At 62.0% G+C, this 57210-nt stretch carries 49 protein-coding genes and 1 pseudogene (2 of these 50 cut by a window edge); 14 read left to right on the forward strand and 36 right to left on the reverse strand.

Annotated elements, in window-relative coordinates; genetic code table 11:
• The 4 genes from lon to AC58X1_RS19770 all read right to left on the reverse strand — a co-directional run.
• Window positions 1-440, reverse strand: the 5' portion of a protein-coding gene (lon, locus tag AC58X1_RS19755; RefSeq protein WP_101321872.1) for an endopeptidase La. The gene continues 1981 nt to the left of window position 1, outside the view; the window shows 440 of its 2421 coding nt (coding positions 1-440); it begins with the start codon at window positions 438-440; its stop codon lies beyond the left edge, outside the window.
• A 163-nt stretch (window positions 441-603) separates the two neighbouring features.
• The gene (locus AC58X1_RS19760; RefSeq protein ID WP_497429345.1) at window positions 604-3015 is read right to left on the reverse strand and encodes a glucose/quinate/shikimate family membrane-bound PQQ-dependent dehydrogenase; all 2412 of its coding nucleotides are present in this window, start codon (window positions 3013-3015) and stop codon (window positions 604-606) included.
• A gap of 25 nt (window positions 3016-3040) precedes the next feature.
• Window positions 3041-4387: a carbohydrate porin gene (locus AC58X1_RS19765; protein WP_188036574.1), complete on the reverse strand. Its 1347-nt coding sequence runs from the start codon at window positions 4385-4387 to the stop codon at window positions 3041-3043.
• 254 nt (window positions 4388-4641) lie between these two features.
• Window positions 4642-6684, reverse strand: coding sequence for a TonB-dependent receptor (locus AC58X1_RS19770; RefSeq protein ID WP_497429346.1), 2043 nt, complete (start codon window positions 6682-6684; stop codon window positions 4642-4644).
• Window positions 6685-6812: 128 nt separating this feature from the next.
• Between AC58X1_RS19770 and AC58X1_RS19775 the strand changes: the two genes are divergently transcribed.
• Both AC58X1_RS19775 and AC58X1_RS19780 read left to right on the forward strand, forming a co-directional pair.
• Complete coding sequence (locus AC58X1_RS19775) at window positions 6813-7034, forward strand: VF530 family protein (RefSeq protein WP_101321868.1); 222 nt, start codon at window positions 6813-6815, stop codon at window positions 7032-7034.
• Window positions 7035-7679 (forward strand): Pr6Pr family membrane protein, encoded by a 645-nt coding sequence (locus tag AC58X1_RS19780; RefSeq protein ID WP_101321867.1) that lies wholly within the window; start codon window positions 7035-7037, stop codon window positions 7677-7679. It begins immediately after the preceding gene.
• A 175-nt stretch (window positions 7680-7854) separates the two neighbouring features.
• On the opposite strand, the gene AC58X1_RS19785 is transcribed toward AC58X1_RS19780, so the two are convergent.
• The 5 genes from AC58X1_RS19785 to AC58X1_RS19805 all read right to left on the reverse strand — a co-directional run bounded on the left by AC58X1_RS19785 (window position 7855) and on the right by AC58X1_RS19805 (window position 18520).
• On the reverse strand, window positions 7855-8616 hold the full coding sequence (locus tag AC58X1_RS19785) for a siderophore-interacting protein (protein WP_497429347.1): 762 nt from the start codon (window positions 8614-8616) through the stop codon (window positions 7855-7857).
• Window positions 8616-9146 (reverse strand): PadR family transcriptional regulator, encoded by a 531-nt coding sequence (locus tag AC58X1_RS19790; RefSeq protein ID WP_150570572.1) that lies wholly within the window; start codon window positions 9144-9146, stop codon window positions 8616-8618. Before AC58X1_RS19790 ends, AC58X1_RS19785 begins: the two co-directional genes overlap by 1 nt.
• A 136-nt stretch (window positions 9147-9282) precedes the next feature.
• Complete coding sequence (locus AC58X1_RS19795) at window positions 9283-12402, reverse strand: transglycosylase domain-containing protein (protein WP_497429348.1); 3120 nt, start codon at window positions 12400-12402, stop codon at window positions 9283-9285.
• A 130-nt stretch (window positions 12403-12532) separates the two neighbouring features.
• A complete protein-coding gene (locus AC58X1_RS19800) occupies window positions 12533-14152 on the reverse strand; it encodes an FMN-binding glutamate synthase family protein (RefSeq protein WP_497429349.1) in 1620 nt (539 codons plus the stop codon).
• Between the two features lie 87 nt (window positions 14153-14239).
• Window positions 14240-18520 (reverse strand): DEAD/DEAH box helicase, encoded by a 4281-nt coding sequence (locus AC58X1_RS19805; RefSeq protein ID WP_497429350.1) that lies wholly within the window; start codon window positions 18518-18520, stop codon window positions 14240-14242.
• A gap of 122 nt (window positions 18521-18642) precedes the next feature.
• Here AC58X1_RS19805 and AC58X1_RS19810 point away from each other — a divergent pair, with 122 nt between their 5' ends.
• Window positions 18643-19056 (forward strand): NUDIX hydrolase, encoded by a 414-nt coding sequence (locus tag AC58X1_RS19810; RefSeq protein ID WP_101321861.1) that lies wholly within the window; start codon window positions 18643-18645, stop codon window positions 19054-19056.
• Here the strand turns inward: AC58X1_RS19810 and metR are convergent.
• A complete protein-coding gene (gene metR, locus AC58X1_RS19815) occupies window positions 19040-19957 on the reverse strand; it encodes a transcriptional regulator MetR (RefSeq protein ID WP_101321860.1) in 918 nt (305 codons plus the stop codon). The two genes, AC58X1_RS19810 and metR, sit on opposite strands and share 17 nt — an antisense overlap.
• Before the next feature lie 207 nt (window positions 19958-20164).
• Between metR and AC58X1_RS19820 the strand changes: the two genes are divergently transcribed.
• The gene (locus AC58X1_RS19820) at window positions 20165-21163 is read left to right on the forward strand and encodes an alpha/beta fold hydrolase (RefSeq protein WP_497429351.1); all 999 of its coding nucleotides are present in this window, start codon (window positions 20165-20167) and stop codon (window positions 21161-21163) included.
• Window positions 21164-21176: 13 nt separating this feature from the next.
• Here the strand turns inward: AC58X1_RS19820 and AC58X1_RS19825 are convergent, their stop codons facing one another.
• From AC58X1_RS19825 to AC58X1_RS19875, 11 genes and pseudogenes are all read right to left on the reverse strand, one after another.
• The gene (locus AC58X1_RS19825) at window positions 21177-21503 is read right to left on the reverse strand and encodes a GlpM family protein (protein ID WP_178080841.1); all 327 of its coding nucleotides are present in this window, start codon (window positions 21501-21503) and stop codon (window positions 21177-21179) included.
• A gap of 33 nt (window positions 21504-21536) precedes the next feature.
• A complete protein-coding gene (gene aauR, locus AC58X1_RS19830; protein WP_101321857.1) occupies window positions 21537-22865 on the reverse strand; it encodes a two-component response regulator AauR in 1329 nt (442 codons plus the stop codon).
• Window positions 22866-22878: 13 nt separating this feature from the next.
• The gene (aauS, locus tag AC58X1_RS19835) at window positions 22879-24783 is read right to left on the reverse strand and encodes a two-component sensor histidine kinase AauS (protein ID WP_101321856.1); all 1905 of its coding nucleotides are present in this window, start codon (window positions 24781-24783) and stop codon (window positions 22879-22881) included.
• A gap of 68 nt (window positions 24784-24851) precedes the next feature.
• Window positions 24852-25586 (reverse strand): amino acid ABC transporter ATP-binding protein, encoded by a 735-nt coding sequence (locus tag AC58X1_RS19840; RefSeq protein WP_101321855.1) that lies wholly within the window; start codon window positions 25584-25586, stop codon window positions 24852-24854.
• Entirely contained in the window at window positions 25583-26254 is a 672-nt protein-coding gene (locus AC58X1_RS19845) for an amino acid ABC transporter permease (protein WP_101321854.1), read from the reverse strand. Before AC58X1_RS19845 ends, AC58X1_RS19840 begins: the two co-directional genes overlap by 4 nt.
• Window positions 26254-27000: an amino acid ABC transporter permease gene (locus AC58X1_RS19850; RefSeq protein WP_101321853.1), complete on the reverse strand. Its 747-nt coding sequence runs from the start codon at window positions 26998-27000 to the stop codon at window positions 26254-26256. Before AC58X1_RS19850 ends, AC58X1_RS19845 begins: the two co-directional genes overlap by 1 nt.
• A gap of 97 nt (window positions 27001-27097) precedes the next feature.
• On the reverse strand, window positions 27098-28012 hold the full coding sequence (locus AC58X1_RS19855) for a glutamate/aspartate ABC transporter substrate-binding protein (protein ID WP_101321852.1): 915 nt from the start codon (window positions 28010-28012) through the stop codon (window positions 27098-27100).
• Window positions 28013-28402: 390 nt separating this feature from the next.
• Window positions 28403-29941, reverse strand: a complete 1539-nt coding sequence (gene glpD / locus AC58X1_RS19860; protein WP_150570568.1) for a glycerol-3-phosphate dehydrogenase — start codon at window positions 29939-29941, stop codon at window positions 28403-28405.
• Window positions 29942-30116: 175 nt separating this feature from the next.
• Entirely contained in the window at window positions 30117-30872 is a 756-nt protein-coding gene (gene glpR / locus AC58X1_RS19865; protein WP_101321849.1) for a DNA-binding transcriptional repressor GlpR, read from the reverse strand.
• 147 nt (window positions 30873-31019) lie between these two features.
• A complete protein-coding gene (gene glpK / locus AC58X1_RS19870; protein WP_150572229.1) occupies window positions 31020-32519 on the reverse strand; it encodes a glycerol kinase GlpK in 1500 nt (499 codons plus the stop codon).
• A gap of 69 nt (window positions 32520-32588) precedes the next feature.
• Window positions 32589-33439, reverse strand: a pseudogene (locus tag AC58X1_RS19875) (MIP/aquaporin family protein).
• A 304-nt stretch (window positions 33440-33743) separates the two neighbouring features.
• On the opposite strand from AC58X1_RS19875, the gene ybaK reads away from it, so the two are divergent.
• On the forward strand, window positions 33744-34214 hold the full coding sequence (gene ybaK / locus AC58X1_RS19880; RefSeq protein ID WP_101321846.1) for a Cys-tRNA(Pro) deacylase: 471 nt from the start codon (window positions 33744-33746) through the stop codon (window positions 34212-34214).
• Between the two features lie 49 nt (window positions 34215-34263).
• Here the strand turns inward: ybaK and AC58X1_RS19885 are convergent, their stop codons facing one another.
• Complete coding sequence (locus AC58X1_RS19885) at window positions 34264-35373, reverse strand: ABC transporter ATP-binding protein (RefSeq protein ID WP_150570567.1); 1110 nt, start codon at window positions 35371-35373, stop codon at window positions 34264-34266.
• On the reverse strand, window positions 35370-36290 hold the full coding sequence (gene argF, locus AC58X1_RS19890) for an ornithine carbamoyltransferase (RefSeq protein WP_497429352.1): 921 nt from the start codon (window positions 36288-36290) through the stop codon (window positions 35370-35372). Before argF ends, AC58X1_RS19885 begins: the two co-directional genes overlap by 4 nt.
• Window positions 36291-36651: 361 nt before the next feature.
• On the opposite strand from argF, the gene AC58X1_RS19895 reads away from it, so the two are divergent.
• Together AC58X1_RS19895 and grxD are read left to right on the forward strand one after the other, a co-directional pair.
• Complete coding sequence (locus AC58X1_RS19895) at window positions 36652-38760, forward strand: molybdopterin oxidoreductase family protein (protein WP_497429353.1); 2109 nt, start codon at window positions 36652-36654, stop codon at window positions 38758-38760.
• A 108-nt stretch (window positions 38761-38868) separates the two neighbouring features.
• Window positions 38869-39207: a Grx4 family monothiol glutaredoxin gene (gene grxD, locus AC58X1_RS19900; RefSeq protein ID WP_101321842.1), complete on the forward strand. Its 339-nt coding sequence runs from the start codon at window positions 38869-38871 to the stop codon at window positions 39205-39207.
• Between the two features lie 89 nt (window positions 39208-39296).
• Here grxD and bfr read toward each other — a convergent pair whose 3' ends face one another.
• Both bfr and AC58X1_RS19910 read right to left on the reverse strand, forming a co-directional pair.
• On the reverse strand, window positions 39297-39770 hold the full coding sequence (gene bfr, locus AC58X1_RS19905; protein WP_103438360.1) for a bacterioferritin: 474 nt from the start codon (window positions 39768-39770) through the stop codon (window positions 39297-39299).
• Window positions 39771-39972: 202 nt separating this feature from the next.
• Window positions 39973-40194: a bacterioferritin-associated ferredoxin gene (locus AC58X1_RS19910; protein ID WP_101321840.1), complete on the reverse strand. Its 222-nt coding sequence runs from the start codon at window positions 40192-40194 to the stop codon at window positions 39973-39975.
• A gap of 210 nt (window positions 40195-40404) precedes the next feature.
• Between AC58X1_RS19910 and AC58X1_RS19915 the strand changes: the two genes are divergently transcribed.
• The gene (locus AC58X1_RS19915) at window positions 40405-41007 is read left to right on the forward strand and encodes a peroxiredoxin (protein WP_101321839.1); all 603 of its coding nucleotides are present in this window, start codon (window positions 40405-40407) and stop codon (window positions 41005-41007) included.
• Between the two features lie 86 nt (window positions 41008-41093).
• Here the strand turns inward: AC58X1_RS19915 and rnt are convergent, their stop codons facing one another.
• Both rnt and pyrC read right to left on the reverse strand, forming a co-directional pair.
• Complete coding sequence (gene rnt, locus AC58X1_RS19920) at window positions 41094-41696, reverse strand: ribonuclease T (protein WP_189691781.1); 603 nt, start codon at window positions 41694-41696, stop codon at window positions 41094-41096.
• Window positions 41697-41752: 56 nt separating this feature from the next.
• Entirely contained in the window at window positions 41753-42799 is a 1047-nt protein-coding gene (gene pyrC, locus AC58X1_RS19925) for a dihydroorotase (protein WP_101321837.1), read from the reverse strand.
• A gap of 130 nt (window positions 42800-42929) precedes the next feature.
• Between pyrC and AC58X1_RS19930 the strand changes: the two genes are divergently transcribed.
• Both AC58X1_RS19930 and AC58X1_RS19935 read left to right on the forward strand, forming a co-directional pair.
• Window positions 42930-43865, forward strand: a complete 936-nt coding sequence (locus tag AC58X1_RS19930; protein WP_497429354.1) for a flagellar protein MotY — start codon at window positions 42930-42932, stop codon at window positions 43863-43865.
• A gap of 137 nt (window positions 43866-44002) precedes the next feature.
• Window positions 44003-45220, forward strand: coding sequence for an argininosuccinate synthase (locus AC58X1_RS19935; protein ID WP_101321835.1), 1218 nt, complete (start codon window positions 44003-44005; stop codon window positions 45218-45220).
• Between the two features lie 31 nt (window positions 45221-45251).
• On the opposite strand, the gene AC58X1_RS19940 is transcribed toward AC58X1_RS19935, so the two are convergent.
• Window positions 45252-45734: a hypothetical protein gene (locus tag AC58X1_RS19940; RefSeq protein WP_150572233.1), complete on the reverse strand. Its 483-nt coding sequence runs from the start codon at window positions 45732-45734 to the stop codon at window positions 45252-45254.
• A gap of 369 nt (window positions 45735-46103) precedes the next feature.
• Between AC58X1_RS19940 and AC58X1_RS19945 the strand changes: the two genes are divergently transcribed.
• Window positions 46104-46730 carry a response regulator transcription factor gene (locus AC58X1_RS19945; protein WP_101321833.1) on the forward strand — a complete coding sequence of 209 codons (627 nt, stop codon included), beginning with the start codon at window positions 46104-46106 and terminating at the stop codon, window positions 46728-46730.
• Between the two features lie 36 nt (window positions 46731-46766).
• Here AC58X1_RS19945 and AC58X1_RS19950 read toward each other — a convergent pair whose 3' ends face one another.
• The 3 genes from AC58X1_RS19950 to metG all read right to left on the reverse strand — a co-directional run bounded on the left by AC58X1_RS19950 (window position 46767) and on the right by metG (window position 49829).
• Window positions 46767-46946, reverse strand: a complete 180-nt coding sequence (locus AC58X1_RS19950) for a PA3496 family putative envelope integrity protein (protein WP_101321832.1) — start codon at window positions 46944-46946, stop codon at window positions 46767-46769.
• Between the two features lie 104 nt (window positions 46947-47050).
• Window positions 47051-47689: an endonuclease III gene (nth, locus tag AC58X1_RS19955; protein WP_103438356.1), complete on the reverse strand. Its 639-nt coding sequence runs from the start codon at window positions 47687-47689 to the stop codon at window positions 47051-47053.
• Window positions 47690-47786: 97 nt separating this feature from the next.
• Window positions 47787-49829 carry a methionine--tRNA ligase gene (metG, locus tag AC58X1_RS19960; protein WP_497429355.1) on the reverse strand — a complete coding sequence of 681 codons (2043 nt, stop codon included), beginning with the start codon at window positions 49827-49829 and terminating at the stop codon, window positions 47787-47789.
• 158 nt (window positions 49830-49987) lie between these two features.
• On the opposite strand from metG, the gene apbC reads away from it, so the two are divergent.
• Window positions 49988-51082, forward strand: coding sequence for an iron-sulfur cluster carrier protein ApbC (gene apbC, locus AC58X1_RS19965; RefSeq protein WP_101321829.1), 1095 nt, complete (start codon window positions 49988-49990; stop codon window positions 51080-51082).
• A 108-nt stretch (window positions 51083-51190) separates the two neighbouring features.
• Here apbC and AC58X1_RS19970 read toward each other — a convergent pair whose 3' ends face one another.
• Entirely contained in the window at window positions 51191-51400 is a 210-nt protein-coding gene (locus AC58X1_RS19970; RefSeq protein WP_101321828.1) for a cold-shock protein, read from the reverse strand.
• A 325-nt stretch (window positions 51401-51725) separates the two neighbouring features.
• Here AC58X1_RS19970 and dcd point away from each other — a divergent pair, with 325 nt between their 5' ends.
• Together dcd and AC58X1_RS19980 are read left to right on the forward strand one after the other, a co-directional pair.
• Window positions 51726-52292: a dCTP deaminase gene (gene dcd, locus AC58X1_RS19975; RefSeq protein ID WP_101321827.1), complete on the forward strand. Its 567-nt coding sequence runs from the start codon at window positions 51726-51728 to the stop codon at window positions 52290-52292.
• 97 nt (window positions 52293-52389) lie between these two features.
• The gene (locus AC58X1_RS19980) at window positions 52390-52620 is read left to right on the forward strand and encodes a hypothetical protein (protein WP_101321826.1); all 231 of its coding nucleotides are present in this window, start codon (window positions 52390-52392) and stop codon (window positions 52618-52620) included.
• Here AC58X1_RS19980 and pdeM read toward each other — a convergent pair whose 3' ends face one another.
• The 4 genes from pdeM to AC58X1_RS20000 all read right to left on the reverse strand — a co-directional run.
• Window positions 52621-53277 (reverse strand): ligase-associated DNA damage response endonuclease PdeM, encoded by a 657-nt coding sequence (gene pdeM / locus AC58X1_RS19985; RefSeq protein WP_150572235.1) that lies wholly within the window; start codon window positions 53275-53277, stop codon window positions 52621-52623.
• A gap of 26 nt (window positions 53278-53303) precedes the next feature.
• Window positions 53304-55781, reverse strand: a complete 2478-nt coding sequence (locus AC58X1_RS19990; protein WP_497429356.1) for a ligase-associated DNA damage response DEXH box helicase — start codon at window positions 55779-55781, stop codon at window positions 53304-53306.
• Window positions 55782-55842: 61 nt separating this feature from the next.
• Window positions 55843-56958, reverse strand: a complete 1116-nt coding sequence (locus AC58X1_RS19995) for a succinylglutamate desuccinylase/aspartoacylase family protein (protein WP_188036558.1) — start codon at window positions 56956-56958, stop codon at window positions 55843-55845.
• A 99-nt stretch (window positions 56959-57057) separates the two neighbouring features.
• On the reverse strand, window positions 57058-57210 hold the final stretch of the coding sequence (locus tag AC58X1_RS20000; protein WP_150570559.1) for an ATP-dependent DNA ligase. Its footprint extends 1506 nt past the window's final position; 153 of the gene's 1659 nt are visible here — the last part of the coding sequence; the start codon falls outside the window, past its right edge — the gene reads right to left on this strand; it ends in the stop codon at window positions 57058-57060.

The raw sequence follows: 57210 nt of genomic DNA on the forward strand, positions 1-57210 counted from the left end.
ACTTCGACCAGATAAGGCGGGCGATGGTGTTTGAGCCAGGTACGGATGCGCACCCGGGTCAGGCCCTGGGCAACGAACTGCAGCTTGCCGTTCTCGCGGCTGGCGTGGTGGACCTTGACCAGGGTGCCGTATTCGGGCAATGCCGAAGTGTCGAAGTGACGGTGATCTTCGGGGGGCGTATCCATGAAGAACAGCGCCAGCGAGTGGTGATCGGTCTTGGCCACCAGGTCGAGGGTTTCTGCCCATGGCTCTTCGTTGACGATCACCGGCAGCACCTGGGCCGGGAAGAATGGGCGGTTGTGAATCGGGATGACGTAGACCTTGTCTGGCAGCTGTTGGCCGGGCAGGGCCAGGGCATGGCCAGGGATTGCGGCGCCTTCGAGGTGTTCGATTTCGCTATGTTCGTCGGGCTGTTCCGAATGATCCTGCTGGTCGCTCATGAGGCACCTGAGTTAATGACTATGGTGCTTAGATGGGGTAAAGGCCAATGGGTTTCAAGCCAGCGTAGATGAAGAGGTTAGCGCGCTATTTATAAGGGACCAAAAAAAAGCGGAACCGTACAGGTTCCGCTTCTTTTATGCAGGTGATGCACTGGCGCGAGGATTAGTCGGCCAGTTTGTAAGCGATGATGTAATCACCCATCTTGGTGCCCAGCGAGCCGTGGCCGCCGGCGGTGACCAGCACATACTGCTTGCCGTCCTTGCCGGTGTAGGTCATCGGCGTGGCCTGGCCACCTGCTGGCAGGCGCGCCTTCCACAGTTCGGCGCCGTTGTGCACGTCATAGGCACGCAGGTACTGGTCGAGGGTGCCGCTGAGGAAGCCGACACCGCCCGCAGTGACCATCGAGCCGCCCATGCTCGGCACACCGACCGGCATACCGATCGGGATCGGCGTGCTGTCACGGGTGGTGCCGTTCTTGTGCTTCCACACCACCTTGTTGGTGAACAGGTCGATGGCGGCTACATAACCCCAGGCCGGTGCCTGGCATGGCACGCCCAGTGGCGACATGAAGGGGTGCATGATTACGGCGTACGGAGCACCGCTGTTGGGCTGCACGCCGCTGGTTTCACTTTCGCGCTTGCTGTCGGCAGCGACTTGCTCGCGCGGCACCATCTTCGACACGAAGGCCATGTAGTTGGGCGAGGTGAACATCAATTGGCGCACCGGGTCGATCGACACGCTGCCCCAGTTGAACACACCGACGTTGCCGGGGTAGATCAGGCTGCCCTGTTCCGACGGCGGGGTGTATTGGCCTTCGTAGCGTAGTTCACGGAACTGGATGCGGCAGAGCATCTGGTCAAACGGGGTGGCGCCCCACATGGCCTGTTCGGTCAGGTCCGGGCCCAGCAGGTTGAGGTCGGAGCGGGCCTGGGTCGGGGCGGTGTGGTCACCCTTGACCGCGCCCTGCGGCACCGGGATCTCGCGGATCGGCACAATCGGCGTGCCGTCGCGACGGTCAAGTACATACAGGCTGCCCTGCTTGGTTGGCACGATCACCGCTGGCTTGACGCCGTCATCGGTCTTCAGGTGCATCAGGGTCGGCTGGCTGCCGACGTCCATGTCCCACAGGTCGTGGTGAGTGAACTGGTAGTTCCAGCGGGCCTTACCGGTGGCCAGGTCCAGGGCAACGATACCGGCGCTGTACTTCTCGGCGCCCGGGGTGCGATCTGCGCCCCACTGGTCAGGGGTCTGGTTGCCCAGTGGCAGGTAGATCATACCCAGGTCTTCATCGACGCTGGCGATCGACCACATGTTGGCCGAGTTGCGGCTGTAGGTCTTGCCAGGTGCCAGTGGCTTGGTGTCATCCGGGTTGTTGCTGTCCCAGTTCCATACCAGATGACCATCGTGCACGTCATAGGCGCGGATCACCCCGGACGGTTCGTTGGTCGACTCGTTATCGGTGACATGGCCGCCGATGATCACCAGATCGCGGGTAATCGCTGCAGGCGACGTCGAGTAGTAACCACCTGCGGTGAACGGGCCAATGCCGGTAGTCAGATCGATGACGCCCTGGTTGGCGAAGCCTTCGCAGACCTTGCCGGTGTCGGCGTTGATGGCGATCAGGCGCGCATCGGCGGTCGGCAGGTACAGGCGGCGCGGGCATGCCTGGGCAACGACCTGGCCAGCATCGGAAATTTTCGGCGCCGGGCTGCCGTCACGGCTGACGTAGCGGTTCTCGTCATAATAGGACGCACCCCGGCAGGTCATATGGGCGAAGCCCTTGAAGGTACCCACCGGGCTCTTTACTTGCGGGTCGAAGCGCCAGATTTCGGCACCGGTGTCCGGGTCCAGCGCCAGCAGCTTGCTGTGCGCAGTACAGGCGTAGAGCATGCCGTTGACTTTCAGCGGCGTGTTCTGGTTGGTCAGTTCGACCGGGTCGTTTTCAGTGGGCAGGTCGCCGGTGCGGATGCGCCAGGCTTCTTCCAGGCGGTAGGCATTCTGCGCGGTGATCTGGCGCAGCGGCGAGTAGCGGTCGCCGTGCTCGGTACGGCCATACGCCTGCCAGTCGCCGTCAGGCATGGCCGGGGCGGTGCTGGCCATTTCGCTGCTGTCGCGGTTGAACTCGCCGCGGATCTCGCCCGGGTGAGTGAACTGGCTGGCCAGTGCGGTGGCGCCGGCGGCAACTACTGCAACGCTGAGCAGCGCGGTGTTGGCTCGGGAGGCCGGGCCAAGCAGCGGGCGGCGTGCCCACGGCAGCAGCAGGACTACGCCAAGGGCGAACCAGATCGCCAGGCGCGGCACCAGTTGCCACCAGTCCAGGCCAACTTCCCACAGCGCCCAGGCGGTGCTGGCCAGCAGCACCACGCCGTAGACACCAAGGGCGATCTGCCGTTTGGCCAACAGCAGGATGCCGCTGACGGCAAAGCCGATGCCGGCCAGCAGGTAGTAAAGCGATCCGCCCAGCTGGCTGAGCTTGATACCGCCGGCCAGCAGGGCCAGGCCCATCAGCAACAGCAGCACGCCTAGCAGGCGCGGTAGCCAGCGGGTTCCGGTTTTGGCACCGTCAGTGCTCATCAAAGGTACTCCGTGAAAGTTGAGGTCAGAAACTGCTTTGAATCTTCAGGCCGGCGATCAGTGCGTCGTCGACTGCCGATACCCCGCCTGGATGGCGGATGTACTGCAGGTTGGGACGCACGGTGAGCCAGTCGGCCAGGTGCACGCCGTAGTAGAGCTCGGCGCTGTATTCGGTGTCTTGCACAGGCAGGTAGCCTGGGTTGTCGTAATCACTGATGCCGGCCGCCTGATTGGCCAGGCGGGCGTTCTTGCGGTAGCCGGGGTTGACGTGCACGCGGGCGAGGGCGAAACCGATGTCGTCCTTGGCCCGGGCATCGAATGGCCCCTTGTACAGCACACCTGCCTGAACGTAGTTGTCGATGGCATTAGTCTTCTTGTCGTGCAATGTGGCATTGGCAAACAAGCTCAGGCCGCGTGACTGGTCGGACGCCTGCGAGGTCACCTGCTGCTGCGCGCCGAGCCAGAAACCGTGTTTGCTCGAGCGGCTGCGGTAGGCAGCGCCGCTGATGGCGGCGGGTTGGCCACTGCTGTCGCGCAGTACGTCCTGAGCCTTGGCATTACTGTAGTAGTAGCCGGCGCGATATTCCCCTGCAAGTCCATTGACCTGTGGGCTCCAGACCAGTTCGATCGGCATCACCGCGCCCTGGGTACCGCTGCCGCTGAGCTTGAAGCCATTGCCCGACTCGAGGTTGGAAGGGTTCTGCTCGAACACGCCGACCTGGGCGTACAGCGTATCGCTCAGGTTGTAACGCACGCGCAGGGCCCATTGGCTGACCGGCCAGTTGTACCAGATGCCGCCAACCCAGTTGCCGACCTGCGAGCCGCAGAACGCCAGGTTCTGGAAGTCGCAGGGGAAGCTGTTGAAGTCTTCGCCTTCGCCGAAGCGGCCGAATTTCACGTCGAGGACGCCATCGAAGTACTTTTGCTTGACCCACAGCTGAGTCAGGCGCCAGGTCTGGCCGCGACCCCAGACTTCCTGGGCGGAGGTAAAACCCCCTACGCGCGGGTCGTTGATGCGGTCATTGCTGATGTTCTGGCCGTGGCGCTCGGTCACGGTCAACTGCACCTCGGTGGCGTTCCAGCCGAGGATCTTCTGCAGATCAAGGTGGCTGCCAAAGGTGAACTGGTCGCTGTAGCGCGCGCTGCGGTCATGGTCGTAGCCGCCATGCAGGTTGCTGCCCATTTCACCCGTGTAGCCGAGGGTGAAGTCGTAGCCGCGCTCGCGCAGGTCACTGCGGCTGCCGTTCCAGTCGCCAAGCATCCACGGCGAGTCACTGGCGAACATTTCACCGGCAAGCGTGGCGGGCGTAACGCCACAGAGGAGTGTGGACAGGCCTAAGGCGGCATAACGACTACGGGGTAGCTGGAACATGAGATAGCGCTATCTTTGGATTGACGAAAAATACCCAAGCGCATCGAAAAGCACGCTCTTCGATGGCGTATGGCTGTGGGAATATGGGCTGAAGCGATTCAGTGCGGCGGCAGGATATAGCGGAAGGGGTAATAAAAAAAGACAAAATGTCGCACTTGATTGTTACTGCTGCAGCAACAATGGGCCTAGCGCTATGGCTGTGGTCACCATGGCCAGCTCAATCGAGCCAGCCATAATGGCCTCAGTGCAGTTCCTCAGAAGCTTGTACGCAGGCCAACCTCGACACTACGCCCAGGCGCTGGGGCAATGTCGCGCAAGATCGAACTGGCGTAGCGCACCGTCTGATTGGTCAGGTTCTCGCCGCGGACAAACGCCAGCCATTGGCTCTGGCCGACATCGAAGCGGTAGCCGACGCTTGCGCCCAAGGTGGTGTAGCCGTCAGTGCTGGTTTCGTTGGACGGCTTGCGTTGCTGCGAGGCTGCATGTTGTACATCGACGCGCGCCTGCCAGCGCTCCAGCGACCAGAGCAGGCCGCTGTTGAGGCGTAGCGGCGCAATCCGTGGCAGCGGCTCACCCGTGTCGAGGTTATTGGCGCGGGTGTAGTCGCCTGACAGTTCCAGGGCAAAGCTGCCGTAGCGGTTTTCCAGCAACTGCCAGCGATCCTGCGCCTCGATGCCATAGAAGCGCGCACGCACGCCTTGGTACAGGTATTCGGGAATATCACCGTGGTCATGGTCATGGTCGTGATCATCATCGCCATCATGATGATGCCCTTCACGCAGATTGCCGCTGCTGATCAGGCCAATGTAATTGCGAAAGTGGCTATAGAACACGCCGACACTGCCCTTGTGCGTGCCATTGTGAAACCGCAGGGCCAGGTCGGCGGCGATCGCTTTTTCCTTGTTCAGGCTGGCATCACCCACTTCATAGGCGCCGGTCGCCACGTGCGCACCATTGGCATACAGCTCATAGAAGGTCGGCGCGCGCTCGGTGTAGCCGAGGTTGGCGGCCAGCGACCAGATCGGGTCAAGCTGATACACCGCGCCTGAAGACAGGCTCACGGCATTGAAGGTACTGGTGCTGTCAGCGGCGGCGAAGTCCTCGTTGCCCTTGGCATCCGGGTCGACCCGGGTGTGTTCCAGACGTGCACCGAAGCTCAGGTTCAGGCGCTCGCTGGCCTGCCACTGCTCTAACAGAAACAGCGCCAGGCTGTCGGTGTCGGTGTAGGGCACGAAGGCTTCTTCACCCAACGCGGAGAACTGATTGCGGCTGACCTGCGCGCCGATCACCCCTTCCACTGGCCCCAGCGGTTGATGCCTGGCCTCGATGCGCGCCTCGTAGCCTTTGTTCTTGAAGGTGGTGTGCACTTCGCCGCTTTCGATCTCGCGGTGCTGGTAATCGGTGTAGCCAGCGTCGACCTTGACCGAGCTGAACGGGCCGTCCAGATCGCGCAGTTCAGAGGCGAAACCGTAGTGGTCCTGCTGCATGTCCAGGCGCACGCCGGGCTCGGCAACCGAGCCGTAGTTGCTGTCGTAACGGCTGTAGGATAACCCGCTGTAACCGTGCTCCCAGTGATAGGCGCCGCCAATAGCGCCGCCGTCCTGGCGACCGTCGCTGTTCTCCAGGCGGTGTTTGCTGCCCGGCTCGGCACTGTCGCGGACCTTGCCGCTGCGCGCATAGCCAGGAATGCGCAGGTCATTGAACTGGCGGCTGTTGGCATCCAGGTGCAAGGCGAAGTTGCCGTCACCGGCTTCGAGCTTGCCGGCGCTGCTGCGGGTGGTGTCGGCGCCGCCGTAGCGCAGCTCACCCGCACCGTGAATGCCGTCGATAGGGGCATCGGGGATGCGGTTGTCGAAGGTGTTGACCACGCCGCCGATGGCATTGCCGCCATACAGCAGCGCCGCTGGGCCGCGGACGATTTCAATCCGCTCGACGGTGACCGGGTCCAGTGGCACCGCATGGTCATACGACAGCGACGAAGCATCCAGCGCGCCGACGCCATTGCGCAGGATACGAATGCGATCACCGTCCAGGCCGCGGATCACCGGGCGGCTGGCGCCCGGGCCAAACCAGGTTGAGGCGACCCCGGGCTGCTTGTTGAGGGTTTCACCGAGGCTGGCGTGCTGCTGGTGCAGCAACGCGTCGCCTTCGAGCACTGTACTTGGCGCGGCAAGTTGAGCGTTGCCCAGCGGATTGGCAGTAATAACCTGTGGCTGCAGTTCAACGGCGTGGCTGGCGGGGGAGGCCAGCCAAAGGGCAGCGGCAAGCGGGGAAAGGCGCAGCGGTAGCGGCAACATGAGATCAAGCGTTCCTTGGCAAGGTATTAGTATTGTTACACTATAACATTGCCTGGCTGAGTGCTGGCCAGAGGTTTTTGCTTCTACACTCGTGTAATCTGCGCCTCTTTTCACCGCAGGAGCCCCGCATGAGCACGGCCAACCACAACGCATTGCACGGCAAGACGCTCGAGCAGATCCTCACCGAGCTGGTCGCTCACTACCAGTGGCAAGGCTTGGCCGAACGCATCGACGTGCGCTGCTTCAAGAGCGACCCGTCGATCAAGTCGAGCCTGGCCTTTTTGCGCAAGACGCCGTGGGCACGAGAGAAGGTCGAGTACCTGTACATCAAGCTGCAGCGCAAAGGCTGAATGGCTCGTCATCCATGGCTGAGCCTGGCTGCGCTGCTGGGCTGGTTCGGCTTGAGTGTGCAGCTGTACCTGGTGTTGCTGGCGCGCTGGCAGGAGCAGGCCAGCCTGATTGGCGGGCTGATCAATCTGTTCGGCTTTTTCACCGTCTTGAGCAATACGCTGGTGGCGACCGTGCTGAGCTACGCGGCGTTTGGCCACGCCGCGGCGGCACGGCGTTGGTTCTTGTCTGCGCGGGTCAGCTCAGGCATTGCTGCCAGCATTGTGCTGGTGTCGATTGCCTACAGCTTGCTGCTGCGCCACTTGTGGCATCCCCAGGGCTGGCAATGGCTTGCGGACGAGTTGCTGCACGATGTGATGCCGCTGCTGTTTGTAGTGTATTGGTGGCGAGTGGTGCCCAAGGGGCAGCTGCGCCTGTCTGACCTGGGCTGGTGGAGCCTGTATCCGGCGGTGTATTTCGCCTATACGTTGTGGCGTGGGCAGCAGATCGGGGTTTATCCCTATCCGTTCATTGATGTCGCCAGCCTTGGTTATGGGCAGGTGATGATCAATGCGCTGGTGGTGTTGGTCGCGTTCTGGGCGATCGGGCTGGTATTGCTGGCGCTGGATCGCTGGCAGGGGCGGCGAAGGACGCAGCCGCTACCCTGACCACGTCATTCCTGGGTCATGCGCGGTTCCTGTAGGAGCCGCCTTGTGTCGCGAAAGGGCTGCGAAGCGGCCCCACATTTTCAGCTTCGCCGCTGATATCGCCGGGCCAGCTTCGCTGGCCTATCGCGACACAAGGCCGCTCCTACAGGGCCGCAGCCCCGTATCTCGACTGAGACTACTCGTCGTCAGTACTCCCATCGGCGCGCCAGTAGGCGGCGGCTTTCAAGGCATCCTCATGAACGCCTTTTTCCAGCAGCAAGGTCTTAGCCTGTCGAGTCAAAGACTTCTCCAGCGCGACCCAGCTGTACAGCTCGCCCTCCGGCAAAGGCAACTCGCTGATCACTGCCAGCAGGTCCTGCTTGTCACGTTGCACCCAGATCACCTCGACCTCAGCCAGGCTCGGCAACGGCTGGCGTTCCTGGTCGTCGGCAATCTGAATCAGCGCGAGCACCCGGCGACCTGCCGGCAACTCGTGCAAGCGCCGGGCGATGGCTGGGATCGCCGTCTCGTCGCCAATCAGCAGGTAGCTGTCAAAAATGTCCGGCACCACCAGCGAAGCCCTTGGCCCGGCGATGTTCAACACCTGGCCCGGTTCAGCCTGAGCAGCCCAGGTCGAAGCAGGGCCGTCGCCATGCAGGACGAAGTCGATATCCAGCTCGCCGCTGGCCTGGTCATAGCGGCGCGGGGTGTACTCGCGCATGGTCGGCCGAGCGCCACCGTCGCGGCCCGACTGGCGCGCATCGATGGCCGCCTGTTCGGCAGCAGTCACGCCGAACAACAGCTTGATATGGTCGTCGCTGCCGAGGCTGACAAAGCCTGCCAGCTCCGGCCCGCCAAGAGTGATGCGGCGCATGCGCGGAGTCAGATCGGTCACCCGCAGTACCTGCAGCCGACGCTGTTTGATTTCGTGATTGACGCGGTGAATGCTGTTGTTCATCAAGTGTTCTCCGTGACGGAATCGGCCGGGCCGGCGGCAATGGCCTTGGCGGTGTCGTTGAGCAGATTGCTGACCCGCTCGATCTCGGCGCTGTTCCAGCGGCCGCTGTGCATATGCAGGGCATGGCGCAGGTTGCCCACGGCCTCATGAATTTCCGGTGGGCGATCATGGCCACGCAGTGCCCGCTTGCTGACTTCGATGCGCATGCGCACACCATCGACGGCGACGGCTTGCTCGGTCAGGGCAGTGCGCCCGGCATCGGTAATGGCGTAAAGGCGTTTGCTGCCCTGGACCTGGCCGCTGATCAGTTCGGCTTCTTCAAGGAAATTCAGGGTTGGATAGATCACGCCGGGGCTCGGGCTGTAGCTGCCATCGAACAACGTCTCGATCTGGCGAATCAGGTCGTAGCCATGGCCGGCCTGTTCGGCAAGCATGGCCAGCAGCAGCAATTTCAGGTCGCCGGGGGCAAATACCCGCGGGCCGCGTTCGCCGCGGGCGGGGCGGCGGTCGAAGGGATCGTGATCACGCATGGTCTAAAGGCTCTGTCTGCGATATATCGTTAGATACTACTCAAGATATATCTTAAGACAAGCCAAAGATAGTGATGATTCTCATTTGGTTATTCGATCAGTCACCACCCGGGCTGTCCGGGCGGTGACTGTGCTGTCAGTGATTGGCCGCTAACTGAGGTGGTTTGCACTCGGTGCTACTGCCTGGTTCGAGATACGGCATCAGGATCGGTGCCATGCCTTTAAGCGCCTGCACTGGCAATGCCGAAGTGAAGGTGAAGGCCTCTGCCGTGCGCCCCGGCACAAAGGCGGTGAGAGTGCCGAAGTGGTTGTCGCCCAGGAAGAACACGAAGGTTGCGGTGCGGTTCAGCGAGCGCGAACCGATCAGCCGACCGCCAGCGCCAAAGCTCTCGATGCGGTTGTCGCCGGTACCGGTCTTGCCGCCCATCACCAGTGGCGTGCCATCGTGCAGCTTGAAGCTGCCGGAGATACGCCTTGCCGTACCGGCGTCTACCACTTGCGACATGGCGCCTTTAAGCGCGCGTGCGACTTCAACCGGCAGAATCCGCTTGCCGCGGTCCGGATCGCTGATCAGCTTGGTCTCATACGGCGTATTGGCGGCAAAGTGCAGGGTGTCGAGGCGCAGTGTCGGCAAGCGCACACCGTCGTTCTGGATGATCCCGACCAGCTCGGACAGCGCTGCCGGACGATCGCCCGAGCTGCCGATGGCGGTGGCCAGGGATGGCACAAGATGATCGAACGGGTAGCCGACCTGCTTCCAGCGTTGATGTATATCGAGAAACGCCTCGATCTCGACCATGGTCCGGATACGACTGTCACGGGCACCCTGGTGGCGGCTCTTGAACAACCAGCCATAGACTTCCTGGCGCTCGAACCGACCGGCATTGAGCATCTCGCTCAGGCTCGCGCCGGGGTTTTTCAGCAGGTAACCGAGCAGCCACAGGTCAAGCGGGTGCACCTTGGCGATAAAGCCCTGGTCGGGCAGGTCGTATTTGCCGGGGCCGTAACTGTCGTACATCTGCGAAAGGCGACCATCGTCGAGCTTGGCCAAGGCCTTTTTGTCGCCCTTGCTGTGCGCGCGGACGAAGGCGTTGAAAGTTTCCTGGGAGGCTTCCGGGAACAGATAGCGGTGCACCGCTGCCAGCCGCTGCGGGGTGACCCGCATGCTGTCGAGGAAGGTATCCAGGCGCTGTTGCGAGGTCTTGCGCTGGTACTTTTTCCAGAAGCGCATGAGGTAGTTGCTGCCTTCGCGATCAGCAAAGCGTGCCAGGTATTCCTGCCGACGCGGGTCGCCATCGTCTTTGAGCAGCATCGCCCGGTTGAACGGTTGCTGGTAGGTGACATAGCGGACGATGTCGCGCATCAGGCGAATGAACGGCAGGTTGATCGACTCGCGCAGTGCGTCCTTGAGGGTCGGGTTACGACCGTTGTCTTCCTTGCGGAAGTTGTTGAACACATGCATGCCACCGCCGGTAAAGAATGCCTCACCGGTATTGGCCGAGTATTTGCGCTCAAGCGCTGCGTCGAGCATCGCATCGAGGTTTTGATTCTTGCTGTTGAGGGTCAGCCATTCCAGCGACCATTGGGTCAACCGGTCAAGCTCGGCGACATCCACCTTCTTCAGCTCGCTGACTGGCTTGCCGGCATACTTGTCGTGCAGCTCGGCGATGATCTGCAGGTAGGTGGTGAGCACCCGCAGCTTGGCGGTGGAGCCCAGCTCGAGCTTGCTGCCCTCGTTGATATCGAAGGCCTGGTCGGTGCTGTCGGTTTGCACACGAACCCGCGAGCCATCGGCGGTACGTTCGAACAGAGTGAAGCTGTAGCGCACCTGATCGGTAGTCTTGCTGGTCAGCAGGCGCTCGCCGATCAGGCCCATCTCCCCGGCAAAAGCTGGGTCGGAGAGTTTTTTCAGATAGTCGCTGACCTGGTTCTGCAGATCACCCTGCAGGGTGCTGGTGGCCGACAGGTCGAGGCGGTCGAGGTCATACAGAGGCCGGTTGAGCATCCCGGCCAGGCGGTTACGGGCCAGGCTGATGCCCTTGTTGGTGATGATCGGGACGATGGTCGGCTGCGCTACCCAATCGCGATAGCGCGCTTTGCTGGCCAACGCGGCATCCGCCAGTGGCCGCTCGATGATATTCGCCGCAGCCAGCACGCGAATATGCGAGTCGGTCAGTTCGGCCAGCTCGATGCGGCCTTTGGACAGGTAATGCGAAGGGCGGCGCTGGGCGATCATCAACGACAGCACCTGGCGCAAGGCCAAGCCCCGCTCGGCAAGGCTGTCGGCATCGGTGGCAGTCGAGGCGAGGGCGCGGTTGACCTGATCGAAGTCCGCGCCATACCAGACGCGCAAACCTTCGGCCATGCCGTGCACTTCGCCGTGTCCAGGTACTGCCGACAGCGGCACGCTGTTGAGGTAATCACGCACGATGCGCTGGCGCGACTCGGTGGTATCAGGGCCGCCCTTGTACGCGCGCACGCTGGCCGAGAGCATCTGGCGCAGTTTTTCGCTCCCCGAAACGGTCAGGCCGTCCGGTGAGTGGCGGTATTTCTCCAGCTGGGTGGCCAGCGTGCTGCCGCCGGCCGACTGGCCGGGCAGGGCGAAGTACTTGGCAATCTGGCTGTAGGCGGCCTTGGCGAAGCGTGGCCAGTCCACTGCCGGGTTGTTGCGCGGGTCGGCCGGGTCGAGCAGGTCGCGGTTCTCGATAAACAGCAGGCTCTTGACCATCACCGGTGGTATCGCGGCAAAGTCCGGGTACAGGTGCTGCGGGTAGTTGTACTGGTAGAGCATGTCGCCGCGACAATCGGTGATGGTCAAACCCGCCTGGATTTTCTCGACAAAAGGCACGAACAGGCCGTGGTCGACATAGTCCATCAATGCCGGAGAAAACCGGACCTGCTCGCTGATCAGGTAATCGCGCTTGAGCAGACGCGGCAGAAACTCACCCAGCGCGCTGTAGCCCAGGCGCTTGTCGAAAGGCCCTTCACCGGGGTAGACGATGGCATCGCTGGGGCCTGGCTCCAAGCTGTAGGTCAAGGTCGCGGCCAGGCGGCTGAACTCGCGCGATTGCAGGTTCGAGGTCTGCATTTCGTCATAGGCCGCAAAGCCGATGGCAATCATCGCCAGCAGCACGACGAGAATGATCAACCGCCACCACAACCTGCGCTGACGAGGTGGTTTTGGCTGCGGAGCATTATCCAGACCTGCTTCAGGTGCTTGGGTGCTGGAGGGTTCCGATTGCCACTGTGCGCCCATAGTCATCTATCCGGCCAAGTAATTTCGTCTTGCGTGTCTGAAGCTTAGACGCTGACCGCAGCAGGTGAAAATTTTGTGAGCGGCATCGGCGGCATGCCGCGCTGACACTGCCGACACCTGCTGCAAACGCTTAGGCGGCCTGCTCGCTGTGGGGCTCGAAGCTGTCGGCCCGAGCCAGTTGCCACATCCGCGAATAGAACTGCCCATCGACCTCGCCGGTGAGCAGCTCGCCCGGTTTGAGAAACACGTGCATCTGCGAGAACAGCTTGATTTCGGTTGCCGAAATCCGCCGTACCAAGTGCTTGGCCTCCAACTGCGCCGGGTGCTCCAGGCCAGCCGCCGCGAGCATTTCGGCCAGCGCGCGCAGGGTATTGTGGTGGAAGTTGAGGACGCGGTTGGCTTTGTCCGGCACCACCAGCGCCCGCTGGCGCAGTGGGTCCTGGGTGGCGACCCCGGTCGGGCACTTGTTGGTGTGGCAGCTTTGCGACTGAATGCAGCCGATGGCAAACATGAAGCCACGCGCCGAGTTGGCCCAGTCGGCACCGATGGCCAGCACGCTGGCGATGTCGAAGGCGCTGACGATCTTGCCGCTGGCGCCGAGCTTGATCTTGTCTCGCAGGTTCAGCCCGACCAGGGTGTTGTGCACGAACAGCAGCCCCTCACGCAGGGGCACGCCGATATGGTCGGTGAATTCCACCGGCGCGGCGCCGGTGCCGCCTTCCTTGCCGTCGACGACGATGAAGTCGGGCAGGATGCCGGTCTCGAGCATGGCCTTGGCGATGCCCATGAATTCCCACGGGTGCCCCAGGCAGAACTTGAAACCAACCGGCTTGCCGCCGGACAACTGGCGCAGTTGGGCAATGAACTGCATCAACTCGATAGGCGTCGAGAAGGCGCTGTGACGGGACGGTGAAATGCAGTCTTCACCCATCAGAATGCCGCGGGTTTCGGCAATTTCGGCGGTGACCTTGTGCTTGGGCAGGATCCCGCCATGGCCCGGCTTGGCGCCTTGGCTCATCTTGATCTCGATCATCCGCACCTGCGGATTGCGCGCCTGCTCGGCAAAGCGCTCGGGGTCGAAACGGCCATCGGCGGTGCGGCAACCGAAGTAGCCACTGCCCAGCTCCCAGGTCAGGTCGCCGCCGTGTTCGCGGTGATACGGGCTGATGCTGCCCTCGCCGGTGTCATGGGCAAAGTTGCCCAGCTTCGCGCCCTGGTTGAGTGCGCGAATGGCGTTGGCGCTAAGCGAGCCAAAGCTCATCGCCGAGATGTTGAAGATCGATGCCGAGTACGGCTGGGTGCACTGCGGGCCGCCGATGATGATCCGAAAGCTCGCAGGGTCCGCCAGCGGCGCCGGGCGCATCGAATGGCCGATGAACTCGAAGCCCGACTGGTAAACGTCGATCAGGGTGCCGAAGGGTTTGTCCGAAGCCTCGTTCTTGGCCCGCGCATAAACCAGCGAGCGCTGCGCGCGGGAGAACGGCAGTGCGTCGCTGTCGGATTCCAGCAGGTACTGGCGGATTTCCGGGCGAATGGCCTCGACCAGGTAGCGAATATTGCCCAGGATCGGGTAGTTGCGGCGCACCGCGTGGCGCTTTTGCAGCAGGTCGAACACGCCGATCAGGCTCAGTACGGCGCTGGTCAGGGTGAGCGGCCAGAGCCATTCATGATGGATGAACGGCAGGCTGGCGAGGGTGAAGAGGACGCATGCGGCGAAAATTGCATAGCGGCTGAGAAGTGACAGGCTCATACGAAATCCTTGCGATGGCTCGGTCAGGCTCAGGGCCTGGGGCAAACCACGACCATAGCGCTAACGCCCGGCACATGGCCAGCGCAGTCAGCCGCGCAGCAGCTTTTGCCGCCAGCCATCCTGCTCCTCGGCAGCTGCCTCGAGCAGAACCACATAGCGCCCGCCGACCCGCGTTGCCACGGGCACACCGTCCTTGTACAGCAGCCGATTACCAGCCACTGCCGGCAGTTTTCCGCCTGGCAGCAGGGTGCCAAGCAGATTCAGTGGATCGCTGCCGCTGATCAGCACCAGCTCGCCATCCAGCGGCCTGCGCCTGACCTGGCGCAGCAGCCCGACTGCGTCCGGCAGGGCGAATTGTTCGCCGGCCAGCCCGGCAATAAACCGCCCGCCGCGGATTTCGCCGCGGGCCTCCAGGCGCTGGTAGCAGCGCAGTAACTCACGCCAGCTTGGCAGCGCGTCCGATTCACGCGCCAGCAGACGCCAGCAGATCACCCCGTAGCGGCGCAGCAGCGCCCGCGCGATGTATTCGAGGCGCAGGTCGTGATCGGGTTCGTCGCTGGTGCGCCGGAGCAGTGCCCAGCGCCCGGCATGGGCCATGTCGCTGAACAACGCTGGCCGACCACGCCGGCTGATACGCGGTTTGCGCTTGGCGGCGGGGGTGATCAGGCAGCGCAAGCCGATGAAACTGTCGGCGCCGACCAGGCCGGCCCCGACCAATTCCTGCAATGCGGTTTCCAGCTCACTGGGCAGCAGATGCGCCTCCTGTGAGAGCTCCTCGAAAAACAACGCCCCTTGCGCCTGCAGTGCGGCATGCACACGCTGCGCCCGCGGCCCGAGGCTGGCGATCTCAGGTGTGCTGGTCAGGCTGCGCCATAGACTCAGATGCTCGCGTGGCAACAGTGCCAGTGGCGTACTCGCCAAGGTGCTGCTGGCCGCAGTCGACGCCAGCCTGCTCCAGGCCCATTGGCCGCTGCGGCAGGCGTCATCCAGCCATTGCGGGCTGTAATCGCTGATGCGCGCCGGTAGCAGGTCGGCCTCCCAGGCACCGGCGCCGCCGGGGAACCCTTGCAGTTGGCCGAGTATTTCGCCGAGCGCCTCGCGGCCGCGCATACGCTGATCCTGCGCCAGGTGTTGCCAGTCGAACAGGAACCGCATGTAGTCCTGCAGGCTGACCGGTTCGATCTCCCGGCGCAGCCGCTTGACCGTGTAGCGATGGATGCGCGCCAGTAGATGCCGCTCACACCACTGCAGCGCCTGCGCGCCTGGGCTGAAATAGCCGCGCAACAGCACACCTTGTTGTTCAAGGGCGGCCAGGGCCTGCTCGATCTGCGCCGGCGGCAGGCCCAGTGATGCGGCTATCTGCTCACGGCTTTGCGGGCCGCATCCGCTCAGGCGAGAGCGCAGCAGCTCGCCTAGGGCGCTGTCGGCATCGACCGGTGTATCGAAGCCCGGTAACAAGGTCACGGCCGGCTCGAACAGTGCCTGCGGGTACAGCGCGTTGAACAGGTTCAAGCGCTCACGGGCCACCCACAGCGGCTGCTCGGGGCCGTCCAGACGGCTGCTGCGACCGCTCTTGGCCAGCCGTTGCAGCAGCGGCAGCCAGCCCGGATTGGCCGCTGCCTCGGCCTGGCTGATGCAACCCAGGCTCATCAGCGCCTCGTGCATCTCGTCGCTGTTGCTCGGTTGCGGCCATGCTTCCTGGGCCACCGCGGTGATGGCGTCGGCATCCAGCGCGCCGAGATCATCGGCGCTGTCGACCTCGCTCCAGCGCCGGTTGAGCACCGCCTGAGTGCGCCGCTCTTCCAGCGGTGCATCGTCCAGAAACGCATAGGGCCGGGCATTGAGAATGGCCGCTGCCAACGGCGAAGGTGCCGGCAGGTCGCGGCTGATCAGGCGTAACTGGCCGCCTTCCATGCGTTTGAGCAGGGCCAGCCAGGCGTCGCTGTCCAAGGCTTCGTGCAGGCAGTCGTGCAAGGTCTGGGCAACCAGCGGATGCTCAGGAATCTGCCGCTCGCCGGCGATGTTTTCCAGGCAGGCCAGTTGGTCGGGGAATACTGCTGCGACCAGGTCTTCGCTCTTCATCCGCTGGATTTGCGGGGCCACCTTGCGCCCGCCGACAAAGCGCGGCAAGGCCAGCGCGACCGAGGCAATCCAGCGCCAGCGCACGCCAAACAGGGGCGCGTCGAGCACCGCCTGGATCAGGATCGCCTCGGCGCTGTTGCTCGAGAGATAGCGCCACACTTCATCCAGCTCGAAGCTGTGGCCAGCAGACAGCGACAGCACGATCGCGTCTTCACTGGCCGCCGCCTGCAGCTCGAAGTTGAAAGTGCGGCAAAAGCGCTTGCGCAGGGCCAGCCCCCAGGCGCGATTGATGCGGCTGCCGTAGGGCGAGTGGATGATCAGCTGAGTCCCGCCGGACTCATCGAAAAAACGCTCCATGATCAGCGTCTGCTGGGACGGTAAAGCGCCCAGCACCTGCCAGGTGCGCCCCAGATAATCGATCAGTTGGCTGACGCAGGCGTCATCTAGCTGGTACGTAGTTGCCAGCCACTGACTGACCGGTTCAAACGCACCCTGGCTGGCTTGCAACTGCTGATCGAGTTGGCATTGCAGGCGTGCGACTGCCGCCGATAGTTCATCGCTGCGCCCGGGCGCCTCACCGAGCCAGAACGGGATGGTCGGCGGGAGCCCGCGCGCATCCTCGACCCGTACCTTGCCGGCCTCGACCCGTAGGATGCGGTAGGAGGCATTGCCGAGCTGGAAGATATCGCCGGTGATGCTCTCGACTGCGAAGTCTTCGTTGACGCTGCCGATGTTCAGCGCCTGGGGCTCGAGCAGCACGCTGTAGTCGGCGTTCTCGGGGATGGTGCCGCCACTGGTCAAGGCCGTCAGCTGGCTGCCGCGGCGGCCGCGCAACATGCCGCTGACCGCATCACGATGAACATACGCACCGCGCACGCCGAGGTGGCCGTTGTAGCCTTCGGCAAGCAAGCGCAGCAGCGCCTGATAGTGCTCATATTCCAGCGCGGCAAATGGTGCGGCCTGGCGCAGACAATCGAACAAGTCCTGCTCCGACCAGGGCTGGTTGCTGACTTCGGCAACGATCTGCTGGGCCAGCACATCCAGCGGCGCCTTGGGTATGTGCAGCTCATCCAGTTCGCCGCGGCGCACGCATTCCAGCAGCGCCACGCATTCGATCAAGTCGTCGCGCGAGGTGGCGAACAGGCGCCCCTTGGGCGTGCCGTCGACCTGGTGGCCAGAGCGGCCAACGCGCTGGATGAACGCCGCGATCGAACCCGGCGACGCGATCTGGCAGACCAGCTCGACCTCGCCGATATCGATGCCCAGTTCCAGCGATGCGGTGGCGACCAGCACCTGCAGCTCGCCAGCCTTCAGGCGCTGCTCGGCCAGCAGGCGGTGCTCCTTGGCCAGGCTGCCGTGGTGCGCGGCAACCACCTGCTGGCCAAGCCGCTCGCCAAGGTGGCGAGTCAGGCGCTCGGCCAGTCGGCGAGTATTGACGAACACCAGAGTCGTGCGGTGGGCGCGGGCCAGCTCGGCCAGGCGGTCGTAGACCAGGTTCCAGGCATCACTGGCCATCACCGCGCCGAGCGGCACCGGCGGCACCTCTATGGCCAGGTCGCGCTGGCGCGCGTGGCCGACATCGACGATGGCGCAGGGCCGCTGCTGGCCGACCAGAAATTGCGCCACGCGTTCGACCGGGCGCTGCGTAGCTGATAAGCCGATGCGGCGTAATGGCTTGCCGGTCAGGGCTTGCAGGCGCTCCAGCGTCAGCGCCAGATGGCAGCCGCGCTTGTTGCCGGCCACGGCGTGGATCTCGTCGACGATGACCGTATGCACGCTGCCCAGACCTGCGCGCCCGGACGCCGAGCCGAGCAGCACATAAAGCGATTCAGGCGTGGTCACCAGAATATGCGGCGCGCGCCGGCGCATCGCTGCGCGCTCTTTTTGCGGGGTGTCGCCGGTGCGTACCGCGGTGGTGATCTGCGGCGCCTGTAGCCCCTGCGCCTGAATCACCTGGCTGATGCCTTCGAGCGGCGCCTGCAGATTCAGGCGGATGTCGTTGGACAGTGCCTTGAGTGGCGACACGTAGATGACCTGAGTCTGCTCAGCCAATTGACCGTCATTGGCCAGACCCTCGCGGAACAGCTCGTCGAGTACCGCCAAAAAGGCGCTGAGGGTCTTGCCCGAGCCGGTCGGCGCTGTCAGCAGTACCGATTGGCCGGCATGAATCAGCGGCCAGGCGCGGGCCTGGGCGTCGGTAACCGTGGCGAAGCGCTGGCGGAACCAGCTGCTGACGGCGGGATGAAACAACGCGAGGGCAGGGTGCTGCGAGGTAGGCAGGTTCATGTTCTGGTTATGGCGCTCGAACGCGCACTTGGCAAGGGGCCGTTCGTCTAGCGGCGTGTGCTTGATACGTGGGGAGGTTGGATCGGCTATCCTCGCCGGCTTAATCCTGCCCCGAGTTATCCATGCCGAACATCATCCGTATCGCCGCCGCTCTGCTCATCGACCCGCAAGGGCGCACGCTGCTGGTGCGCAAGCGCGGCACTCAGGCGTTCATGCAGCCAGGCGGCAAGATCGATGCAGGGGAGACGCCGCTGGCAGCATTGGGCCGTGAGCTGGAAGAAGAGCTCGGCCTGCGCATCGATGCCGCTGCGGCCGAGTACCTGGGCCAGTTCAGCGCGCCGGCGGCGAACGAACCGGGCTTCGAGGTTCAGTGCGAGCTGTTTCGCGTCGACTGTGCCACCACCGTAGCGCCCGCAGCGGAGATCGAAGAAGTGCTATGGATGACCGCCGAGCAACCGTCGGCACCACTGCTGGCGCCGCTGACCCGCGACCTGATTCTGCCGCTGTACCGCCGGTTGCTCAACGCACCGCGCTGACCCCATCAAGGGTGGCGAACGAGGTGTCCTTGGCGGTTAGCAGGAAGTCACGCATGTACGGCGCATCGAGCATGTCGGTGCGCACCCCGGCGTAGAGCGTGGCAAACAGTCCCTTTTCGCCCAAGCGCTTGCCCTTCACATAGCCGCGCGAGCTGTATTCGTGCAGGGCCCAGTGCGGCATGCCGCAGACGCCACGACCGCTGGCCACCAGCTGCATCATCATCACCGTCAGCTCCGAGGTGCGGATGGCGGCGGGCTCGATGTCGGCGGGTTCGAGAAAGCGGGTAAAGATGTCGAGACGGTCACGTTCCACCGGGTAGGTGATCAGGGTCTGGTCGACCAGATCCTGCGGCACGATGTACGGCTTGCTCGCCAGCGCATGCTGGTTGGCTACCGCCAGCATTGCCTCGTAGGTGAACAGCGGCACGTAAGTGATCCCGGCCAGGTCGAGCGGGTCGGAGGTCACCACCAGGTCGAGATCGCCACGGGCCAACGCCGGCAGCGGGGCAAAGGCAAAGCCAGAGGCCAGGTCCAGTTCGACTTCCGGCCAGGCATCGCGGAACTGGTCGATGGTCGGCATCAACCATTGGAAGCAGCTGTGGCATTCGATCGCCATGTGCAGGCGCCCTGCAGTACCACCGGCCAGCCGCGCGATGTCGCGTTCGGCACCGCGCAGCAAGGGTAGAGTGGCGTCCGCCAGTTGCAGCAGGCGCAGGCCAGCGCTGGTAAAGCGAATCGGCTTGGTCTTGCGCGCGAACAGCGGCATGCCCAGGCGCTCTTCAAGTTCCTTGAACTGATGCGAAAGTGCCGACTGGGTCAGGTGCAAGCGCTCGGCGGCCTCGACCAGGCTGTCTGATTCGCGCAGTGCATGAAGGGTTTTCAGGTGACGAATTTCAAGCACGACCAACTCCGGAGCTAAACGCGATAGTGCGTGAGTTTGGCTCATGTTGGCGAGGTTTGTCGATCTGCAGGTGTGGCCCAGGCGGTCTTAATGTTGCCTGAGTGGCCGCCTGGCAGGGTTCATCAAATTGTCACGCAAGTGTGGCAGCGCTTTTCAATCAAGTTGATCAGACTGGCGGACTAATGGGGCTTTGCGTGCTGGTGTTGCTTGATGCGTTTTTTATTGTTTGTGTTGATGCTATGGGGCGCTGCGCCGAGCACCATTGCCATGGCGCGCTGCGATGCCAGTGTGGCACTGCAGCGCGCTGACCTGGGGGCGCTGAGCATGGTCTATCAAAGCGTCGGCGCGCCGTCAGATCCTGCGCTGTTGCTCGTCATGGGGCTGGGCGGTCAACTGATCCACTGGCCCGACGATGTCGTGGAAGCCCTGTGCCGACAGGGCTTTCGGGTGATCCGCTACGATAATCGCGACGTTGGTCTGACCCGCTGGAATACAGCGCCGGCCTCGGCCAACCTGACGTTCGAGGCGCTGCGCTACAAACTTGGTCTGAGCGTATCGGCGCCTTACAGCTTGACCGATATGGCCGAGGATGGCGTGCAACTGATGGACGCACTGCACATCGAGCAGTTTCATGTACTGGGGGTGAGCATGGGCGGCATGATTGCCCAGCATATGGCCGCCATGCAGCCGCAGCGGGTGCGCAGCCTGACCCTGGTGATGTCCAGCTCCGGCGCCGCTGGCCTACCGCAACCCAGCGCAGCGTTGCTGCAGTTGCTGGCGCGGCGCAGTGCTCCGAGCCGTGCTGTGGCCATTGAGCAGCAGGCTGACATGCTCGCCGCATTGGGCAGCCCGCAGGTGCAGGATGAGCGCCAGGAGCTGATTCAACAGGCGGCGCAGGCCTATGATCGGGCATTCAATCCGCAAGGCGCCAAGCGCCAGATTCTGGCAATTCTGGCTGAGCCGAGCCGAGTCGAGCTGCTCAATCAGCTGCGCGTGCCGACGTTGGTGGTGCACGGTACCGCAGACCCGCTGCTACCGGTGATGCACGGAGTGCACCTGGCGGCGCATATCCAGGGCAGCCAGTTGCGCTTGATTCCGGGGCTTGCGCATCGTTTTCAAGCGCCGTTCAAGGCGCCACTGCTGGGCGCGGTCTTGCCATACCTGAAAGCCCAGCGTGATAAACCCTCTCACCTCGCCACACTGTAATAGCGGGGAGTGCTCAGTGCAGGCGCACCCATACGGTCACCAGCAAGGTCGCGGCGATCAGCCAGGCCAGCGTGGCCAACGCCAGCGATGCCTCCAGGCGCATGCGCTCGACCAGCACATACAGCGTCAGCAGATAGACGAAGTAGGGGATGATCGACCACATGCCGAACACGATGGTGGTTTTCAGGTCCTCGATCGAGCGGCCCTTGCCGACAATGTAGTGAGCGATCAGGGCGAAGGTCGGAAACAGCGGCACCAGCCCGGCAATGTAGTAATTGCGGGTCTTTGACAGGATTGCCAGAAGAATCACCACACCCGCGCCGAGTGCCGCTTTCAATATCAGGTCCACAGAATTTTCCCGTAGCGATTGAGGTCAGCCGAGGCCGTATTTTTTCACCTTGTCGAACAGCGTGGTCTTGGCCATGCCCAGCTCCAGGCTGGCCTGGCTCAAGTTGCCGCCGCTGCGTTGCAGCGCATCACTGAGCAGGTTGCGCTCGAATGCCTCCACCGCTTCGGCAAAACCTAGGCCCTGGCTGGCGCCGCCGCTGGCGGTTTTCTTGAATGCCGGCAAGCCAAGCGCATAGCGTTCGGCGACGTTGCGCAGCTCGCGAACGTTGCCTGGCCAGTCGTGGGACATCAACCGCGACAGGGTGTGGCTGTCCAGCTCAGGTGTTTCGCGGTCAAAGCGCAGCGCCGATTGCTGTAGAAAGTGCTCGAACAACTGCAGGATATCCTCACGTCGTTCGCGCAGCGGCGGCAGCTCAAGGGTAACCACATTGAGCCGGTAATACAGGTCGCTGCGGAACTGGCCGCTCTGGCCTAACGCATTCAGATCAGACTTGGTCGCGGCAATCAGGCGGCAATCCACTGCAATGCTCTGGTTCGAGCCCAGCCGCTCCAGGGTGCGCTCCTGCAGCACGCGCAGCAGCTTGATCTGCAGGTTGATCGGCATGCTCTCGACTTCGTCGAGGAACAACGTACCGCCGTTGGCATGCTCGATCTTGCCAATGCGGCGCTTGCCAGCACCGGTGAAGGCATTGGCCTCGTGGCCGAAAATTTCACTTTCGAAGAGGTTCTCCGGCAACCCGCCGCAGTTGAGCGCGACGAACGGTTGCGCCTGGCGCCGGCTGAAGTCGTGCAGGCAGCGGGCTACCAGTTCCTTGCCGGTGCCGGTCTCACCTTCGATCAACACATTGGCCGAGGTGTCGGCGACATTGGCGATGAGTTCGCGCAGCTCCTGCATGGCCGGCGAGCGGCCGATGATGCGGCCCTCCAGCGTACTCTGGCTTGCCAACTGGCGGCGCAATGACACCACCTCGCGGGCCAGGCCGCGTTGTTCCAGGGCCCTGCGTACCACTTCGACCAGACGCTCGGGCGAGAACGGTTTTTCCATGAAGTCGTAGGCGCCGTTGCGCATTGCGCCGACAGCCATGTCGATGTCACCGTGGCCGGTGATCAGCACCACCGGCAGGCCGCGGTCACGGGCCTTGAGCCGGCTCAGCAGCTCCAGGCCATCGATGCCGGGCAGGCGAATGTCGCTGACCACGATGCCGGCGAAGTCGTCGCCGATGCGCTCCAGGGCAAGCTCGGCGCTGCCCACGCCTTCGCAGGCGATGTCTTCCAGAGCCAGCGCCTGCTGGCAGCCGAGCAGTACATGCGGGTCATCTTCGACGATCAGGACGGTCAAGGGTGCTTGGTTCATGGGGACCCTTCGCTCATGGCTGCTGTGGCGGTTGTGTGGGGGCGTTGACCAGCGGCAGGGCGAGGACGAACGCCGTACCGCCGCTGGCGGGGTGCTCGACGCTGAGTGAACCTTTGGCGGCAGCTGCGAGGCTTGCCGACAAGGTCAGACCCAGGCCCAGGCCGTGTTCGCCCGGTTTGGTCGTGAAAAACGGCTCGAACAGGTGCTTGCGCGTATCGTCATCGATACCGTGACCATTGTCGCGCACCAGCAACCGGTATTTGTCGGCCTGGAGTTCACCTTCCAGCCACAGCTGCGGCTGCGGCTGGCTGGCCATGGCGTCCAGCGCGTTACCGATGAGGTTGACCAGAATCTGCTCGAGGCGGGTCTGATCGATGGCCAGCAACTGATCCTCGTACAGATTGTGCAACTGCACATGGCTGCCGGCAATCCGGTTGGCCAAGACCTGCAGGCTGGCCTCCACGGCCTGTGCCAGCGAAGCCTGGCCACCGTCATCGGCGCGGCGGGCGAACGAGCGCAGGCTGGCGGTGATCCGCCCCATGCGGTCGATCAGGCCGTTGATGGTCTGCAGGTTGGCACTGGCAGTTTCCAGTGCGCCGCGTTCAAGGAAACGCACGGTATTGCCCGACAGCGTGCGCAGCGCTGCCAGCGGTTGGTTGAGTTCGTGGGCGATGCTGGTCGACATCTGCCCGATGGCCGCCAGCTTGCCGGCCTGGACCAGCTCGTCCTGCGCCTGGCGCAGGGTCTGTTCGGCATGCCGGCGCTCGCGAATCTGGCCCTTGAGGCGTTCGTTGCTGGCGCGCAGGTCCGCCGTGCGCTCGGCAATCTTGCGTTCAAGGTGGCTGTTGGCTTCTTCCAGCGCCTCACGTGCGGCCAGGCGCGTGGCGATGACCTTGCGCCGTTCGTTCCAGGCAATGCCAAGGATGGTCAGCAAGGCGAAGGCCACCGCGACCAGCACGCCCTGGATCATCGACTCGCGGCGCAGGTCCTGCAGTGGCGTGAGCAGGGTGAAGTGCCACGGCGTATCAGCCAGGCGACGGGTCTGCGCCAGGTAGGTGACCTCGTGCAGTTTGCCCTGGGCAGTTTCGCTATTGGCCGGGAAGGTCAGTTTCTCGACGCCATCGGCGAGGGTTTCGCGGGCCAGCGGCTCCAGCTCGTTCAGTGGCCACCAGTAGTATTGCAGGCTGCGCGCCAGGCGTTCTTTAGTCTGCGGACTCAGTGCACGGACTGCCTTGAGCCGCCTCGCTGGGTCGCTGGAAAGGATGATGATGCCGTTTTCATCACTGACAAAAGCCTCGAGGCGGGCACGCTGCCAGCGCTCTTCGAGGGTGTCCAGGCGGACCTTGATCACGGCCACGCCGATGATCTTGCCGTGCTCTTCCAGGCCGTGAGCCAGGTAGTAGCCGGCTTCGCCGGTGGTGCTGCCGATGCCGTAGAAACGCCCAGGCTCGCCCCGCACCGCGTCCTGGAAATAGGCACGGAAAGACAGGTCTTCACCCAGAAATGAATCAGCGTCGCGCCAGTTGCTGGTCGCCTGGACTCGGCCACTGGTATCGAGGACGAAGATGGCCCGGCTGCGGCTACGACGGTTGAGCCCTTCAAGGTATTCGTTGACGCTCTGCCGCGCACCGCCCTCAGGCTCGCTGAGCAGTTGCGATACGCTGTCTTCCAGCTCAAGCAGGCTCGGCAGATAGGTGTACTTGCTGATTTCACTCTCGACTGTGCGCGCGTGCAGCTCGAGTTGCCGTTCGCCGTTTTCGCTGAGGATACGAATACCGCTGTTGTCACTGAGTACGTAGCCGATCAGGCCCAGGCCCACCATCAGCAGGATGATCAGAGGTGGTAACAGCAGTTGGCGGATCAGACGGGATTTCACGGCAGGCAGGGCAGGGCGCAGGAGCGAGGGGTCGCATTTCATCACAGTGGCCTTGTCACGACCAGCACCCCCAGCCCGGATCGGACCGAACCAGGGGCGCTGCAGCCGGCTTAGTGTTGCAGAATTTTACTGAGGAAGTGCTGAGTGCGCTGGTCGCGGGCGGTCTGATCACCGAAGAATTCGTCTTTGGTGCAGTCTTCGACGATGTTGCCCTTGTCCATGAAGATAACCCGATCGGCCACTTTGCGAGCAAAGCCCATCTCGTGGGTCACGCACATCATGGTCATGCCTTCGTGGGCAAGCTGGACCATTACGTCGAGCACTTCGCTGACCATTTCCGGGTCAAGTGCCGAGGTTGGTTCGTCGAACAGCATGACGATCGGGTCCATCGACAGGGCGCGGGCAATCGCCACGCGTTGCTGCTGACCGCCGGAGAGCTGGCCAGGGTGCTTGTGGGCGTGGGCTGACAGGCCAACGCGCTCAAGCAGGGCCAGGCCTTTCTTGGTGGCTTCTTCCTTGCTGCGGCCAAGCACCTTGATCTGCGCGATGGTCAGGTTCTCGGTAATGGTCAGGTGCGGGAACAGCTCGAAGTGCTGGAACACCATGCCGACTCGCGAGCGCAGCTTGGGCAGGTTGGTCTTCGGGTCGGAGATCGAGGTGCCATCGACGACGATGTCACCCTTCTGGAACGGCTCCAGCGCATTGACGCACTTGATCAGGGTCGACTTGCCCGAGCCGGAAGGCCCGCAGACCACGACCACTTCGCCCTTTTTGACATCGGTGGTGCAGTCGGTGAGCACCTGGAAGTCGCCGTACCACTTGTTGACGTTCTTGATGGAAATCATACGGTGATCCTTTTTTGCAGGCGCTTGACCAGCCATGAAGCGGAGAAGCTGATAATGAAGTAGACGAGACCGGCGAAGAGCAGGAATTCATTCGCGCGGCCGACAATGTCGCCACTGGCACGGGCCGAGTTGAGGAAGTCGACCAGGCCCACGGTGTAAACCAGCGAAGTGTCCTGGAACAGGATGATGCTCTGCTGCAGCAGCAGTGGGGTCATCTTGCGAAACGCCTGCGGCAGGATGATCAGGCGCATGGTCTGGCCATAGGTCATGCCCAGCGCCTGGGCAGCGCCCATCTGGCCTTTGGCAATCGACTGCACACCGGCGCGGACGATTTCGCAGAAGTATGCCGCTTCGAACATCATGAAGGCCACGACGCACGAGGTGAACGCACCGATTGGTGTGTCTTCGCCGGTGATCCAGCGCAGCACGAACGGCACTGCCAGGTAGAACCAGGTGATTACCAGCAGCAGCGGGATCGAGCGGAAGTAGTTGACGTAGGCGCCGGCAATGTTTGCCATCAGCTTGCTCGATGACAACCGCATCAGCGCCAGCACGGTGCCCAGGGCAATACCGCCGACCACACCCATGACCATCAGTTGCAGGGTCATCAGCATGCCGTTCCACAGGCCCGGCAGCGCGGGGATGATGTCCGAGAAGTCCAGTTCCATCACTTGCCTCCTACGGAAATCAGGCCAGGTACGGCCACTTTCTTCTCGACCATGCGCATCAGCAGCATCAGGCCCATGTTCAGGGTGAAGTAGATCAAGGTGGCCAGGGTGAAGGCCTCAAACAGGTTGGCCGAGAATTCAGCGGTCTGTTTGGTTTGCGCCAACAGCTCCATCAGGCCGATCAATGAGGCGACCGAGGAGTTCTTGAAGACGTTGAGAAATTCAGAGGTAAGCGGCGGAATGATGATCCGGTACGCTTGCGGCAGCAGTACGTTGCGATAGATCTGGGCCAGGCTGAAGCCCATTGCCCGAGCGGCAGATTCCTGCCCGCGTGGCAGTGCCTGGATACCGGTACGCACCTGTTCGCAGACTCGCGCTGCGGTGAACAGGCCAAGGCAGATGATCACACTGATCAATGCCGAGGTAGTCGGGTTGAGGTCTTGCTTGAACCATTCCTGCAAGCCTTCGGGCAACAGGTCAGGGATCAGGAAGTACCAGATGAACAGCTGCACCAGCAGCGGCACGTTGCGGAACAATTCGACGTAGGCGGTAGCGATCCCTGATACCAGCCTGTTCGGTACGGTGCGCATGACGCCGAGCAGCGAGCCCAGCAGCAAGGCAATGATCCAGGCGCAGATGGCAATGGCGATGGTCCAGCCCAGGCCGGTGATGTACCAGTCCAGGTAAGTTTCGCTGCCGACGCCAGTGGACTTGAAGAACACGCCCCAGTCCCAGTTGTAATTCATCGGGATTTCCCCTCGGATCGTTGTTTCACGGGCACCTTCGAACATCCAAGGGCGCGAGCGCCCTCGGATGAAAGGTTAGACACTAACTAGCTGCGGGTCAGGACTTCTTTTCGTCTGCCGCTTTATCGGTAGGATTGGCAATCAGCTCTTTCAGCTCATCGCTCATCGGGAAGTTCAGGTTCAGGCCTTTTGGTGGGACTGGCTGGGTGAACCATTTGTCGTAGATCTTGTTGATCTCGCCCGACTTGTACAGCGCAACGATCGCGTCATCGACGGCTTTCTTGAACGGTGCATCACCCTTGCGCACCATGCAGCCGTAGATTTCGTAGGATTGCGGGGTGCCGGTCACGGCCCAGAGGTTTGGATTCTTGGCCTTGGCCATTTCACCGGCGAGCAGCGCGTCATCCATCATGAAGGCGACTGCACGGCCGGATTCGAGCATCTGGAAGGCTTCGCCGTGATCCTTCGCGGAAATCACGTTCATGCCCATCTGCTTGTCGGCGTTCATTGCCTTGAGGATGCGTTCGGAAGTGGTACCCGCGGTGGTCACCACGTTCTTGCCTTTCAGGTCAGCGAAATCCTTATAGGAGGAATCTTTCTTCGACAGCAGACGGGTGCCCACCTCGAAGATGCCTACCGAGAAGTCGACCTGCTGCTGGCGCTCGACGTTGTTGGTGGTCGAGCCACACTCGACATCGACGGTGCCGTTCTGCACCAGCGGGATACGGGTCTGGGAAGTAACCAGGTTGTACCTGGCTTTCAGGTCCGGCTTGTTGAGCTCTTTTTTCAGGTGCTCGACGATGGCCAGTTGAATGTCGTGAGAGTAGCCGACCGGTTTGCCCGAGGCATCGGCAATGTAGGAAAACGGAATGGAACCGTCGCGGTGGCCCAGGGTGATGGTGCCCGAGTCATTGATCTTCTTCAGGGTGCCGGTCAGCTCTGCAGCCATGGCCGGCGAAGCGATAACAGCAGCCGCGATGGCGGCGCCCAGCAATTGACGAACGATACGCATCAAATTTTCCTCGACATGTTTGTTTTTTTTATGGAGCCGTTGGCGGACTCTTCGTTCCACGAATACTGCAAAAGCAGTGCATTCGGCTACCAAGTGTAGAGCATGACTCGTGCCAAGCCCTGTAATTGATCATAACGTCCCGAAAAGTCTGGGTATTAATCTTTTGTGATGCGAGATTTTCCCGAGGCTACCGACGGGTTACCGAATGAGTGAGGCGAGGCTGTTCGGAAATCCGAATGGAGCGGATATTGAGAATCCTGGTGGGATGAGAGCGCAGACTGGAGCAGATCAGTGCACAGGAGCGTGCATACGAGGGGTAAGGGCAACAGGCGTGGATACAGCGGGCAGCCACTTTGAGGAGTGGCTACCCGACCGCAGGTACCTGCCGAATCAGGCGGCGTCTGATTGGCCCGAGGTCGGCCTGGCCTGCTGCAGGTAATTCACCAATGCTTGCTGTTCGACGGCGTTGATGAACAGGCCCAACTTGGTGCGCCGCCAGAGGATGTCGTCGGCACTGACGGCCCACTCTTGTGCGCGCAGGTAATCAATTTCGCAGCCGAACAACCCGCCGCCGATCGCCTTGCCGAGATCTTCCGGGCCATGTACGGCTTCGAGCAGGCGCCAGACACGGTCGCCATAGGTCACTGCCCAGCGCCTGGCGATATCTACCGCCAGCCACGGGTGGCGGACTCGGAGCGCGTCGACCAGTGCTTGCACTGTTGTCATGTTCTCGCCGCCCGGCAATGTCGCCGACGCGGTCCAGCTGGAGCCCATCTGGCTAAAGAACGGTTTCAGTTCGGCCATGGCGGATTCGGCCAGCTTGCGGTAGGTGGTGAGCTTGCCACCAAACACCGACAGCAGCGGTGCCTGGCCGTGGTCGGCAGACAGGGCCAGGGTGTAGTCGCGGGTGACCGCTGAAGGGTTGTCGGACTCATCGTTGCACAATGGCCGCACACCGGAATAGGTGTGCAGGATATCGGCGCGGCCGAGCTGCTGTTTGAAATGCTGGTTGACCACATTCAGCAGGTAATCGGTCTCTGCCTCACTGATACTGACCTGGGACGGGTCGCCGCTCCACTCCCGGTCAGTTGTGCCGATCAGGGTGAAGCGCTCCAGATACGGAATTGCAAAGACGATGCGCTGGTCTTCGTTCTGCAGAATGTAGGCATGCTCGCCTTCGTACATGCGTGGCACGATGATATGGCTGCCTTGGATCAAGCGGATGCCATACGGCGCATCGAGCTTTAGGTCATCCTTGATAAAGCTGGCGACCCATGGGCCGGCCGCATTGACCAGCGCCCGGGTGTGGATGGTCTGTTGGCTGCCATCGGCATGCTGCAACAGCACCTGCCAGATACCGTCGACGCGTTCGGCCCGCAGGCAACGGGTACGGGTCGCGATCTGCGCGCCATGTTCGCGGGCGGCCATCGCATTGACCACTACCAGGCGCGCATCGTCGACGGCGCAGTCGGCATATTCGAAACCGCGGCTGATCGAAGCCTGCAATGGGCTGTTCGGGCCAAAGCGCAGGCTGCGCGAGGCGCCCAGGCGCTTGCGTTTGCCGAGGTGATCATAGAGGAACAGACCGGCGCGGATCATCCACGCCGGGCGCAGGTGCGGCCGATGGGGCAACACGAAACGCATCGGTTTGACGATATGCGGTGCTTTCGCCAGGAGCACTTCACGCTCGGCCAGTGCTTCGCGGACCAGGCGGAATTCGTAGTGCTCGAGGTAACGCAGGCCGCCGTGGATCAGCTTGCTGCTGGCCGAGGAGGTGTGTTGCGCCAGGTCGTCCTTTTCACAAAGAAACACCTTGAGGCCGCGCCCGGCAGCGTCAGCGGCAATGCCCACACCATTGATACCGCCGCCAATCACGGCAACATCGTAGCAATCGGCAGGGACGGGCTGGGAGGAAACGGGCTGGGACACGGGCAAGGCCTCCTGAGGCTGCTACCATCGAAAATGAACATCGATGTTCGTTTGCGAAAATACTAGCGCAACAAGCAAGCATTCGCCAGCGAGTCTTCATAGAAAACTTCAATAGGCGCGGCGAAATGAACAATAGCGAACATGGCGCGGCGCTCAGTGCGACGCCGCGCGCAGGTCACACCACTTCCAGGCGGACCTTGTTGTCGTTGAGCAGTTGGTTCAAGGCGGGCGAGGGCGGCTGATCGGTCACCAGGCAATCGACCAGATTGATCGAGCCGAGCCGAACCATCGCGTTGCGCCCGTACTTGCTCGAGTCGGCAGCGAGGATGACCTGCCGCGCATTGGCAATGATCGCCTGGGAAACACGCACTTCCTGATAATCGAAATCCAGCAGGCTGCCGTCTTCATCGATGCCGCTGATGCCGACCAGGGCGAAATCGACCTTGAACTGGCTGATGAAGTCGACACTCGCCTGGCCGACCACGCCGCCGTCACGGCGCACCGTGCCGCCAGCGACCAGCACTTCGAAGTCATCCTTGGCACTGAGGATCGACGCGACGTGCAGGTTGTTGGTAATGACCTTGAGGTGATTGTGATTGAGCAGGGCGCGGGCAATCGACTCGGTGGTGGTGCCGATGTTGATGAATACCGAGGCATGGTCCGGGATCTGCCGGGCCACGGCTTCGGCGATGCGCTGTTTCTCGTCGCGCATCTGGTCGGCGCGCATGGCGTAGGCGGTGTTTTCGATGCTCGAGTCATACGCCGCGCCGCCATGGTAGCGCCGCAGCAGGTTGCTCTCGGCAAGCTGGTTGATATCGCGGCGAATGGTTTGCGGGGTAACGACGAACAGCTGGGCCATTTCTTCGATACTGACGTAGCCGCGTTCGCGCACCAGTTCGAGGATTTGTTGTTGGCGCGGGGGCAGATTCATGGGCGGTCCTTGGGGGCTGCCGGACAAATGCTGCAATGATGCCGTAGGAAAGGGATGACAGCCAGTGCGCACAGTACAAACAAGTCGGTCGCCATGTGCTGAACATGGCGACCGAAGCGGGCAGGGCCTGAAACGCTACAGTTTCAATCAGGCCTCGTGATCTTCCCAGTCACGGGTACGCTCGACCGCTTTCTGCCAGCCGGCATAGAGCTTCTCTTTCTGCGCTTCATCCAGCTGCGGGCTGAACTCGCGCTCGATGATAGCCTTGTCGCGCAGCTCATCCAGGCTGCTCCAGAAGCCGCTGGCCAGTCCGGCCAGGTAGGCAGCGCCGAGGGCGGTGGTTTCGCGCATCTTTGGCCGCTCGACACAGCTGCCGAGGATGTCGGCCTGGAACTGCATGAGGAAGTTGTTGGCCACCGCGCCGCCATCCACGCGCAGTTCGCTCAGGCGCTGGCCGCAGTCCTGCTGCATGGCATCGAGGACGTCGCGGGTCTGGTAGGCGATCGACTCCAGTGCGGCGCGGATGATGTGATCGACCTTGACCCCGCGGGTCAGGCCGAACAGTGCGCCGCGTGCGTACGGGTCCCAGTAGGGCGCGCCCAGCCCGGTGAAGGCCGGCACCAGATAGACACCGTTGCTGTCCTTGACCTTGCTGGCGAAGTACTCGGTGTCGAGCGCATCGTTGACGATCTTCAGTTCATCGCGCAGCCACTGCACGGTCGAGCCGCCGTTGAACACTGCGCCTTCCAGCGCGTAGGCGACTTCGCCACGGGGGCCGCAAGCGATGGTGGTGAGCAGGCCGTGGGAGGAGCTGACCGCCTTGTCGCCGGTGTTCATCAGCAGGAAGCAGCCGGTGCCATAGGTGTTCTTGGCCTGGCCTGGCTCGACGCACATCTGGCCGAACAGCGCCGATTGCTGGTCGCCGGCGATACCGGCGATGTCGATGCCGCTCTTGGTCTGGCCATACACCTCGGAGGAGCCGCGCACCTCTGGCAGCATCTGGCGTGGCACACCGAGCAGCTCGAGCATCTTTTCATCCCACTGCAACGTGTGGATGTTGAACATCAAGGTACGCGAGGCGTTGGTGTAGTCGGTGACATGTACCTTGCCGCCGGTGAATTTCCAGATCAGCCAGGTATCGATGGTGCCGAACAGCAGTTCGCCGCGCTCGGCGCGCTCGCGGACACCTTCGACGTTGTCCAGGATCCACTTCAGCTTGGTCCCGGAGAAGTACGGGTCGGTGACCAGGCCGGTGGTTTCGCGGATGTAGTCTTCATGGCCATCGCGCTTGAGCTGGGCACAGATCTCGGTACTGCGCCGGCACTGCCAGACGATGGCGTTGTACACCGGGCGGCCGCTTTCCTTGTCCCACACCACCGTGGTTTCACGTTGGTTGGTGATGCCGATGGCGGCGACCTGGGCGTGGCTGATGCTGGCCTGGGCCAGGGCCTCGACCATGGTCGCGCTCTGGGTGGCGAAGATTTCCATCGGGTCGTGCTCGACCCAGCCAGCCTGCGGATAATGCTGGACGAACTCACGCTGGGAGGTGCCCACCACGTTTGCGTCACGGTCGAAGATGATCGCTCGCGAACTGGTGGTGCCCTGGTCCAGGGCGATGATGTAGTTCTTGTCCTGGGTGTCTTTCATGTCAGTGGCCTTGCACAAAATAGGGGGGAGGCCAGGCGCTGTGCCTGGCTGTCGGCAGCGGCTCTCCGGTCAGGAGGCCCGCGCATCGCTCTGGGAATTATCGTCTGTTTGCCCGTGTGCAACCTGCGCGGTGGGCAAGTTGCGGGCGATCAGGCCACGGTAGGCGGCGGCGCCCAGGCATGCACCCACAATGGGCGCGAATATCGGAATCAGGAAATACGGAATGTCACGTCCGCCAGTGAAGGCGATATCACCCCAGCCTGCCAGGAACGTCATCAGCTTTGGACCAAAATCTCGGGCAGGGTTCATCGCAAAGCCGGTCAGCGGGCCCATGCGCTGCCAATCACCGCGATCAGCAAGCCGATCAGCAGCGGTGCCATGGCCCCGCGCGGCAGGCCATTGTTGTCGTCGGTCAAGGCCATGATCACTGCCATCAGGATCGCGGTGATGATCATTTCAACCAGAAACGCCTGGCCGATCGACAGCGCCGGGTGCGCATAGGTGGAAAACACCGACGCCAGCTCCAGGCTGGCCTGGCTGCCGCGGACCATGGCGTGGGATTGTTCGTAATCGAAGAACAGCGTGCTGTACAGGCTGTACACCAGCGCGGCGGCACAGAAGGCGCCAGCTACCTGGGCGAGGATGTAGAACGGCAGTTTGCGCTTTTCGAAACCGGCGAACAGGCTCAGGGCGATGCTCACTGCCGGGTTCAGGTGGGCGCCGGATACACCGGCAGTGAGGTAGATCGCCATGCTCACGCCGACCCCCCAGATAATGCTGATTTCCCACAGGCCGAAGCTGGCGCCCGCGACCTTGAGCGCGGCGACGCAACCGGTGCCGAAAAATATCAGTAGCGCAGTGCCGAAAAACTCGGCCATGCATTGGCCCCGAAGGGTGGGTTCGCGTAGTGCAGTCGTCATGTATGACCTCGGTTCTTGTTGTTGTGAGGCGCTGAGCGCTCGACAGCAAGGCCCAGAGTCGATCCCCATTGACCCTGGGCGGATAAGCGAAAGCGCACTTTAAGAGTGCACCATTTATTCAGAAACGAAAAAATATAGGCAAGAAACGCTCATGTCAAAGGTCGAAAGTGAACGATCAGCCACAATTTGACCCGCGGCGAGGTCTCTGACTATTCCGACAGCATCTGGCGATTTGCCGACCAGCTGGCTGGCTCGCGGCTTTTCACCTAAAGTAGCCGCCGAACTTCTCTGCTCGGAGCCCCGCATGACCCCCGCTCTCGACCTGCTGAAAAAAGCCCGCGCTGAACACCGCGTGCACAGTTACGAACATGATCCGAAGTCGGCCTCGTATGGCCTGGAAGCCGCTGAAAAGCTCGGCATCGATCCTGTGCAGGTGTTCAAGACGCTGCTCGCCAGCAGTGAAAAGGGCGAGTTGTTGGTGGCCGTAGTGCCGGTGGTGGGCACGCTCGACCTGAAGGCTCTGGCCCACGCGGCGGGGGTCAAGAAGTGTGAAATGGCTGACCCCGCAGCGGCGCAGCGGGCCACGGGGTATCTGGTCGGCGGGATCAGCCCACTGGGGCAAAAGAAGCGCCTGCGCACCTTTATCGATCAATCAGCGCAGCAGTTCGCAACCATTCACGTAAGTGCTGGCCGGCGCGGACTTGAGGTCGAATTGGCTGCTGCGGTATTGGCCGAGCATACCCAAGGGAAATTTGCCGAGATCGGCCGGGGCTGAGAAGCCGGGTGATGCTGCCGTCACCCGTTATCGTGTCCCAAGCCGTGTCTCAGTTCGCCGAGCTGTAACGGCGAACGCCGTTTTCCTGACGAGCGTGCTGGGTGGCGACGCTGCCCGGCACCGGGAACAGCACGAGGTGATCGGCCTTCACTGCAATGCCGACGTCCTGGCCGACCTGATGATCGATGTGGCTGGCGAAGATCGCTTCCAGCTGGCTGCCGGTCGCCAGCTGCAGGCGATACAACGTTGAGGCACCGAGGAAGCTCTTGCCAACCACGCTGGCGCGCAGGGGGCTGTCTGGCGCATGGACGATGTCGTCCGGGCGCAGCAACACGTCAACCGAACTGCCAACGGCCATGGTGTAGGCGCGATTGCCACGCAGCTCGCCGAGCTCGGTGGTCACCGCTTCATGGCTGCTCATCTGCCCACGAATGAAATAGCCCTGCCCGATGAAGCTGGCCACAAACGGCGTCTGCGGTTCGTGATACAGGTTGTAGGGGGTATCCCACTGCTCCAGCCGACCTTCTTTGAACACGCCGACATGATCGCTGACCGCAAACGCCTCTTCCTGATCATGCGTAACCAGAATGGCGCTGGTGCCACGGCTTTTGAGGATGTCGCGCACCTCATGGCTGAGGCGCCTGCGCAGTTCCACGTCAAGGTTGGAGAACGGCTCGTCGAGCAACAGCAGTTGCGGCTCCGGCGCCAGTGCTCGGGCCAGGGCAACGCGCTGTTGCTGGCCGCCGGACAGCTCGTGCGGGTAACGCCCACCGAGCCCGACGAGCTTGACCAGCTCGAGCATCTCTTCAACCACAGCTGCCTGGCGCGGGTGCTTGCTGATGCCGAAGGCAATGTTTTGCGCGACGGTCAGGTGCGGAAACAGCGCGTAGTCCTGGAACACCATGCCGATCCGGCGCTTCTCTGGTGACAGGGTAAAACCCGCCCGCGAGATGACTTCGCCAGCGAGCTGGATTTCACCGTCGTGTACCGGCTCGAAGCCGGCAATCGCCCGCAGCGTGGTGGTCTTGCCGCAACCCGATGACCCGAGCAGACAACCGATGTCGCCTGCGTTGAGGTGCAGATTGAGGTTCTGGACGATGCGCTGGTCGCCATAGCCGCAGGCGAGGTTGCGCAGGTTGAGCAATAACGGATGACTCATGCGTGGTGGTAAGCCGGTTCGACAAGAAATTCGAGAAGGGCCTTTTGTGCATGCAGGCGGTTTTCAGCTTGGTCCCAGGCGACCGAACGTGGGTCGTCGAGCAGGTCCAGGCTGATTTCCTCGCCACGGTGGGCGGGCAGGCAGTGCATGAACAAGGCGTCGGGTGCAGCCAAGTCGAGCAGTTCGCGGGTGACCTGATACGGTGCGAAATGCGCCAGGCGCCGTGCAGTTTCCTCTTCCTGGCCCATGGAAGTCCAGACATCGGTGGTAACCAGGTGCGCGCCGGCAATCGCTTGCTTGGGGTCGCGCACGATCTGCACCCGCTCACCGGCAAGGGCGAGGAAGCGTGGATCAGGCTCGTAGCCTTCCGGGCAGGCGATGCGCAGCTGGAAGTCGAACTGCTGGGCGGCTTCGATGTAGGAGTTGCACATGTTGTAGCCGTCGCCGATCCAGGCCACGGTCTTGCCCTGGATCGAGCCACGGTGTTCGAGGAAGGTCTGCATGTCGGCCAGCAGCTGGCACGGGTGCGACTGATCGGACAGGGCGTTGATCACCGGCACCCGCGAGTTGGCCGCAAATTCGGTGAGGATGCTGTGGTGGTGGGTACGGATCATCACCGCATCGAGCATGCGCGACATGACGATGGCGCTGTCGGCGATCGGTTCACCACGGCCCAGCTGAGTGTCGCGCGGCGACAGGAAGATCGCCTGGCCACCAAGCTGGATCATGCCGGCTTCGAACGACAGGCGGGTCCGGGTCGAGGCTTTCTCGAAGATCATCCCCAGTACCCGGTTCTTCAGTGGCTCGAACAGCACGCCGCGGTTACGCAGGTCCTTCAGCTCGATGCCGCGACGGATCACGCCGAGCAATTCGTCAGCAGTGAAATCCATCAGGGAGAGAAAGTGCCTAGCGCTCATGATTGACTACCTTAATTGCAACGGTACGCAGGCCAGCGTTGGCTTTAATTGACAACGGGGGGGACCTGCGGCGTAAGCCGCACGGAGCGGACGAAATAGGGAAAGGCGCAATACTATAATTAAATGTCGCGTGAAACAAAGGGGGTTCACCGTGCGCCTGTATCAACGGATGTCCTAAGCCTATGGCCCGGCACCGTTTTTTATTCATTACAGAGGTTTTACACGGCGGGTGAGGGGCTTGGCAAACCTGCTGTCGTTAATCGCCTGCCTGATGGCGCAAGATTCAGCCGGCGAAGTGCGCTGGCGAGCGCTCTCAGCCCGGCCCATAGTGGCTGCTTCCCTTGAGCGGAGCGAGTCGACCATGGCCACCACTGTGCATCATCGCGCGTGCCACCTGTGCGAGGCCATCTGTGGCCTGAATATCGAGATCGACCAGCCTACCGGCGCGGCTGCGCGCATCGTCTCGATCAAAGGCGATCCGCTCGATACGTTCAGCCGCGGCCATATTTGCCCCAAGGCTGTCGCGTTGGAGGATATACAGGACGATCCGGATCGCCTCCGACAACCGCTGCAACGGGTTGGCGAGCGCTGGCAGCCGATCGCCTGGGAGACTGCATTCGAACTGGCTGCAGAGAAACTCTGGAGCATTCAGCAGGCGCACGGGCGCAACGCGGTGGCGGTGTATCAGGGCAACCCCAGCGTGCACAACTACGGGCTGATGACCCACAGCAACTACTTCCTTGGCCTGCTAAAGACCCGCAACCGCTTTTCGGCAACCTCGGTGGACCAGCTTCCGCAGCACCTGACCAGCCATCTGATGTATGGCCACGGCCTGTTGCTGCCGATCCCGGACATCGATCACACCGACTTCATGCTGATTCTGGGCGGCAATCCGCTGGCCTCCAATGGCAGTATCATGACCGTACCGGACGTGCACAAGCGCCTCAAAGCACTGCACGCCCGCGGCGGGCAACTGGTGGTGATCGATCCGCGCCGCAGCGAAACGGCCGCCATTGCCGATCAGCACCTGTTCATTCGCCCGGGCACTGACGCTGCATTGTTGTGTGGCTTGCTCAATACCCTGTTTGCAGAGGATCTGGCCAAGAGCTCGCACCTGCCGGTCAATGGCCTGGAGCAGGTCCGCGCAGCGATTGCGCCGTTCGATATTGAGCGCATGAGCGCAGTATGCGGGGTGCCTGCCGAGCAGATTCGGCAACTGGCGCGGGATTTCGCTGCAGCCGAACGGGCGGTCTGTTATGGCCGCATGGGCGTCTCGACCCAGGCCTTCGGCAGCCTTTGCCATTGGCTGATCCAGCTGATCAATCTGGTGACCGGCAATCTTGATCGAGTCGGTGGGGCGTTGTGCACCGAGCCTGCGGTGGATCTGGTCGCTACAACCTCAGGCGGCCATTTCAATGCCTGGCAGAGCCGCGTCTCCGGGTTGCCGGAATACGCCGGCGAGCTACCCGTGGCAGCTTTGGCCGAGGAGATGCTCGTGCCCGGTGCTGACCAGGTGCGGGCGCTGATCACCGTGGCGGGCAATCCGGTACTGTCGACGCCCAATGGCCGTCAACTGGACCAGGCCTTGGGCGGCCTTGAGTTCATGCTCAGCATCGACCTGTACCTCAACGAAACCACGCGCCACGCTGACCTGATCTTGCCGTCGACCACGGCACTGGAAAACGACCACTACGACACCACCTTCAACCTGCTGGCGGTGCGCAATGTCACCCGTTTCAATCGGGCAGTGCTGGCCAAGCCTGCCGGTGCACTGCACGACTGGGAGATCTTCGTTGGTCTGGCCAAGGCGTTCGCCAGGCGTGCGCAGAAGGAACTGAAGCCGACCATGCCCCCGGCGCAGATGATCGACCTGGCGTTGCGCCACGGCCGCTATGGCCAGGCGTCGCCGTGGGCGTTGTCACTGGACGCCCTGGATCAGCATCCACACGGCCTGGACCTGGGGCCCTTGCGCGCCAACCTGGCAGCACGCCTGGCTACCCCCGGCAAAGTGGTCGAGGCAGCGCCGACGCAACTGCTTGAAGACTTGCAGCGCCTTGCCAGACAGGCCCCGGCAGCGCCGGACGAGCTGCTGTTGATCGGTCGCCGGCACGTGCGCAGCAACAATTCGTGGATGCATAACTTTCATCGGCTGGTAAAAGGCAAGCCGCGCCATCAGTTGCTGATGCATCCCGATGATATGCAGCAGCGTCAGTTGAGTGATGGCCAGCGCGTGAGCATTCAATCGCGCACGGGCGTGGTCGAGGTGGACGTGCAGGCCAGCAGCGAGATCATGCCCGGCGTGGTCAGCCTGCCCCATGGCTTCGGCCATCGCCGCCAGGGCGCGCAATTGCAGATCGCCGCTGAGCAGCCAGGGGTCAGTGCCAATGATCTTACCGACGAGCTGCAGCGTGACGCCGTGTCGGGTAATGCAGCGTTGAATGGTGTGCCGGTGCGGGTCGCGGCCGTTTGAACGCGCACTGCTGATCCGACCGCGTGCAGGTCGACCCACGGCCGGGCTTTCCGATACAATGGCTGACCGTGCCGACCATCGAGTCGGAAAGTTCAGACGAGGTGCTTCATGGATATCATCGAAACAATCAAAGAGCAGATTGCCAACAACACCATTCTGCTTTACATGAAAGGCTCGCCGAACGCGCCTCAGTGCGGCTTCTCGTCCAAGGCGGCCCAGGCTGTCATGGGCTGTGGCGAGAAATTCGCCTATGTCGACATCCTGCAGAACCCGGAAATCCGCGCCAACCTGCCCAAGTACGCCAACTGGCCGACCTTCCCACAGCTGTGGGTTGCCGGTGAACTGGTCGGCGGCAGCGACATCATGATCGAGATGTTCGAGAACGGTGAGCTGCAAAAGCTGGTCAAGGAAGCGGCTGCCAATGCTGCCAAGGCTTCCGAAGCCTGATTGACCTTGCTGGGCAAGCAGCCAAAGTTGTTTGCCCAGGCATGAAAAAGCCCCGCACTTGGCGGGGCTTTTTCATATGGGCTTGAGCGTTACTCTTCGCCCATCTGCGACTGCAGGTAGTTCTCGATGCTGATCTTGTCGATCAGGCTCAGCTGGGTTTCCAGCCAGTCGATGTGCTCTTCCTTGGATTCAAGGATGTCTTCCAGCATTTCCCGCGAGCCGAAGTCGCCAGAAGTTTCGCAGTGCGCAATAGCTGCCTTGAGATCGATCAGACCGCTTTGCTCGATCTTCAGGTCGCATTCCAGCATCTCTTTGGAGTGCTCGCCGATCAGCAGCTTACCCAGGTCCTGCACGTTAGGCAGGCCTTCGAGGAACAGGATGCGCTTGATCAGCTTGTCTGCGTCCTTCATCGCCTCGATGGACTCTTTGTACTCGCGCTTGCCCAGGGCGTTGAGGCCCCAGTCTTCATACATACGCGCGTGCAGGAAGTACTGGTTGATAGCGACCAGCTCGTTCCCGAGGATCTTGTTGAGATGCTGGATGACGCTGACGTCGCCTTTCATGTCCGTATTCCTGCCGTGTTGAGTGTGTCAATACCCGAAGTCTGAGCCGGACAACTTCCAGTGTCAAACCTAAGTTGTTGAATAATAAATGAAATTTAATCGGAATAAGAATGTTTGTGAACCGCGTTGGCACGCTAACTTATTGAATTAAAGGCATAAAAAAACCGGACACAAGGTCCGGTTCTTCAAAATACGGGGGAAATCAGACTGCATTAAATTCGACGGGGTAGGGCAGGGCGGGCTGCTGGCTGACCTGGAGGTCGGTCAACGTCTCACGCACCACCTGCTTGGCAAGGCACGCGCACTTGCCACATTGGCTCGCCACGTTGGTGGCCGCCCGGACTTCCTTGTAGCTACAGCATCCCTCGTAGATCGCATCGCGAATCTGTCCGTCGGTGACGCCGACACAAAGACACACATACATAGAGGCTGACCATCGTCGTTGAGTCGATGCGTTGGAGAGTAATAGTAATGAGAATGCTTGTCAAAGCGGTTTCTGAAACTAAATGCGCAAGGGCGACCGGCGGTTGGATTCGGCCTGTCACCTTAACCTGTGTATGATGGTCAGCCTTTGCTGGATGCTTGGCGGGTTTGCCGCCGGGCAACGTTTTTTCACCTTCATCAGGAGATAACGATGAGTGTACTCGTTGGTAAACAAGCCCCCGACTTCACCGTTCCAGCTGTGCTGGGCAACGGCGAAATCGTCGACAGCTTCAACCTCGCTTCGGCGATCAAGGGCAAGTACGGCCTGGTATTCTTCTACCCGCTGGACTTCACCTTCGTCTGCCCGTCCGAGCTGATCGCGTTGGACAACCGCATTCCGGACTTCGCTGCGCGCAACGTCGAAGTGATCGGCGTGTCGATCGACTCGCACTTCACTCACAACGCCTGGCGTAACACCCCGGTCAACAACGGCGGCATCGGCCAGGTCAAGTACACCCTGGCGGCTGACATCACCCACGAAATCTGCAAGGCCTACGACGTTGAGTCCGAAGGCGGCGTAGCCTTCCGTGGCGCCTTCCTGATCGACCTGAACGGCGTTGTCCGCTCGCAGATCATCAACGACTTGCCGCTGGGCCGTAACATGGATGAGCTGCTGCGTCTGGTTGACGCTCTGCAATTCCACGAAGAGCACGGCGAAGTCTGCCCTGCCAACTGGAAAAAAGGCGACAAGGGCATGAACGCTTCGCCAGAAGGCGTTGCTGCCTACCTGAGCGAGAATGCCGGCAAGCTGTAATCGCCACGCATAAAAAAACCGGCCCTGGTGGCCGGTTTTTTTATATCCGCTGCGCGCCTCGGGACGCAGCAGCGGTAAGCTGATCATCAATCGCGCCAGCCGCCCAGATCCTTCCAGCGGTTGACGATGCCGCAGAACAGCTCGGCAGTCTTCTCGGTGTCATAACGCGCCGAATGCGCCTCACGGCCGTCGAAATCGATGTCGGCGCTCTGGCATGCTCGCGCCAGTACGGTCTGCCCGTAGGCGAGCCCCGCCAGGGTAGCAGTGTCGAAGCTGGAGAACGGGTGGAACGGATTGCGCTTAAGGTCATTGCGCGCAACCGCAGCATTGAGGAAGCCCAGGTCAAAGCTGCTGTTGTGGCCGACCAGGATCGCCCGCTTGCAGCCGTTGGACTTGAGCGACTTGCGAACGCTGCGGAAGATTTCGGTCAGCGCGCTCTCTTCACTCACTGCCATGCGCAGTGGGTGGTCAAGCTTGATCCCGGTGAACTCCAGTGCCGCCGCCTCGATGTTGGCGCCTTCAAACGGCTCGACGCGGAAGAAGTGCGTGTGCTCAGGGAACAGGAAACCCTTCTCGTCCATGCCGATGGTGACCGCAGCGATCTCCAGCAGGGCATCGGTAGCGCTGTTGAAGCCACCGGTCTCGACATCGATAACAACCGGCAGGTAACCGCGGAAGCGCTCGGCCATCGGGTGGCGTGGGCCACCGCTGGAAGCTTCCTGGTCGTCTTCGTACAGATCTTCGCTCACGCGTTTTCCTCCAGCAGGCGCCAGCGCAGTTTTTCACCGGCGCGCAGCGGAATCACAAGGTTGTCGCCAAACGGCAGGCTGCTTGGCGCAGTCCATTCTTCACGGACCAGAGTAATCCGGTCGGTGTTTGCCGGCAGGCCATAGAACGCTGGGCCATGCAGGCTGGCAAAACCTTCCAGCTTGTCCAGCGCGTTGCGCTGCTCGAACGCTTCGGCGTACATCTCGATCGCCGCATACGCGGTGTAGCAACCGGCGCAGCCGCAGGCGGCTTCCTTGGCGTGCTGGGCGTGGGGCGCCGAGTCGGTGCCAAGGAAGAACTTGCGATTGCCGCTGGTGGCCGCGTCCAGCAGCGCCACCTGGTGGGTGTTGCGCTTGAGGATCGGCAGGCAATAGAAGTGCGGGCGAATACCGCCGACCAGCATGTGATTGCGGTTGTACAGCAAGTGCTGAGCGGTGATGGTCGCACCGACATTGGCCGGTGCTTCACTGACAAACTGCGCGGCATCGGCCGTGGTGATGTGTTCGAACACCACCTTGAGCGTCGGGAAGCGGTCGACCAGACGGCGCATGTGCTCGTCGATAAAGCGTTTTTCGCGGTCGAACACATCGACATCGGCATGCGTCACTTCACCGTGCACCAGCAGCGGCATGCCGGTTTCGGCAAGGGCTTCGATGGCCGGGAAGATCTTGTCGATGCTGGTCACGCCGGAATCGGAGTTGGTCGTGGCGCCAGCCGGGTACAGCTTGGCGGCGTAGACAAAACCACTGGCCTTGGCCGCGCGGATGTCATCGGCACTGGTACGGTCGGTAAGGTACAGCACCATCAGCGGCTCGAAGCGGCTGCCAACTGGGCGCGCGGCAAGGATCCGCTCGCGGTAGGCACCCGCTTCGGCGGCATCGCGCACCGGCGGAACCGTGTTGGGCATGACAATGGCGCGGGCGAAGGTACGCGCTACGTCGCCAACGGTGTGGGGCAGGACAGCACCATCGCGCAGATGGATATGCCAGTCATCGGGACGCAGGAGGGTCAGGCGGTCGGACATTGGGGATTCCAGGCGGGTCGAACTCAAGTGCGAATGCTACCGGAAAACCCTTGGTCGAGCACGGCTATCAAGTTTTCCGGCGCGCGACCGATAGCCTGCAGGTAAGCCGTCAGAATTTGTGGAGCCGCCCGTGCGCCAGCGTTACCTAGCCCTGTTCACCTTGTTTGCCAGCCTGCCGGCAGGCGCATTGACCTTCCAGACCCGGATGGAGAACATCGCCTGGACGGTCGAAGGCGATCAGTTCGAGTGCCGCCTGGTCCAGCCGATAGACGGCTTTGGCAGTGGCGAGTTCGTGCGTCGCGCAGGCGAGCAACCAACCTTCCGCCTGCGCTCGGACACCAACCTGCTCGGCGCCGGCTCTGCCACCTTGCTCGCCGCCGCTGCGCCATGGCAGCCGGGGCGCAGTGATGTCAGTCTCGGTGCCGTACGCCTGGCCCGCAGTGGGGTGTTGTTCACGTCCTCGCAAGGCCAGGCCAGTCGCTTGATCAACGGCCTGATGGATGGGCGCAGCACGGTCGTGCGCAACCATGCCGGCGAGGGTGGACGAGCAATGGAAGTGCGAGTGTTGCCCGTCAGCTTTGCCAAGGCGTTCAACGACTATCAGCTGTGCGCGAGCAAGCTGTTGCCGATGAACTACGACCAGATTCGCCAGACGCAGGTCGCCTTCCCGCGTGGGGTTGAACTGGACAGCAATGGCCGGGCTCGGCTGGACGTGATTCTCGATTACCTGAAGGCCGATCCGACGGTCAATCACATCGAACTCAACGGTCATTCCGACAACGGCGGCAATCGTCTGGCCAATCGCGAGGACTCGCGGCGCCGGGCGCTGGCGGTTGCCGAGTACCTGGTAGCACATGGTGTGCCTGAAACGCAGATCATCGTGCGCTTCCATGGCGAGCGCTACCCGCTGGCGAAGAACAACAGCGCGGCCAATCGGGCGCGTAACCGTCGCGTCAACATCGAACTGGATCGCGTCACGCCAGTGGCCAAACCGGCGGAAAGCGCGCTCGAGCCTTCCCCGGCTGGCGCTCCTGTGGCCCCTGCGCCTGCGGCCAAGCAACTGTAAACAGCCAGATCCGCGACCGTTGGTCGCTGTATCGAAAGTTCTTGTCGCTTTGTCGTCAGAAGCTGTCGCCCCACTGTAAATTTGCCCGCGAGGTCGGTAGAATCGACGGCTTTCCGTAAACCCCGTGGAGTGATGGCATGGCGGACGTAAATAAGGTCGTACTGGCGTATTCCGGCGGCCTTGATACTTCGGTGATTCTCAAGTGGCTGCAGGACACCTACAACTGCGAAGTGGTGACCTTCACCGCTGACCTCGGCCAGGGCGAAGAGGTCGAACCGGCCCGCGCCAAGGCTCAGGCGATGGGCGTGAAAGAAATCTACATCGATGACCTGCGCGAAGAATTCGTGCGTGACTTCGTGTTCCCGATGTTCCGCGCCAACACCGTCTACGAAGGCGAGTACCTGCTGGGTACTTCCATCGCGCGTCCGCTGATCGCCAAACGTCTGATCGAGATCGCCAACGAAACTGGCGCTGACGCCATTTCCCACGGTGCGACCGGCAAGGGCAACGACCAGGTTCGTTTCGAGCTCGGCGCCTACGCGCTCAAGCCAGGCGTCAAGGTCATTGCACCATGGCGCGAGTGGGACCTGCTGTCCCGCGAGAAGCTGATGGATTACGCCGAGAAGCACGGCATCCCGATCGAGCGCCACGGCAAGAAGAAGTCGCCGTACTCGATGGACGCCAACCTGCTGCACATCTCCTATGAAGGCGGCGTACTGGAAGACACCTGGACCGAGCACGAAGAAGACATGTGGAAGTGGAGCGTCTCCCCGGAGAACGCCCCTGACCAGGCGACCTACCTCGAGCTGACCTTCCGCAATGGCGACATCGTTGCCATCGACGGCGTCGACAAGTCGCCAGCTACCGTGCTGGCCGACCTCAACCGCATCGGCGGCGCCAACGGCATCGGCCGTCTGGACATCGTCGAGAACCGTTACGTCGGCATGAAGTCGCGTGGCTGCTACGAGACCCCTGGCGGCACCATCATGCTGCGCGCTCACCGCGCCATCGAGTCGATCACCCTCGACCGTGAAGTGGCTCACCTGAAAGACGAGCTGATGCCCAAGTACGCCAGCCTGATCTACACCGGCTACTGGTGGAGCCCGGAGCGGATCATGCTGCAGCAGATGATCGACGCTTCGCAGGTCAACGTGAACGGCGTAGTGCGCTTGAAGCTGTACAAAGGCAACGTCACCGTAGTCGGGCGCAAGTCCGACGATTCGTTGTTCGATGCCAACATCGCTACCTTCGAGGAAGATGGCGGTGCGTACAATCAGGCTGACGCGGCTGGCTTCATCAAGCTCAACGCACTGCGTATGAGGATCGCCGCTAACAAAGGTCGTTCGCTGCTGTGATCGACTGCCAGATGGCGTGATCAACCCCGGCCTAGCGCCGGGGTTTTTTTTGCCCGCCAGCGACCTCGAACAGCACTGACTGAGGGGTGTCGGCGAGCGCCTCGACAGCCAGATAGATCTGCTTGTGCGCGTCCAGGTTGTACAGCGTCCAGCTACGCGCGCTCGGCTCTGGGTCGGCCAGCGTGCGGTGGATATGCTGTTCTATCAGAACACCTGCGTCCGGACCGGAAAACGCAATGGTCGCCGAGGCCTGCCCATGCATTCGCTCCGCTTCGATTGTTGGCTGCTGCTGCGCCGCTTCATGTGCAGCGGGCTGGTAAAGGGTCTGGTGATTGAAGTTCAGGGTCAGAAAGAACAGTACCGTGAGAAAAAATGGAAAGCCGACCAGAAACCATGTGTAGATCATCTGGCTGGCCTCGCTCAGGAACGGCAGCGAGGCCAACGCCGATGCCTCGACGATGCCTGCAAAAATCGCTATGAGTGTCAAAGGACTCAGACTTTTTTCATTTTTCATGTTGGCAGCCCCCGTCGATATAGCTCCTGTTTACCCGTCGCAGCGTGCGCCGAAAAGGTAGCCGAGTTCCTCGCTTGGTTAGAGTGCCGCCGCGTCATCAGAGCATTGATGTCGAGTCCTGCGTTGTGGGCTGATTGATCCTGCATGCGTCAGCGATGATGCTGGCTTGAAGAGCGCTCGTGTCGCCAGGCTGCCGTCTGGAATAGAGGGCAGGGGGCATGATTTCCTAAGATGCCTGTTTGTAGGAAATTTCCTTGATTAATGTAGGTTTCATCTCTGCGTGTCCTACGGGCCCCACCCCCCGCGCTATTTGCCGTTGCGCTCGGTTATGGTGGCGGCTGGATAAAAAAATAAATCAATGGATGTCGCATGAATAAAGTGCTTATCGTGGATGATCACCCGGTCATTCGCCTTGCTGTGCGCATGCTGATGGAGCGGCATGGTTATGACGTTGTGGCAGAAACCGACAACGGCGTAGATGCGCTGCAGCTGACCCGGGACTACCTGCCAGATATCGTGGTCCTGGACATCGGTATACCCAAGCTCGATGGGCTTGAGGTGATTGGCCGCATCGGCCTCGCCAGCCCCAGCAGCAAGGTACTGGTGTTGACGTCGCAGGCGCCAGGGCATTTCTCCATGCGCTGCATGCAGGCCGGCGCGGCCGGCTATGTCTGCAAGCAGCAGGAACTGACCGAATTGCTCAGTGCAATCAAGGCGGTGCTCTCGGGCTACAGCTATTTCCCCAATCAAGCCCTGCACAAGGCTCGCAGCGCCATCAGTCGTGGGACCGAGACCGAAATGGTCGAGCGCCTTTCTGCGCGTGAGATGATGGTGCTGCAGCAATTGGCCAGGGGCAAGAGCAACAAGGATATCGCCGAAAGCATGTTCCTCAGCAACAAGACCGTCAGCACCTATAAAACCCGGCTGCTGCTCAAGCTCAATGCTCGCTCACTGGTCGATCTGATCGAGCTTGCCCAGCGTCATGGGCTGGCCTGAGCAGGCTTGGTGCCGGCCTGTTTACAGATCGTGGTTTTACAGGTCGTAGTCGTAATCGGCGAGTTGCCGCTGCAGGCGTCGCTCCTCCAGCAAGTTGTCAATGGTGCGACGCTTGTCCAGGTTGGTCTTGGCAACTTCTACCCGCGGCTCCGGCTCGTCATCGGTGCTCAGTACCAGATCGTCATCGATCACCAGGTCTTCTTTGTCAGTGCTCATGAGTTACTCCAAGCCAAGGGGCCATTGGCCGACCTTATAACGAGAATCTCTGGTCTGGTAAAAAAGATTTTTTCAATCAGGGAGGGGGTGTTCTGGCTATCGGCTCAATCGTCCGAGGTTTTTAGTCGGTATTCGCACAAATCCTCGATGCGGCAGCTGCCGCAGCGCGGCTTGCGCGCCTGGCATACGTAGCGGCCGTGGAGGATCAGCCAGTGATGAGCATCGAGCAGGTAATCCTTGGGAACGAAGCGCATCAGCTTTTTTTCCACTTCCAGCACGGTCTTGCCAGGGGCGATCCCGGTGCGGTTGCTGACGCGGAAAATATGCGTGTCGACGGCCATGGCGGGTTGCCTGAACGCCGTATTGAGCACCACGTTGGCGGTCTTGCGGCCCACGCCTGGCAGCGCCTCGAGTGCTTCGCGGTTGTCGGGGACTACGCTGCCATGCAGCTCAATCAGCAGCCTGCAGGTTTCGATGACGTTTTTCGCCTTGCTGTTGTACAAGCCGATGGTGCGGATGTAGGCGCTTAGCCCGTCGACGCCCAGGGCGTAGATCGCCTCGGGCGTATTGGCAACCGGATACAGGCGCGCCGTGGCCTTGTTGACGCCGACATCGGTGGCCTGGGCTGACAGGATCACCGCAATCAGCAATTCAAATGGTGTGGTGTAGGCGAGTTCGGTCTTGGGCTCTGGGTTGTCTTCGTGCAGCCGACGAAAGATCTCCAGGCGTTTGGCGGCATTCATGAAAGGCTAGGCTCTCGTTTGAGGCGGGGAGGCGATGGTCGCTGGCCACGTTGGCCAAAACAACGCCCCGGCACTTGGCCGGGGCGTTGTTGCTCGGTTACTTGATGCGCTGGCCTGGCTTGGCGCCGCTGTCAGGGCTGAGCAGGTAGATCTCTTCGCCGCCAGGGCCGGCTGCCATGACCATGCCCTCGGAGATGCCGAAGCGCATCTTGCGGGGCTTGAGGTTGGCCACCATCATGGTCAGGCGGCCTTCCAGCAACGACGGGTCAGGGTAGGCCGACTTGATCCCGGAGAACACGTTGCGACGCTCGTCGCCGATGTCCAGGGTCAGTTGCAGCAGCTTGTCGGCACCCGGTACTGCTTCGGCTTTGACGATCAGGGCCACGCGCAGGTCGACGGCGGCGAAGGTGTCGAATTCGATTTCCGCAGCCAGCGGATCCTTGCTCAGCTCGCCATTGCCAGCAGGGGCGCTGGGCGCCTGGGAGGCGAGCAGGTCCTCCTTGCTGGCGGCGATCATGGCTTCGACCTTGGCCGGTTCGATGCGGCTCATCAGTGGCTTGAACGCATTCAGCTGATGGTTTTCCAGGCGTGACTGGTGATCGTCCCAGCGCAGCGGGGCGACGTTGAGGAAGGCCTCGGCGTCTGCTGCCAGCACTGGCAATACCGGTTTGAGGAAGATCACCAGCTGGCGGAACAGGTTGATGCCTTGGGCGCAGATGGCCTGAACCTCGTCCTGCTTGCCTTCCTGTTTGGCCAGCGACCACGGCGCCTTGTCGGCAATCCAGGCGTTGGCGCGGTCGGCCAGGGCCATGATTTCGCGCATTGCGCGGGCAAAGTCGCGTGCCTCGTAGGCTTCGGCGATTGATGGCGCGGCGGCGGCAAAGGCTTCGGTCAGCTCAGGCGCGGCATCACCGCCGATCATCACACCGGCATTACCTTTGTGGATGAAGCCTGCGCAACGGCTGGCAATGTTCACCACTTTGCCAACCAGGTCGGAGTTGACCTTCTGGATGAAGTCTTCCAGGTTCAGGTCGAGGTCATCGACGCCGCGGCCAAGTTTGGCGGCGTAGTAATAACGCAGGTATTCCGGCGCCAGGTGGTCGAGGTAAGTACGCGCCTTGATGAAGGTGCCACGCGACTTCGACATCTTCGCGCCGTTGACCGTCAGGTAGCCGTGCACGTTGATTGCAGTCGGCTTGCGCAGGCCTGCGCCTTCGAGCATGGCCGGCCAGAACAGGGCGTGGAAGTTGACGATGTCCTTGCCGATGAAGTGATACAGCTCGGTGGTCGAGTCGGCCTTCCAGTACGCATCGAAGTCCAGCTCCGGGCGGCGTGCGCAGAGGTTCTTGAAGCTGGCCATGTAGCCGATGGGCGCGTCCAGCCAGACGTAGAAGTACTTGCCTGGCTCATCCGGGATTTCGAAGCCGAAATACGGTGAGTCGCGGGAGATGTCCCACTCCTGCAGACCGGAGTCGAGCCACTCGGCGAGTTTGTTGGCAACGGCGTCCTGCAGGGTGCCACTGCGGGTCCACTGCTGCAGCATGGCCTGGAAGTCAGGCAGCTTGAAGAAGAAGTGCTTGGAGTCCTTGAGTACTGGCGTGGCGCCAGAGATCGCTGACTTGGGGTTCTTCAGTTCGGTCGGGGCGTAGGTTGCGCCGCACTTCTCGCAGTTGTCGCCGTACTGATCTTCAGCCGCGCACTTGGGGCAGGTGCCCTTGATGAAGCGGTCGGCCAGGAACATGCCTTTTTCCGGGTCGAAGTACTGCGTGACCGAGCGGTTGGCGATGTGCCCGGCGTCGCGCAGGCGGGTGTAGATCATGCTCGACAGTTCGCGGTTTTCATCGCTGTGGGTCGAGTGGAAGTTATCGAAGTCGACCAGGAATTCGGCAAAGTCACTGCTGTGCTCGGCCTGCACGTCGGCGATCAACTGCTCGGGGGTGATGCCTTCTTTTTCGGCACGCAGCATGATCGCCGAGCCGTGGGCGTCGTCGGCGCAGACGTAGGTGCACTGGTTGCCGCGCAGCTTCTGGAAGCGAACCCACATGTCCGTCTGGATGTACTCGAGCATATGGCCAAGGTGAATGGAACCGTTGGCATAGGGCAGGGCGCTGGTGACGAGAATCTGACGTGGCTCGGACATGGTGGCTCGGCTATTACTCTGGCTAGACGGGATACAAAGTTGATCGGCCACTATAAAGCGACAGCGAATATATTTCACCCCATCGACGTACCTGCTGACGATTGACGGGTTAGCATAGGCGCCTGTCTCACCTTCAGATCTTGCCTATGGGAGCCTCCATGAGTGCCGTCACACGTGCCGATGTCGAAGCCGCGCTTCGCCAGTACACCGATCCCTACCTGAACCAGGACCCGGTCAGCGCCGGTTGCGTACGCGCGATCGACATCCAGGGTAGCCAGGTCAGCGTGCAGCTGCAGTTGGGCTACGCCGCCGGGCTGTTCAAGAATGGCTGGGCGCAGGTATTGCAGACCGCTGTCGAGAACATAGAGGGCGTAACTGCCGCCAACGTCTCGATCGATTGTGTGATCAGCGCACACAAGGCCCAGGCGCAAGTGCCCGGCATGGCCAACGTGAAGAACATCATCGCTGTTGCCTCGGGCAAAGGTGGCGTAGGCAAGTCGACCACTTCGGCCAACCTGGCCTTGGCGCTGGCGCGCGAAGGGGCGCGGGTGGGTATTCTCGATGCCGATATCTACGGCCCAAGCCAGGGCGTGATGTTCGGTATCGCCGAAGGTACTCGACCGCAGATTCGTGAGCAGAAGTGGTTTGTGCCGATCAAGGCGCACGGCGTCGAAGTGATGTCGATGGCATTTCTGACCGACGACAACACGCCGATGGTCTGGCGCGGGCCGATGGTCTCCGGCGCCCTGCTGCAACTGGTGACCCAGACGGCCTGGGATGATCTGGACTACCTGGTGATCGACATGCCGCCCGGCACTGGCGATATCCAGCTGACCCTGGCGCAGAAAGTCCCGGTGGCCGGTTCGGTGATCGTGACCACGCCGCAGGACCTGGCCCTGCTTGACGCGCGCAAGGGTGTGGAGATGTTCCGCAAGGTCAACATCCCGGTACTTGGCGTGGTGGAGAACATGGCCGTGCATATCTGCTCCAACTGTGGCCATGCCGAGCACCTGTTCGGTGAGGGCGGCGGTGCCAAGCTGGCCTCGCAATACGGTGTCGACTTGCTGGCGTCGCTGCCGCTGTCGATGCTGATTCGCGAGCAGGCTGACAGCGGCAAGCCGACTGCGATTGCCGAGCCGGAAAGTCAGATTGCCATGGTCTACCAAGAACTGGCGCGGCAGGTCGGTGCACGTATCGTGCTGCAGGAAGCAGCCGCTCCGGCCATGCCGAGCATCACCATCAGCGAAGACTGATATCTCGGCATCCCTGCGTAAGTGGGGATGCCGTTCGCGCTGGTCTGATAGCTAAATTGCAGGCATAAAAAAACCCGCCGAAGCGGGTTTTTTTGAAGCCAGCTGGAATTAACCCAGTTGAACTTCTTCAGCCTGCATACCTTTCTGGCCGCGGGTAGCGACGAAAGTTACGGCTTGGCCTTCTTTCAGAGTTTTGAAGCCGTCAGCTTGGATGGCTTTGAAGTGCACGAACAGGTCGTCACCCGATTGAGGGGTGATGAAGCCGTAGCCTTTTTCATCGTTGAACCACTTGACGGTACCGTTTTGACGGTTGGACATGTGTCTGTCTCCTTGGACAAAGTAATTATCGGCGCAGGAAATGCCCTGGCCGGACTGAGTGCAAAGAGTCGGAAAATTCAGCGATGGGCAGATTGGGATCGTGCATCTAACTAGAGTTCTCGGTGTCACGTGCAGCACAGTGACGTCACCATACCCCACTTTCTTCAGCCTGCCAATGGTCAAACGCGGCTTTGCTCAAAATCGGATCGGCGGCGGCTGCAAGCCCCGTCCGGCGTGGGATACGGCCGGGGAACTTTAACCCGGAGGCCGGGACCGGTAAGATGCGCTTCTCGTTTTTTACCTTGCAGCCTTCAGGACACCCGCCATGAGCATCAAATCAGACAAGTGGATTCGCCGCATGGCGCAGGAACACGGCATGATCGAACCCTTCGTCGAGCGCCAGGTGCGCGGTGACGAAGCCAGCCGGGTGATTTCCTTCGGCGTTTCCAGCTACGGCTACGACGTGCGCTGCGCAGACGAATTCAAGGTCTTCACCAACATCAATTCGGCCACGGTCGACCCGAAAAACTTCGACGCCGGCAGCTTTGTCGACGTCAAAAGCGACGTCTGCATCATCCCGCCGAACTCGTTCGCCCTGGCGCGCACCGTCGAGTACTTCCGCATCCCGCGCAACGTCCTGACCATCTGCCTGGGCAAAAGCACCTACGCGCGCTGCGGCATCATCGTCAACGTCACGCCGCTCGAGCCAGAGTGGGAAGGCCACGTGACCCTGGAGTTCTCCAACACCACCACCTTGCCGGCAAAGATTTACGCCAACGAAGGCGTGGCGCAGATGCTGTTCCTCGAGTCCGATGAAGAGTGCGAAGTCTCTTATAAAGACCGTGGCGGCAAGTACCAGGGCCAGCGTGGGGTCACCCTGCCGCGGACCTGAGCCGACGAGCGCGGGGAATTAGTTGCCCGCAAGGCACTCCAACGGGGTAACAGTTGCGGCGTGCATGACGTACGCCGGCCCCCGTGAGGAGCTGCCTATGAAACTCCATACCACTGTCAGTGCCCAGCTGGCTCATCTCCAGCCTAACCAGATCGGCCTGCTGGCCTGGTCGCTGTTGGCGCAGCCACCACTGCCTGTGCAGGCAGGAGGAGTGCCCGGCCAGCCGGACCCGGACAGCCCGCAGCCGCCTCAGCCGGGTGAGCATCAACCGACCGAGCCGGGTGTACCGACCTTGCCGGACGACATACCGCCTACTCCTGTTGCGTAATTAACGCTGCACTGCCCAGACCCGCTCAGCCCCTGCGAGAAACACGCGGGTGGCTGCGTCGGGTTCGACCGTCCAGCCCCCGGTGAATTCGCCGAATGCGGGCAACAGGCAGACCTCCTTGTTGATTAGAAAGCACGGCAAGCGCAACCGCTGCCGGGCTCTGCCGCGCAGTACGTAAACCGGATGTACGTGCCCTGCCAGCACCGTGTGCGGAGGGTTTGCCGTGGGCTCGTGCTGCAGGGCAAACGGGCCGTATAGCCACGGTTCTTCCTTGATCTCGATGTTCAGTTCCGTCGGTGGGTCGCCGGCATGGCGGTCATGGTTGCCGCGCACCAGAATCATCTGCACCTGAGCATGCCGCTCGCGCCAGGCCTTGAGCTTGGCGATGATCGCCGGCGCCTGAGCGTGGCGGGCGTGCAAGAAATCGCCGAGTACAATCAATTGCTCGCAAGCGTGCTCGGTAAGCAACGCATCAAGGCGGGCGAGGGTGGCATCGGTGGTGCCGCGCGGCACTGGCTGATTCAATGCGCGATAGCTTGCCGCCTTGCCGATGTGCACATCAGCGACCAACAAGGCCCGCCGCGCTGGCCAATACATGGCCTTGTCCGGCAGCAGCCAGAGCGTTTCGCCGCAGTGTTCGATTTCCAGGTGCTGCATAGAAGTCCTTGTATTCAGGGCGAGGCTCAGCTCCCGCGCCGGGTTCGCCCCTTGGGTGCGTCGGCGACTTTTTCCAGATCAGCCACCATCCGTGCAATGCGGTCGGCCAGTTTTTCTGTGCTCAGGGTCTCGCGCATGCCTTCTACCAACAGCGCGAAAGCCAATGGTCCGGGGCGACGCAGGTCGTGCAGATCCAGACGCAGCGTACTCAATTTGAGCAACTGCCGATGCAGCCGCTCGATTTCCAGTTCTTCGCGCAGCACCTCATCCCGCGCTTGGCCGAGCAACAGATTGTCGGCGTCGTGCTTGCGAAATACCTCGTAGAACAATCCGCTGGAGGCCTGAATCTGTCGAGTGCTCTTCTGCGCGGCCGGGTAGCCGCCGAAGACCAGCCCGGAAATCTGCGCGATTTCGCGAAAGCGCCGCAGCGCCATTTCGCCCGCATTCAAGCTGGCCAGTGCATCTTCGAGCAGATCATCCGTGCTCAACGCCCGCGGCAGATACGTGGCCCAGTCGACCGTGCTGGGGCTGACCAGCTCGAAGCCGTAATCATTGACCGCAATGGACACCGACAATGGCTGCACCCGGCTCACGCGCCACGCTATCAGATTGGCCAGGCCCAGGTTGGCCATGCGTCCGGCGAATGGGTACAGAAACAGATGCGAGCCTTGTCTTGAAGTGAATGTCTCGGCCAGCAGGGTGTGCTGGGTGGGCAGCGCCGACCAAGTCGCCTGCAACTCCAGCAGAGGTCGCACGGCGCGCATTTCCGGGCCGTCGAAGTGGTCACGTGCTGCGGCATCCAGGCGCTCCACCAAGGCGTCCGCCAGTTCGCTCGACAGCGGCATACGGCCGCCATTCCAGCGGGCAATCGCCGCCTTGCGAGCGGTACTGCGGCGTACATAGGCAGTCATGTTCTCGACCCGCACCAGCTCCAGCACGCGGCCGGCAAACACCAGCGTATCGCCGGGTTTGAGGCGCGCGATAAATGATTCCTCGACGCTGCCCAGCTGTTTGCCGCCGCCGCCCTTGCTCCAGTATTTGAGCTGAATACTGGCATCGCTGACGATGGTGCCGATGCCCATCCGATGGCGCCGCGCCAGGCGCTCGTTGGCCACACGCCAGATGCCGTCGGCGTGGGCTTCGACGCGCTGGTAGTCAGGGTAGGCCGTCAGCGAGCTGCCGCCATGGCAGACAAAATCCAGTGCCCATTGCCATTGGCTGTCGTGCAGTTCGCGAAAGGCCCAAGTGCTGCGCACTTCCTCGAGCAGTTCTGCCGGGCGAAAGCCGCTGCCCAGCGCCATGCTGACCAGATGCTGCACCAGCACATCCATGCTCAGCCGCGGCGACTGGCGTGCCTCGATCTGGCCGGCGGCCAGGGCATGGCGAGCAGCGGCGGCCTCGACCAGCTCGAGGCTGTGGGTCGGCACCAGGGTAATCCGCGAGGCGCGCCCGGGCGCATGCCCGGATCGACCCGCACGCTGCATCAAACGCGCGATACCCTTGGCCGAGCCAATCTGCAGTACCCGCTCTACTGGCAGAAAATCCACCCCGAGGTCCAGGCTTGACGTGCAGATCACCGCCTTGAGCGAGCCTTGCTTGAGACTGCGCTCTACCCAGTCGCGGGTCTGCCGAGCCAACGAGGCATGGTGCAGGGCGATCAAGCCGGCCCAGCCAGGGCGGTGCTCGAGAAGTGCCTGATACCACAGCTCGGCTTGCGCGCGGGTATTGGTGAAGACCAGGCAGCTTTCACTGGCGTCGATTTCGGCACTGACCTGCTTGAGCATTTTCAGGCCCATGTGGCCGGCCCAAGGGAAGCGCTCGATTGCCTCCGGCAATAACGTGTCGACGACAAAACGTTTGTCCTGACGCCCTTTGACCAGTGAGCCACCGGCGGGCAACAGCACATCGCGGGCGTGCTCAAGATTGCCCAAGGTTGCCGACAGCCCCCATACCACCAGCCCGGGATGCCAGCGGCGCAAGCGCGCCAACGCCAACTGGAGCTGCACGCCACGCTTGTTGCCAAGCAACTCGTGCCATTCGTCGACCACCACCATGCGCAGCTGCGCAAAGTCTTCATTGGCCTGGGCGCGGGTCAGCAACAGGGTCAGGCTTTCTGGAGTGGTCACCAGCGTGCTGGGCAGTCGCCGGGCTTGGCGGGCGCGCTCGGCAGAGCTGGTATCACCACTGCGCACGCCGACGTTCCAGTTCAGTTCCAGGTCATCCAGCGGTGCCTGCAGGGCACGTGCTGTATCCGCTGCCAGCGCACGCATCGGCGTGATCCACAGGACCTGCAGCGGCGCCGGCTTACCGCTCGGGTTGGCCGTGCGCGCATAGGCGCGCAGGGCGGCCAGCCATACCGCGTAGGTTTTGCCAGAGCCGGTGCTGGCATGCACCAGTCCCGACTCGCCACGCTCGACGGCGGCCCAGACCTGGCGCTGAAAGGCGAAGGGTTTGAATCCACGCGTGGCAAACCAGGCGTTGGCAAGGTCGGTTGTGGCGGGCATGCGTGGATCCGTCAAAGGCTGTGTTTCTACAGACCGCCGTGCGTGCCGATTGGTTTACCTGTTAGTTGCCCAACAGGTAACCACTGCGGCAAATCTGCTCCCCCGCGACATGGGCGACGACCATGCCGCTGGTTGCCATGCGCCGAACGCTACGGGCATACAGCAGCCCGGCCTGTTGATTGCGCAGCGAACTGACCTGATCGGTGAGTGGGTCGATCACCTCGGCAATCAGTTGCCCGGCTTGCAGGTACTGGCCGGGTTTTGCGTGGAATACCAGCAGCCCGCCCTGGGGGGTGCTGACGGGTTCCACTGCGGCCAGTGGCGTGGCCGGATGGAGCAGCGCCGGTAATTCGGCCGGTTGCCCTTCGATAACGCCCGCGTGGGTCAGAAAGTCGATGATCGCCTGGCAGTCCTTGGCCGCCAGCGCGTGACAGACGTCGGCTTGCCCGCGCAGCTCCAGCGTGACCGAAATGCCACCGTCGGGGATCGGGTAGCGCTTGCCGAAGCGCTGCTGCAATTGCCACCAGACCAGACTGAAGCACTCATCGAACGACTGCCCGCCCGAGTCGGTCGCGAGCAGGCTGGCTTGCGCCCCGAGGTAGCGCGCCAGCGGCTCGACCCGCGGCCAGGCCTGCGGCGTGGTGTACAGGTGTTCGACCGCTTCGAAGTCGCAGTGCAGGTCGAGGACCATGTCGGCATCGCACGCCAGTCTTTGCAGGCACAAGCGCTGGGACTGCAGCGCGGTACGTACCGGGTGCGCGTCCAGGCCCCGGCGCAGGTGCTCGCGGATCAGCTCAAGGTTGTGGTGCGGGTCCTGCGTCAATTGGCCTTCGAGCTGGTCGCCGATGGTGTCCGAAAGGTCGACGAAGTTGCGGTTGAAGTTCTCCCCGCTGTGCAGCTCGAAGCGGCCCATGGGTGCATCCAGCAGCACTTGCTCGATGCCCAATGGGTTGGCCACTGGCACCAGCAGGACCTGCTGACGCAACAGGCCTTGCTGTTCCAGTTCGAGCAGGCGCTGCTTGAGGTGCCAGGCGACCAGCATGCCCGGCAGTTCGTCGGCGTGCAGCGAGGCCTGTATGTAGACTTTGCCGGCGCCGGCTGGGCCGAACTGGAAGCTGTGCAGGTGCCGGCTGATGCCGGGCGCGGGGCTGAGCAAGCTGTGGGTCGAGTGGTGCATGGGGGTCCTGGGCGCTGGTTGATGATCGGGCTGCGACTGAAGATAGAAGCACAAACTTCGGCGTTGCGCATGCGCGCAGGCAGATCCCGATCACGGTTTTCAGCTCAGCAGGGCCTGCAAGGTGGCCAGGTCGTCGGCTTCCTCGACCGGCTTGTCCAGGCGCCAGCGCAGCATCCGTGGGAAGCGCACGGCGATGCCGCTCTTGTGCCGCTTGGACAGCGCGATGCCTTCAAAGCCCAGTTCGAACACCAG

It is taken from the genome of Pseudomonas sp. PGPR N4, assembly GCF_059693665.1.

Coding starts and splice junctions, on each gene's coding strand:
- AC58X1_RS19760 (WP_497429345.1), bottom strand. CDS start 3,015: ATGAGCACTGACGGTGCCAAAACCGGAACCCGCTGGCTACCGCGCCTG.
- AC58X1_RS19765 (WP_188036574.1), bottom strand. CDS start 4,387: ATGTTCCAGCTACCCCGTAGTCGTTATGCCGCCTTAGGCCTGTCCACA.
- AC58X1_RS19770 (WP_497429346.1), bottom strand. CDS start 6,684: ATGTTGCCGCTACCGCTGCGCCTTTCCCCGCTTGCCGCTGCCCTTTGG.
- AC58X1_RS19775 (WP_101321868.1), top strand. CDS start 6,813: ATGAGCACGGCCAACCACAACGCATTGCACGGCAAGACGCTCGAGCAG.
- AC58X1_RS19780 (WP_101321867.1), top strand. CDS start 7,035: ATGGCTCGTCATCCATGGCTGAGCCTGGCTGCGCTGCTGGGCTGGTTC.
- AC58X1_RS19785 (WP_497429347.1), bottom strand. CDS start 8,616: ATGAACAACAGCATTCACCGCGTCAATCACGAAATCAAACAGCGTCGG.
- AC58X1_RS19790 (WP_150570572.1), bottom strand. CDS start 9,146: ATGCGTGATCACGATCCCTTCGACCGCCGCCCCGCCCGCGGCGAACGC.
- AC58X1_RS19795 (WP_497429348.1), bottom strand. CDS start 12,402: ATGGGCGCACAGTGGCAATCGGAACCCTCCAGCACCCAAGCACCTGAA.
- AC58X1_RS19800 (WP_497429349.1), bottom strand. CDS start 14,152: ATGAGCCTGTCACTTCTCAGCCGCTATGCAATTTTCGCCGCATGCGTC.
- AC58X1_RS19805 (WP_497429350.1), bottom strand. CDS start 18,520: ATGAACCTGCCTACCTCGCAGCACCCTGCCCTCGCGTTGTTTCATCCC.
- AC58X1_RS19810 (WP_101321861.1), top strand. CDS start 18,643: ATGCCGAACATCATCCGTATCGCCGCCGCTCTGCTCATCGACCCGCAA.
- aauR (WP_101321857.1), bottom strand. CDS start 22,865: ATGAACCAAGCACCCTTGACCGTCCTGATCGTCGAAGATGACCCGCAT.
- aauS (WP_101321856.1), bottom strand. CDS start 24,783: ATGAAATGCGACCCCTCGCTCCTGCGCCCTGCCCTGCCTGCCGTGAAA.
- AC58X1_RS19840 (WP_101321855.1), bottom strand. CDS start 25,586: ATGATTTCCATCAAGAACGTCAACAAGTGGTACGGCGACTTCCAGGTG.
- AC58X1_RS19845 (WP_101321854.1), bottom strand. CDS start 26,254: ATGGAACTGGACTTCTCGGACATCATCCCCGCGCTGCCGGGCCTGTGG.
- AC58X1_RS19850 (WP_101321853.1), bottom strand. CDS start 27,000: ATGAATTACAACTGGGACTGGGGCGTGTTCTTCAAGTCCACTGGCGTC.
- AC58X1_RS19855 (WP_101321852.1), bottom strand. CDS start 28,012: ATGCGTATCGTTCGTCAATTGCTGGGCGCCGCCATCGCGGCTGCTGTT.
- glpR (WP_101321849.1), bottom strand. CDS start 30,872: ATGAATCTGCCCCCGCGCCAACAACAAATCCTCGAACTGGTGCGCGAA.
- glpK (WP_150572229.1), bottom strand. CDS start 32,519: ATGAAAGACACCCAGGACAAGAACTACATCATCGCCCTGGACCAGGGC.
- ybaK (WP_101321846.1), top strand. CDS start 33,744: ATGACCCCCGCTCTCGACCTGCTGAAAAAAGCCCGCGCTGAACACCGC.
- AC58X1_RS19885 (WP_150570567.1), bottom strand. CDS start 35,373: ATGAGTCATCCGTTATTGCTCAACCTGCGCAACCTCGCCTGCGGCTAT.
- argF (WP_497429352.1), bottom strand. CDS start 36,290: ATGAGCGCTAGGCACTTTCTCTCCCTGATGGATTTCACTGCTGACGAA.
- AC58X1_RS19895 (WP_497429353.1), top strand. CDS start 36,652: ATGGCCACCACTGTGCATCATCGCGCGTGCCACCTGTGCGAGGCCATC.
- grxD (WP_101321842.1), top strand. CDS start 38,869: ATGGATATCATCGAAACAATCAAAGAGCAGATTGCCAACAACACCATT.
- bfr (WP_103438360.1), bottom strand. CDS start 39,770: ATGAAAGGCGACGTCAGCGTCATCCAGCATCTCAACAAGATCCTCGGG.
- AC58X1_RS19910 (WP_101321840.1), bottom strand. CDS start 40,194: ATGTATGTGTGTCTTTGTGTCGGCGTCACCGACGGACAGATTCGCGAT.
- AC58X1_RS19915 (WP_101321839.1), top strand. CDS start 40,405: ATGAGTGTACTCGTTGGTAAACAAGCCCCCGACTTCACCGTTCCAGCT.
- rnt (WP_189691781.1), bottom strand. CDS start 41,696: ATGGCCGAGCGCTTCCGCGGTTACCTGCCGGTTGTTATCGATGTCGAG.
- pyrC (WP_101321837.1), bottom strand. CDS start 42,799: ATGTCCGACCGCCTGACCCTCCTGCGTCCCGATGACTGGCATATCCAT.
- AC58X1_RS19935 (WP_101321835.1), top strand. CDS start 44,003: ATGGCGGACGTAAATAAGGTCGTACTGGCGTATTCCGGCGGCCTTGAT.
- AC58X1_RS19940 (WP_150572233.1), bottom strand. CDS start 45,734: ATGAAAAATGAAAAAAGTCTGAGTCCTTTGACACTCATAGCGATTTTT.
- AC58X1_RS19945 (WP_101321833.1), top strand. CDS start 46,104: ATGAATAAAGTGCTTATCGTGGATGATCACCCGGTCATTCGCCTTGCT.
- AC58X1_RS19950 (WP_101321832.1), bottom strand. CDS start 46,946: ATGAGCACTGACAAAGAAGACCTGGTGATCGATGACGATCTGGTACTG.
- nth (WP_103438356.1), bottom strand. CDS start 47,689: ATGAATGCCGCCAAACGCCTGGAGATCTTTCGTCGGCTGCACGAAGAC.
- metG (WP_497429355.1), bottom strand. CDS start 49,829: ATGTCCGAGCCACGTCAGATTCTCGTCACCAGCGCCCTGCCCTATGCC.
- apbC (WP_101321829.1), top strand. CDS start 49,988: ATGAGTGCCGTCACACGTGCCGATGTCGAAGCCGCGCTTCGCCAGTAC.
- AC58X1_RS19970 (WP_101321828.1), bottom strand. CDS start 51,400: ATGTCCAACCGTCAAAACGGTACCGTCAAGTGGTTCAACGATGAAAAA.
- dcd (WP_101321827.1), top strand. CDS start 51,726: ATGAGCATCAAATCAGACAAGTGGATTCGCCGCATGGCGCAGGAACAC.
- AC58X1_RS19980 (WP_101321826.1), top strand. CDS start 52,390: ATGAAACTCCATACCACTGTCAGTGCCCAGCTGGCTCATCTCCAGCCT.
- pdeM (WP_150572235.1), bottom strand. CDS start 53,277: ATGCAGCACCTGGAAATCGAACACTGCGGCGAAACGCTCTGGCTGCTG.
- AC58X1_RS19990 (WP_497429356.1), bottom strand. CDS start 55,781: ATGCCCGCCACAACCGACCTTGCCAACGCCTGGTTTGCCACGCGTGGA.
- AC58X1_RS19995 (WP_188036558.1), bottom strand. CDS start 56,958: ATGCACCACTCGACCCACAGCTTGCTCAGCCCCGCGCCCGGCATCAGC.